General features: G+C 39.2%; 46 protein-coding genes (1 of these 46 running past the window's edge). 23 read left to right on the top strand and 23 right to left on the bottom strand.

Annotated elements, in window-relative coordinates; genetic code table 11:
• Positions 1–221: 221 nt before the first annotated feature.
• On the top strand, positions 222–1,004 hold the full coding sequence (locus ACHWSC_RS09300) for an MBL fold metallo-hydrolase (protein ID WP_394676588.1): 783 nt from the start codon (positions 222–224) through the stop codon (positions 1,002–1,004).
• 47 nt (positions 1,005–1,051) lie between these two features.
• Here the strand turns inward: ACHWSC_RS09300 and ACHWSC_RS09305 are convergent, their stop codons facing one another.
• Positions 1,052–2,674 carry a RagB/SusD family nutrient uptake outer membrane protein gene (locus ACHWSC_RS09305; RefSeq protein WP_394676544.1) on the bottom strand — a complete coding sequence of 541 codons (1,623 nt, stop codon included), beginning with the start codon at positions 2,672–2,674 and terminating at the stop codon, positions 1,052–1,054.
• Between the two features lie 13 nt (positions 2,675–2,687).
• On the bottom strand, positions 2,688–5,717 hold the full coding sequence (locus tag ACHWSC_RS09310) for a SusC/RagA family TonB-linked outer membrane protein (protein ID WP_394676545.1): 3,030 nt from the start codon (positions 5,715–5,717) through the stop codon (positions 2,688–2,690).
• A gap of 524 nt (positions 5,718–6,241) precedes the next feature.
• Here ACHWSC_RS09310 and ACHWSC_RS09315 point away from each other — a divergent pair.
• Together ACHWSC_RS09315 and ACHWSC_RS09320 are read left to right on the top strand one after the other, a co-directional pair.
• Positions 6,242–6,721 (top strand): cation:proton antiporter regulatory subunit, encoded by a 480-nt coding sequence (locus ACHWSC_RS09315; RefSeq protein ID WP_046672804.1) that lies wholly within the window; start codon positions 6,242–6,244, stop codon positions 6,719–6,721.
• Between the two features lie 3 nt (positions 6,722–6,724).
• Positions 6,725–7,966 (top strand): cation:proton antiporter, encoded by a 1,242-nt coding sequence (locus ACHWSC_RS09320; RefSeq protein ID WP_394676546.1) that lies wholly within the window; start codon positions 6,725–6,727, stop codon positions 7,964–7,966.
• A 101-nt stretch (positions 7,967–8,067) separates the two neighbouring features.
• Here the strand turns inward: ACHWSC_RS09320 and ACHWSC_RS09325 are convergent, their stop codons facing one another.
• Together ACHWSC_RS09325 and ACHWSC_RS09330 are read right to left on the bottom strand one after the other, a co-directional pair.
• Positions 8,068–8,397, bottom strand: coding sequence for a metal-sulfur cluster assembly factor (locus tag ACHWSC_RS09325; protein WP_046672802.1), 330 nt, complete (start codon positions 8,395–8,397; stop codon positions 8,068–8,070).
• A complete protein-coding gene (locus ACHWSC_RS09330; protein ID WP_394676547.1) occupies positions 8,394–9,563 on the bottom strand; it encodes a glycosyltransferase family 4 protein in 1,170 nt (389 codons plus the stop codon). The genes ACHWSC_RS09325 and ACHWSC_RS09330 overlap by 4 nt, the downstream gene beginning before the upstream one ends.
• A gap of 111 nt (positions 9,564–9,674) precedes the next feature.
• On the opposite strand from ACHWSC_RS09330, the gene ACHWSC_RS09335 reads away from it, so the two are divergent.
• From ACHWSC_RS09335 to ACHWSC_RS09345, 3 genes are all read left to right on the top strand, one after another.
• On the top strand, positions 9,675–10,643 hold the full coding sequence (locus ACHWSC_RS09335) for a polyprenyl synthetase family protein (RefSeq protein ID WP_394676548.1): 969 nt from the start codon (positions 9,675–9,677) through the stop codon (positions 10,641–10,643).
• An 83-nt stretch (positions 10,644–10,726) separates the two neighbouring features.
• The gene (locus ACHWSC_RS09340; protein WP_046672799.1) at positions 10,727–11,503 is read left to right on the top strand and encodes an amidohydrolase; all 777 of its coding nucleotides are present in this window, start codon (positions 10,727–10,729) and stop codon (positions 11,501–11,503) included.
• A gap of 266 nt (positions 11,504–11,769) precedes the next feature.
• A complete protein-coding gene (locus ACHWSC_RS09345; RefSeq protein WP_046672798.1) occupies positions 11,770–12,213 on the top strand; it encodes a MarR family winged helix-turn-helix transcriptional regulator in 444 nt (147 codons plus the stop codon).
• A 102-nt stretch (positions 12,214–12,315) separates the two neighbouring features.
• Here ACHWSC_RS09345 and ACHWSC_RS09350 read toward each other — a convergent pair whose 3' ends face one another.
• The 4 genes from ACHWSC_RS09350 to ACHWSC_RS09365 form a co-directional block, all read right to left on the bottom strand.
• Positions 12,316–13,872: an FMN-binding glutamate synthase family protein gene (locus ACHWSC_RS09350; protein WP_153845694.1), complete on the bottom strand. Its 1,557-nt coding sequence runs from the start codon at positions 13,870–13,872 to the stop codon at positions 12,316–12,318.
• Between the two features lie 186 nt (positions 13,873–14,058).
• The gene (locus ACHWSC_RS09355; protein WP_394676549.1) at positions 14,059–14,820 is read right to left on the bottom strand and encodes a Rossmann-like and DUF2520 domain-containing protein; all 762 of its coding nucleotides are present in this window, start codon (positions 14,818–14,820) and stop codon (positions 14,059–14,061) included.
• Positions 14,820–17,279: a heme lyase CcmF/NrfE family subunit gene (locus tag ACHWSC_RS09360; RefSeq protein WP_394676550.1), complete on the bottom strand. Its 2,460-nt coding sequence runs from the start codon at positions 17,277–17,279 to the stop codon at positions 14,820–14,822. The genes ACHWSC_RS09355 and ACHWSC_RS09360 overlap by 1 nt, the downstream gene beginning before the upstream one ends.
• A gap of 19 nt (positions 17,280–17,298) precedes the next feature.
• A complete protein-coding gene (locus ACHWSC_RS09365) occupies positions 17,299–17,706 on the bottom strand; it encodes a cytochrome c maturation protein CcmE (RefSeq protein WP_046672794.1) in 408 nt (135 codons plus the stop codon).
• A gap of 386 nt (positions 17,707–18,092) precedes the next feature.
• Here ACHWSC_RS09365 and ACHWSC_RS09370 point away from each other — a divergent pair, with 386 nt between their 5' ends.
• A complete protein-coding gene (locus ACHWSC_RS09370) occupies positions 18,093–19,052 on the top strand; it encodes a lipid A-modifier LpxR family protein (protein ID WP_394676551.1) in 960 nt (319 codons plus the stop codon).
• An 88-nt stretch (positions 19,053–19,140) separates the two neighbouring features.
• Here ACHWSC_RS09370 and ACHWSC_RS09375 read toward each other — a convergent pair whose 3' ends face one another.
• Complete coding sequence (locus tag ACHWSC_RS09375) at positions 19,141–20,391, bottom strand: dicarboxylate/amino acid:cation symporter (RefSeq protein ID WP_394676552.1); 1,251 nt, start codon at positions 20,389–20,391, stop codon at positions 19,141–19,143.
• Between the two features lie 539 nt (positions 20,392–20,930).
• On the opposite strand from ACHWSC_RS09375, the gene mnmD reads away from it, so the two are divergent.
• The 6 genes from mnmD (at position 20,931) to ACHWSC_RS09405 (ending at position 29,756) form a co-directional block, all read left to right on the top strand.
• Positions 20,931–21,596: a tRNA (5-methylaminomethyl-2-thiouridine)(34)-methyltransferase MnmD gene (mnmD, locus tag ACHWSC_RS09380; RefSeq protein ID WP_394676553.1), complete on the top strand. Its 666-nt coding sequence runs from the start codon at positions 20,931–20,933 to the stop codon at positions 21,594–21,596.
• 123 nt (positions 21,597–21,719) lie between these two features.
• Positions 21,720–22,301 (top strand): RNA polymerase sigma factor, encoded by a 582-nt coding sequence (locus tag ACHWSC_RS09385; protein WP_394676554.1) that lies wholly within the window; start codon positions 21,720–21,722, stop codon positions 22,299–22,301.
• Positions 22,302–22,473: 172 nt separating this feature from the next.
• Positions 22,474–23,670, top strand: a complete 1,197-nt coding sequence (locus ACHWSC_RS09390) for a FecR family protein (RefSeq protein ID WP_394676555.1) — start codon at positions 22,474–22,476, stop codon at positions 23,668–23,670.
• Positions 23,671–23,798: 128 nt separating this feature from the next.
• Positions 23,799–27,143, top strand: coding sequence for a SusC/RagA family TonB-linked outer membrane protein (locus ACHWSC_RS09395; protein ID WP_394676556.1), 3,345 nt, complete (start codon positions 23,799–23,801; stop codon positions 27,141–27,143).
• A gap of 9 nt (positions 27,144–27,152) precedes the next feature.
• On the top strand, positions 27,153–28,604 hold the full coding sequence (locus ACHWSC_RS09400; protein ID WP_394676557.1) for a RagB/SusD family nutrient uptake outer membrane protein: 1,452 nt from the start codon (positions 27,153–27,155) through the stop codon (positions 28,602–28,604).
• 6 nt (positions 28,605–28,610) lie between these two features.
• On the top strand, positions 28,611–29,756 hold the full coding sequence (locus tag ACHWSC_RS09405) for a metallophosphoesterase (protein WP_394676558.1): 1,146 nt from the start codon (positions 28,611–28,613) through the stop codon (positions 29,754–29,756).
• On the opposite strand, the gene ACHWSC_RS09410 is transcribed toward ACHWSC_RS09405, so the two are convergent.
• The 4 genes from ACHWSC_RS09410 to ACHWSC_RS09425 all read right to left on the bottom strand — a co-directional run bounded on the left by ACHWSC_RS09410 (position 29,751) and on the right by ACHWSC_RS09425 (position 33,972).
• Positions 29,751–30,440, bottom strand: a complete 690-nt coding sequence (locus ACHWSC_RS09410; protein ID WP_394676559.1) for an SMUG2 DNA glycosylase family protein — start codon at positions 30,438–30,440, stop codon at positions 29,751–29,753. The genes ACHWSC_RS09405 and ACHWSC_RS09410 overlap by 6 nt on opposite strands.
• 103 nt (positions 30,441–30,543) lie before the next feature.
• Positions 30,544–31,041 carry a peptidylprolyl isomerase gene (locus tag ACHWSC_RS09415; RefSeq protein WP_046672788.1) on the bottom strand — a complete coding sequence of 166 codons (498 nt, stop codon included), beginning with the start codon at positions 31,039–31,041 and terminating at the stop codon, positions 30,544–30,546.
• A 37-nt stretch (positions 31,042–31,078) separates the two neighbouring features.
• A complete protein-coding gene (locus tag ACHWSC_RS09420) occupies positions 31,079–33,079 on the bottom strand; it encodes a thioredoxin domain-containing protein (protein WP_394676560.1) in 2,001 nt (666 codons plus the stop codon).
• Between the two features lie 50 nt (positions 33,080–33,129).
• Complete coding sequence (locus ACHWSC_RS09425; RefSeq protein WP_394676561.1) at positions 33,130–33,972, bottom strand: hypothetical protein; 843 nt, start codon at positions 33,970–33,972, stop codon at positions 33,130–33,132.
• Positions 33,973–34,164: 192 nt separating this feature from the next.
• Between ACHWSC_RS09425 and ACHWSC_RS09430 the strand changes: the two genes are divergently transcribed.
• The 7 genes from ACHWSC_RS09430 (at position 34,165) to ACHWSC_RS09460 (ending at position 45,262) form a co-directional block, all read left to right on the top strand.
• A complete protein-coding gene (locus ACHWSC_RS09430) occupies positions 34,165–34,779 on the top strand; it encodes an RNA polymerase sigma-70 factor (protein WP_394676562.1) in 615 nt (204 codons plus the stop codon).
• A 2-nt stretch (positions 34,780–34,781) separates the two neighbouring features.
• Positions 34,782–35,792: a FecR family protein gene (locus ACHWSC_RS09435; RefSeq protein ID WP_394676563.1), complete on the top strand. Its 1,011-nt coding sequence runs from the start codon at positions 34,782–34,784 to the stop codon at positions 35,790–35,792.
• 18 nt (positions 35,793–35,810) lie between these two features.
• On the top strand, positions 35,811–38,381 hold the full coding sequence (locus ACHWSC_RS09440) for a carboxypeptidase-like regulatory domain-containing protein (protein ID WP_394676564.1): 2,571 nt from the start codon (positions 35,811–35,813) through the stop codon (positions 38,379–38,381).
• 5 nt (positions 38,382–38,386) lie between these two features.
• On the top strand, positions 38,387–39,205 hold the full coding sequence (locus ACHWSC_RS09445) for a hypothetical protein (RefSeq protein WP_394676565.1): 819 nt from the start codon (positions 38,387–38,389) through the stop codon (positions 39,203–39,205).
• A gap of 103 nt (positions 39,206–39,308) precedes the next feature.
• The gene (locus tag ACHWSC_RS09450) at positions 39,309–40,007 is read left to right on the top strand and encodes an AcvB/VirJ family lysyl-phosphatidylglycerol hydrolase (protein ID WP_153845680.1); all 699 of its coding nucleotides are present in this window, start codon (positions 39,309–39,311) and stop codon (positions 40,005–40,007) included.
• A gap of 66 nt (positions 40,008–40,073) precedes the next feature.
• Entirely contained in the window at positions 40,074–42,578 is a 2,505-nt protein-coding gene (locus tag ACHWSC_RS09455; protein WP_394676566.1) for a DUF5686 family protein, read from the top strand.
• Positions 42,579–42,691: 113 nt separating this feature from the next.
• Positions 42,692–45,262 (top strand): flippase-like domain-containing protein, encoded by a 2,571-nt coding sequence (locus ACHWSC_RS09460; RefSeq protein WP_394676567.1) that lies wholly within the window; start codon positions 42,692–42,694, stop codon positions 45,260–45,262.
• 44 nt (positions 45,263–45,306) lie between these two features.
• Here ACHWSC_RS09460 and ACHWSC_RS09465 read toward each other — a convergent pair whose 3' ends face one another.
• The gene (locus ACHWSC_RS09465) at positions 45,307–45,798 is read right to left on the bottom strand and encodes a SixA phosphatase family protein (protein ID WP_394676568.1); all 492 of its coding nucleotides are present in this window, start codon (positions 45,796–45,798) and stop codon (positions 45,307–45,309) included.
• 132 nt (positions 45,799–45,930) lie between these two features.
• Between ACHWSC_RS09465 and ACHWSC_RS09470 the strand changes: the two genes are divergently transcribed.
• From ACHWSC_RS09470 to ACHWSC_RS09480, 3 genes are read left to right on the top strand one after another with little or no spacing between them, the layout of a single operon-like run.
• Entirely contained in the window at positions 45,931–46,920 is a 990-nt protein-coding gene (locus ACHWSC_RS09470; RefSeq protein ID WP_394676569.1) for a glycosyl transferase, read from the top strand.
• Positions 46,920–47,321, top strand: a complete 402-nt coding sequence (locus tag ACHWSC_RS09475) for a sugar 3,4-ketoisomerase (protein ID WP_394676570.1) — start codon at positions 46,920–46,922, stop codon at positions 47,319–47,321. The genes ACHWSC_RS09470 and ACHWSC_RS09475 overlap by 1 nt, the downstream gene beginning before the upstream one ends.
• 7 nt (positions 47,322–47,328) lie before the next feature.
• Positions 47,329–48,375: a DegT/DnrJ/EryC1/StrS family aminotransferase gene (locus ACHWSC_RS09480; RefSeq protein WP_394676571.1), complete on the top strand. Its 1,047-nt coding sequence runs from the start codon at positions 47,329–47,331 to the stop codon at positions 48,373–48,375.
• Here ACHWSC_RS09480 and ACHWSC_RS09485 read toward each other — a convergent pair.
• The 9 genes from ACHWSC_RS09485 to ACHWSC_RS09525 all read right to left on the bottom strand — a co-directional run.
• On the bottom strand, positions 48,341–49,312 hold the full coding sequence (locus ACHWSC_RS09485) for a DUF6492 family protein (protein WP_394676572.1): 972 nt from the start codon (positions 49,310–49,312) through the stop codon (positions 48,341–48,343). The two genes, ACHWSC_RS09480 and ACHWSC_RS09485, sit on opposite strands and share 35 nt — an antisense overlap.
• A 14-nt stretch (positions 49,313–49,326) precedes the next feature.
• Positions 49,327–50,184 (bottom strand): alpha-1,2-fucosyltransferase, encoded by an 858-nt coding sequence (locus ACHWSC_RS09490; RefSeq protein WP_394676573.1) that lies wholly within the window; start codon positions 50,182–50,184, stop codon positions 49,327–49,329.
• A 3-nt stretch (positions 50,185–50,187) separates the two neighbouring features.
• The gene (locus ACHWSC_RS09495; RefSeq protein WP_394676574.1) at positions 50,188–51,195 is read right to left on the bottom strand and encodes a glycosyltransferase family 2 protein; all 1,008 of its coding nucleotides are present in this window, start codon (positions 51,193–51,195) and stop codon (positions 50,188–50,190) included.
• Between the two features lie 83 nt (positions 51,196–51,278).
• On the bottom strand, positions 51,279–52,154 hold the full coding sequence (locus ACHWSC_RS09500) for a hypothetical protein (protein ID WP_394676575.1): 876 nt from the start codon (positions 52,152–52,154) through the stop codon (positions 51,279–51,281).
• Complete coding sequence (locus ACHWSC_RS09505) at positions 52,141–54,186, bottom strand: glycosyltransferase (protein ID WP_394676576.1); 2,046 nt, start codon at positions 54,184–54,186, stop codon at positions 52,141–52,143. The genes ACHWSC_RS09500 and ACHWSC_RS09505 overlap by 14 nt, the downstream gene beginning before the upstream one ends.
• A 77-nt stretch (positions 54,187–54,263) precedes the next feature.
• Positions 54,264–55,322 (bottom strand): glycosyltransferase, encoded by a 1,059-nt coding sequence (locus tag ACHWSC_RS09510; RefSeq protein WP_394676577.1) that lies wholly within the window; start codon positions 55,320–55,322, stop codon positions 54,264–54,266.
• Positions 55,322–56,278, bottom strand: coding sequence for a hypothetical protein (locus ACHWSC_RS09515; RefSeq protein WP_394676578.1), 957 nt, complete (start codon positions 56,276–56,278; stop codon positions 55,322–55,324). Before ACHWSC_RS09515 ends, ACHWSC_RS09510 begins: the two co-directional genes overlap by 1 nt.
• The gene (locus ACHWSC_RS09520; RefSeq protein ID WP_394676579.1) at positions 56,247–57,263 is read right to left on the bottom strand and encodes a hypothetical protein; all 1,017 of its coding nucleotides are present in this window, start codon (positions 57,261–57,263) and stop codon (positions 56,247–56,249) included. The genes ACHWSC_RS09515 and ACHWSC_RS09520 overlap by 32 nt, the downstream gene beginning before the upstream one ends.
• Positions 57,260–57,671, bottom strand: the 3' portion of a protein-coding gene (locus ACHWSC_RS09525) for a glycosyltransferase family 2 protein (RefSeq protein WP_394676580.1). The gene runs 344 nt beyond the window's last position; the window shows 412 of its 756 coding nt (coding positions 345–756); the start codon falls outside the window, past its right edge; its stop codon occupies positions 57,260–57,262. Before ACHWSC_RS09525 ends, ACHWSC_RS09520 begins: the two co-directional genes overlap by 4 nt.

Below are 57,671 nucleotides of genomic sequence, written 5' to 3' on the forward strand. Positions count from 1 at the left end.
CTGCTCACGAGCAACTCTGCCAATACAGTGTTGATGTTTAATTCCTCGCGCAGTTTGTTGGTTATTTTGACATCAGTTTTAGATTTTAGTACCCACCTTTTTTGCATATCTTTGCACAATATTTTAAGTGTAAATATACGTTTTAAGGCTGGACTTACCTAATTCCTAAACCCGGTATTGATCCGCTGTCGCTTAACGTGCATATTCCCAATGTTTTAAATATGGTGCAGGCTTATTCTTTATATGAAGGTTCTTTTTCCGTAGACAAGAGTAGAAAATTTATTCCCTTTGACCCACTTCTAGACGACCCTAAGGACCGACCGGGGGCGATGTTTATCCATGTCCATCCCTTCTTGATCCAAACTAATTCCGGACTTGTTCTCTGTGATACCGGCCTTGGCTATACCGATGACAGTGCTGTACTACAGCTGCATCATAATATCCGTAAGGCTGGCTTTAGACCCGAAGATGTAAAATATGTACTGATGTCCCACCTTCATAAGGATCATGCCGGTGGTATGGTCACATTTGAAAACGGAACTGGACGTATCGCATTTCCTGAAGCCGAATATATTGTTCAACGTGGCGAATGGGAAGACGCCTATTCAGGCATCTCCAGTTCATACAGGACCGAGATTTTTGATGTGATTCAACGCAGTGGAAATTTGGTACTGGTGGAAGGTGAAGGAAAAATAAATGATGAAATCAGCTATGCGCTCAATGGTGGACATACCGCGCATCATCAGGCATTTCATATTCAAACGGATGATCAGCACTATTTCTTTGGCGGAGATGTATTACCTGAGCCTGAAGAAATTTTCCATAATTATATCGCCAAATATGATTTCGATGGTCGGCGCTCCAAAGCCTTGCGTCAGGAGTATTGGGCAGAAGGCGCGCCAGCAGGCTGGATTTTTTTGTTTTATCATTCTAAAAATATAACCATTGGCCGTAGTCAGATCCGGGAAGATGGGACCTATAAGCTAGTTGACGCAAAGTTATAAAGTAAAAACCTCCATGACCTTTTGGGAACATGGAGGTTTTGGAAGGTTTAGTATCCCGGATTCTGTGGGAAGGCTGCACCCGTGTTACTGTCGATAACTTCTTGTGGAATAGGCCAAAGAATAAATTCTTTTTTCACCACATTTTTTGATTGTGTGTTTAATGTTTGCACGCGGCGTAAAAAGATATCCTCACCAAAGCGGGCAAGGGTCATACGGCGCATTTCCTCACCAATAAGCTCCCGGGCGCGTTCGTCGAGAATCAAATCAGCATTGATTGCTGCTGCATCGATTAATGACGCCTTTGCACGGGCACGGACAGCATTGATGGCGTCTTTAGCTTGTGCCGGTTTATTGGTGCGCCAGTATGCTTCAGCCAATAGCAGGTAAGTCTCTGCCAAACGTACTTTCACACGGTCCTTCATATTTCCTTCAAATGCAGGGTCAACAGCTGTCTTTCCGTAGAAAAATTTGGTTGTTGTCGGGAATACATTGCCTGATTCTTTGATGGCGTCGGTAAGTACGATCTTCTTGCCATAAAGTTCAGGGACGGAAGGATCGTTATAATACCAATCGCGTTTGATATTGAAAGATGAATTTCTGACATCTTGTTTTTCATAACTATCCAGCCACCATTGATAAGGGCGTACGTGGCCAAGACCTCTTCCACCAAGTGAGTCGGCCAAAGCAAATCCTTTTTGTTGTGAATAGAAAGGTACCCAGGCACGTTTACTCCAATCTGTGTAGCGGTCGCCGCCCCCTTGTGTATTGTATTCCAATTGGATGGCCCAGATCGTTTCTTGATTGCCGGAACCGCGATTTTGGTTGTTTTCGATAAACATATCGTGGAAATAATCCCCGGGTTTATCTTTTTCGGCGCCAAAACGTTGATCGTTCAATTTAAAGTAACCACTTTGAATAACTTTGTTGGCAGCTTCTGCCGCTAAATCAGGCTGTCCAGCTTCGATATATGCTTCTGCCAGGTAGTGTAAAGCAGCCCATTTCGTCAATTTACCTTCCTGAATTGTTCCTGGATTGTCGGGCAGGTTTTCACTTGCATACTTAAGGTCTTCAATCATGTGCGTCAAGATTTCAGCTTTCGGTGTACGTGTGAAATCACGACGGGGTGTTTCGGATACCTTGTCCACCCAAGGCACATCGCCGTACAGGTTGACTAAGTAGCGATAACTGTAGGCACGGAAGAAACGAGCCGTTGCTTCCACACGTTTTGGATCGTTGTCCTTGTCTGTCCAGCTAATACCATCCTTTTTTAAAGCCTCAAGGATGGTATTGGTATTACCAATAAATCCGTAGGCATATTTCCAATAATTGCGGACATAAGACGAAGCAGGATTTAGCGTATAATTGCTGAATGGAGCCAATGTAGCGTCTGTACCTGTGGTTTTGATAGCTACGATATCTGTTCCGACCTGTAACGCCTCCTGTGGAGTTGCTCCTTGGGAAAAGATACTACCGTTCCAGGTCAGGAATTCCATGCGGGCATAAGAGTATAAACCATTTAGTCCAGTTTCGAAGCCTTTCGTATTGATATAGGTATTATCAGGTGACTGAAAGCTGCTGGTGTCTTCATTTAAGAAGTTCTTGCTGCAGCCTGTAAAAAGTAAGCTTAGGCCAGCTAGAATTGTATATAAAGTTGTATTTCTTTTCTTCATGATCTTGATGTGTTTAGAATTGGACATTTACTCCCAATGAGAATGTTCTCGCAACAGGATAAGGACTGGCAATATTTGTCGTTGTTGGATTACCTGTGGTCGAACTTACGCTCAACGCCTCTACGTTGTAACCTTTGATTTTGGAGAATGTATAGAGGTTACGGGCGTTAATAAATGCTTTAATGGAAGAGAGATTCAATCTTTTTAGAAAATCGCCATCAAAGGTATAGCCCAAGCTAAAGTCCCTAATTCGCCAATAGGATGAATTGATATAATACGTATGGTTGTTTACTGGCGTGTATCCAGGGGATGGGATGTCTGTGTTTGTACGCTCCGGTGTCCAGTAAGGCATGTCAGCAAGATAATTGGCGCCGTTGTTAGGTAAGAAACGTTCGATGTTTTTGAAATCATCTATTTTCGTTCCACCAAATGCCCCATTCATAAAGAACGACAGGGAGAAATTTTTGTACGTGAAATCATTGCCAATACCAAGTGTATAAGGTGATATTTTGTTCCCCATCATGGTACGGTCATTGGCATCGATTTTACCGTCGTTGTTGAGGTCTGCTAACTTGGCATCGCCAGGTTTCGCTTTAGGTTGATACGAGTTTGCGATGTCGTCGCCCTCTTGCCATACACCAATGACTTTATAATCGTAGAAAATACGGATAGGCTTTCCGATTAACCAGGCATTGGTCAAATCATCTTTTCCGTCAGCGCGCAGTTTGGTGATTTTATTGTTGTTATAGGCAAAGGTTGTATTTACATTCCATTGGAAATTGTCATTTTTGACTGGTATGGCATTCAAGGTAACTTCTATCCCTTTGTTGGAAGTTTCACCGATATTTGTCAAAATGGTGTTGTAGCCGTTCATGACAGGGACCTGTTCACTTAATAAAAGATCCGATGTTTTTGAGGAGTAATAGTCGATCGTTCCTGAAAGTCTATTTTTGAGAATACCAAAATCCAAACCAAGGTTTAATGAAGCTGTCGTTTCCCAAGTTAGATTGCTTCCACGTCCATTGAAATTCATCACAAGTCCTTTGACTGGATCAAGACCATAAATATAATCGACGTTGGTCAGACGGTCGTAAGTTTGATAAGGTGATACAGCCTGATTTCCATTTTTACCATAAGAAACACGAAGTTTTAACAAGTCGAAATAGTCCTGCACATTCCCTTCTTTAGAAACTACCCAGGCTCCTGCAACGGATGGGAAAAATGCATATCGGTTGTTAACAGAAAATGCGCTATAACCGTCCGAACGACCTGTTAAGGTTAATAGGTAGCGATCCTTAAAGGCATAGTTGATTCTTCCCATGTAGGAAATCATCGCTGTATTTTGAAGGTTGGATTCGATCTTAAGATTTTTAGAGGCAGAGGCCATGTTGTTATATCCGGCATCTGATACAAAATCGTCTCCATTCATTCTTGAAGTTTTCAAATTTGTTTTCTGGGAAGAATAGAGGCCCACGACATTGATCTTGTGGTCACCAAAGGTACGGTCATAGGTCAAGAGATTTTCCCAGGTCCAGTCCCAGAAGTGCTCATTGTAAATTGATCCGGTACCATTCACGCCGCGTCCTGTGACCGTATTTGAGCCATAGTAGGAGTTTTCGTTAATATTTCGGTAGTTGGTTCCGAAGGTGGTTTTGAAACTTAATCCTTCAATTGGAAGTTTTACATCAAGCCAAGTATTCGCATAGACCGTTCTTCTGGTCTGATCCCATTGTCCTTTTTCGTCTGCGAAAGGGTGTGCCCACAATGTTTGTGCGTACATTGGGTACGTTACAGCAGTGCCATCGGCATCACGGTTTTTACTGTAAGGGGAAAGTTTTACAACACTTTCGAGATTAGGTTGTACGCCGTCACGGTTCCCTTGAGAAGCCTGCATGGTCATTCCTAGCTTTAACCAAGAGCTTAAACTTTGGTTGAGGTTTAGATTGACATTATATCTTTCGTAGGGCGTGTTTTTTACCACACCATCTTGATTTAGGTAGCTTACAGATGCATAGTAATCGGATTTATCCGTTCCACCCGAAAAACTGAGTTGATGTTCCTGAATGGGAGCGCCACTATTGAATACTTCGTCCTGCCAATTGACTTCTTCCCCTTTTTTGTATTGTTCTAATACGTTGGCAAAAAGATAATTTTCTGGGTTGAGCTGATCACCGGTTTTTCCTTTCGAAGCCTGGTAATCACGCATAAATTGGATGTACTGTGGACCGTTCATCAATTTAAGGCGACGTTCTACACTTTGAACCCCAAAATAGCCGTTATAATTGATGCGTGCTTTCCCTGCGGCACCCTTTTTTGAGGTGATGAGGATAACGCCATTTGCAGCTCTTGAACCATAGATTGCGGTGGATGAAGCATCTTTCAGTACCGAGATACTGGCAATTGTATTGGAAGAGATATCACCCAGGGAACCACTAAAAGGAATTCCATCCAGGATAATTAGGGGTGCGTTGGACGCGGAGATCGAGTTCTCACCGCGGATATTGATAGAAGCTGTTTCGCCAGGTTTGGCCGAACCGGAATTGATCGCTAAACCAGAAATCTTACCCTGAAGTTTATCGACAACATTCGGTGAATTTATTCGTTCCAGGGATTTTGCTTCCACTGTAGCGATACTTCCTGTCAAATCGCTCTTTTTCTGTTTACCATAACCTACGACCACAACTTCATCCAAAACATCCTCGGATTTTGTCAAGGTTATTTGTGATGCTTGTGATACGGGAACTTCTTTCGCCGTAAATCCTATCGAGTTAAATGTTAGGATGGCACTTTTTGAACTGACGTTCAGTGAGAAGATACCGTCTTGATTGGTTGTAGTTGCTGCTGCTTTACCTTTTTCAGAAACAGTAACACCGCTTATTGGTTTCCCCGTTTCATCAACGACCTTCCCGGAGACGACTTGCTGGAAGGGTGAACGACTGGTTATTGCAACCAAACTACGTGGATTTGCTACCCCGTAAATAGGTGCCGCTAATGACAAGATTGATAAGGGTGTCAGAAGGATGAGATGACTCTTTTTGACCATAGGTGTGTAATTTAGATTCAGTAAGTGTTTAATGCGGCAATTATAAAGAAATAAAGCGTTGGCAATTCTATTGCTTCTTGGAACAAACGATTGCACGAACTACGAAAACGTTATAGAAATGGGGTTTTGTAATGAAAATTGGAGCTAATTGAAGTTGATTTGTTCGGCTAGGAATTCCGATCGTTAATAACATGTATACGTCGAGCGCTTTTATTGTTGTTCAGTTGTGTCATCAAGATGCCATACGTCGAAAAAAGGGATGATATCGGTTAAAAGGGTCGTTTTTCTGCTCTTTTTTTAGTATTTTGGGGTAATTTGGTCTTTATAGCCCATCCCGTCAGATACCAGCGGATTCGTTTAAGATTGATTTTTTGGGTAAATTTGTGTTTTAGTAGCTAAGGGCTGATGCTGTTTTTTCTAAAAGTCTTTGTTTTTTGTTAGAAAGAACCTTTAGCTTGTTTTCGTAATTGTTGTAAACAACGTTATGAAGCTTATATTATTAGTATTTATTTAAATAGAAGATTATGTCTATTGTAAGAGAGTCCGATCTGATTGGAATTGGAAAAAAATTTCAAATTGAAACCGATGCGGGAGACAATATGGTTGTTGTTATCCATGACGATGGCAGACGGGAACTTTATCGCTATGATGACGAGGAACATGAGTCACGTTGCGTCATGACACTCAATGACGATGAATCTCGGCAGATTGCGGGTATTATCGGTGGTTTGTCCTACAAGCCTAAAGCTTTGGAGACAATTGAAGTTGCTTTGGACGATTTACGCATTGAATGGTACAAAGTGGAAGGCAAAAATGAGGGGGCCGGAAAGACGATTGGAGAGCTGGAAGTTCGTCAACGTACAGGTGCATCGATTATTGCTGGGATACGGGATGATGATACGGTTATCAATCCAGGACCGTCTTATTTGATTAGCCCAGGCACCACACTTGTCATTGCTGGAAAGAAGAATAATATTAAACTTTTGAAGGAAATTTTACTGTAATTTATGCTATCACATACCTTAATACTGGAAATTGGAATCGCTGTAGGACTTGTTGCCATTGTTGGCCTAATAGCCAATAAGCTTAAGTTTTCTGTTATTCCATTTTTCATTATTATAGGAATGGTTTTGGGACAGCACGCTCCGCAGGTTGGTCTGGTGGATTTAACATTTACAGAAAGTAAACCCTTTATAGATTTCATGGGACGGTTGGGTGTATTATTCCTGCTGTTCTACCTGGGACTTGAGTTTTCGGTCAATCGCCTTATTAAATCCGGTAAAGCAATTGTGACAGGCGGGACAATTTACGTCTTATTGAACTTTACCTCAGGCTTGTTGATCGGATGGCTAATGGATATGCCATTTAAGGAGATGATGGTCTTATGCGGTATCATGACAAGTTCTTCCACGGCCATTGTCGCAAAGGTTCTTACAGATCTCAAACGCACGGCCAATCCGGAGACGGAGGTCATTATGGGGATGATTATGTTCGATGATCTGTTTATAGCGATGCATATCTCTTTCCTTTCGGGCTTGATACTGACAGGAAGCAGTTCGTTTTGGACGGTAGCAGGAACGTCCTTACTGGCCTTGGGATTTATATTGGCCTTTTTGATTTTGGGCAGAAAACTGGTGCCTGCGATTGATCGCTTATTGAAGGAGAAAACTTCTGAATTATTTATATTGATCATCTTTGCCTTACTGTTTATTGTGGCAGGTTTCTCTGAAACCATCCATGTTGCGGAGGCTATTGGGGCATTGATGGCTGGCTTGGTGTTGGCAGATTCGCAATACATCAAAAAGATTGAATCGATGGTACTGCCCTATAAGGATTTTTTTGGGGCAATGTTTTTCTTTAGTTTCGGATTGTCTATTGATATTATGTCGCTGGGGGGGGCTGTATTTTGGGCTTCGATTGCAGCGCTGGTGACGGTGATGGGTAATCTTGCTTCGGGGTATTTTGCAGCTAAATTTTCGGGCATGAAACCTAAAACTTCTTTTGATATTGGCTTTACCTTGTCTGCGCGGGGAGAGTTTTCCATTATCATGGCAAATATTGGTAAAGCAGGGGCTTTATTGCCCGTTATTCAATCTTTTGTGGTTGTATATGTTCTGATTCTTTCCATTGTATCCCCACTATTGACCAAAGAGTCACGTAATCTGTGGAAATTACTTTTCGGTGCGGATACCAATAGCTCCAAGCCTTTGAAAAAGTTGAGTGATTTAGAAAATAATCAGGCCACTTAGCGCTTCTGGATGATAGAGATGCTCTTAAATGAGTGGTCACAAACAAAGAGGGATCCTACCGTATTGTAGGATCCCTCTTTGTTATTATGAACTATTGAATTTTACAAAAACCCTAACTCTAGTTTTGCTTCTTCCGACATCATGTCTTTTGTCCAGGGTGGATCAAATGTCAATTCGACCAATGCTTCTTTGACACCTGCTACAGCAGCAACTTTTTCTTGAACTTCATTCATGATTTCGCCTGCCACGGGGCAGCCAGGAGCAGTCAGCGTCATTACAATCTTTGCAATACCCTCTTCCTTCGTAATGATTTCATATACAAGCCCCAAATCCACAATATTTGCGGGTTTCAGTTCAGGATCATAAATTGTTTCCAGTACAGCTTGGATTTGTGGCGCTAGACCCAGTTTATCTAATACAATGATACTCATTTATTCAGTTTTTTATCGTGAATAGCGTTTTGATAGATCGCTAATAATTTCGCTTCATTTATTTCAGGAGTAAAATTACGAAAATAGTAAGCAATACAGGTCTTTCTTATCTCATCTTTTTCATTTGTCGTTTTTGTACTCCACTCTCTTAAACATTCGATGATATCGTTTTTGTTGTGGGGATCGAAAGTTTGTCCTGTTTTGCCGGGGATAATCAGTTCGGGGAGTGGGCCTAGATTTGAGCTGAGCACAGCTGTTCCGACTGAATAAGCCTCAAGAATCGTGATCGGCATACCTTCAAAACAAATCGATGGTACGAGTAGTGCCTGTGCTTTGGCTATCAGGGGAAGTATTTCTGACCTTTTTTTAAAACCGAGGTAGGAAATGTTCGGCTGGTCTTTAATTCTTCTCAGGACCTCCTCTTCGAGCGGACCGCCGCCAATTAGCTGTAGTTGAAAATCTGTTCCGATTAAAGCATCGATCAGATTCAATATCCCTTTTTCTTCCGAAAGACGACCGACGTATACGAAGTGGGCCTGTGTATCTTCGGGCGCTATTGCATTAGGGAAAACGAAGTTCGGTTTAATCTCGAACTTAGTAGACGGAAGGTGCAAGGTCGATTCAACGAATATGTTCTTTGCAAAAGAGCTTAAATTGATGTAGCGATTTACCTTTGCCCAAGTTCCAATTTTACGATGAAACCAGTAATTCAGTGCGAGAAGAAATGTTTTTACTATCGAGTTGTTAAATGCTTTTTGTCGAACGGCTGTCCACGGAAACTCCTCTTGGAGTGAGTCCAAAAAAAGATGGTTGTGGTGGTACAGCGTCGCCGAAGGGCATAGCAAACGGAAGTTATGCAAGGTCATGACCTGGGGGATGCCGAGTTTTGCAATCGTACGAACGATAATCGGACCCGCTGCGTAATGGGTGTTGTGAACGTGAACGATGTCTGGTTTAAACGTCCGAATTATTTTTTTGACACGTTGAGCAGCGCAAATATTCCAAAAAGATCCTATTGTCTGTAATGCACCCTGCCAACCCTTTTTATTTTGAAAGGTTAGCGTTTGGACCTCATGTCCTTGCGCGAGGAGGGAAGATTCCTGCTGAAATACAGTGTCTTCACCACCAGGATCTTGATAAAATGTATGGATAATCAGTATGCGCATAATAAAAGACTTATACAAATGTACAATTTTGAGGTGACTTCCTTTAAAGGGACAAAATTGCCATTTCTATATGATTATTGCTATATTCGCAAGATTCGATCGTAAAGATATATGCAACATTTACAACAACTCGTGATAGAGGCGATAGAGACAAGTCAATTTCCTGAAACACCATCAAATTTATATGATCCGATACGGTATATATTGACTTTGGGCGGAAAGAGGGTTCGACCAGTGCTGACATTGATGGCCGCCGAATTATTTGGCATGCAAGAGATGGATGAAATTATCCCTGCTGCCAAGGCAGTGGAGTTTTTTCATAACTTTTCACTAATCCACGATGATTTGATGGATAAGGCTCCTTTAAGAAGGGGTAAGACGACAGTTCACGAAAAGTGGGATGCTAATATTGCCATATTGTCTGGAGACGGCTTGTTGGTCAAAGCTTATGAGGAAATTTCAAAGTGTAATCCTATTTACCTGCCTGCAACCTTGAAAATTTTGAGTAAAGTGGCTATGGAAGTATGTGAGGGTCAGCAATTAGATATGGATTATGAAAGTCGGGATTCGCTGACAATGCCTGAATATCTTGAGATGATCCGTCTTAAAACGTCGGTGTTATTGGGCGGAGCGTTACAGTTGGGTGCTATTTTGTCTGGAGCAGATGAACAGCAACAGCAGCTGATCTACGATTTTGGAGAGAATGTAGGCTTAGCATTTCAATTACAGGACGATATCTTGGATGCCTATGGCGATCCAGATACCTTTGGAAAGATCGTTGGTGGTGATATCATGATCAATAAAAAAACCTTTTTATTGGTGAAGTTGATGGCGGTAATTTCGGACGACGATAAGATAGTCTTACAAAGCTTATTGGACACATCTATAGCGACTGCTCCGTCAAAAGTAGCGGATATGCTTGCCTTATACGAGAAGTATGCGATTAAAAGTGCTGCCGACGAATTGAAAGATAGCTATACACAACGGGCATTTGAAAAAATGGAAGCATTGAATGTACCAAATGATCGCAAAGAAGCGTTATTAGTGTTAGCAAATAACCTTTTGGTAAGACAGCAATAAGTATAAATTCTATTAAAATTCGTATCTTGCCTGTAAATGTTTTTTTGTAAGAAAATAATTAAATAAATTTTTAGATTACGTTCATGGAGCCTTTAAAAATCACCGTATTTCAAGCATATTTATTCTGGGAAAATATCGAAAAGAATCTAAATAATCTTGCATTGAGACTTTCCTCATTGCGTGAGAAAACGGATGTTATTATTCTCCCCGAAATGTTTAATACGGGCTTCACGAATAATGTCGAGAAATGTGCAGAACCTGCAAATGGGCCTACGACAAGATGGCTATTTGAGATGGCAAGCTCACTTAACTGCGTTGTTGCCGGTTCTTTGATTATCGAAGAAGGCGGGAAATACTATAATCGCTTTGTATGGATGTTTCCTGATGGCAAATATGTAAAATATGATAAACGTCATCTTTTCGGATTATCTAAAGAAAGCGAGTACTTCGAGCCAGGAAATGAACGTATCCTGGTGGATATCAAAGGATGGAAAATTTGCCCGATGATCTGCTATGACCTTAGATTCCCAGTCTGGTCTAAAAATCAAAACGGAGCTTATGATATTTTAGTGTATACAGCGAGTTGGCCGGACAAGCGCTCCGCACATTGGAGAGCCCTTATTCCAGCACGTGCGATAGAAAACCAAGCTTATGTTGTTGGGGTAAACCGGGTAGGTCATGATGGTAATGATATTTACTATTCTGGTGGCTCGATGTGTATATCGCCACTTGGTGACGTGGTGTATTATAAACCGGAAGATGAGGACCTGTATACCTTTACCTTAAACCCGAATGACCTGTTGGAAGCACGTGAGAAATTTCCTTTCTTAAAAGATTCCGACTCCTTTACTATCGGATAACATCCTCTAAATTAGGTATAATTGCAAGCATTTATTTTGCTTGTATCCTTTTTATTTATTAAATTCATTCTAGTATAAATCAAATTTTTATGATTTATCAACATCTACTTATGACATGTTGATAAAATTTTGTTTGAGACAGCTATAATAAAGCGTAATTTAGGCTAACTATTAGCCAAAATACGTTTAGTTTTTTCTCATATTGGATGAAAGACGGCGTTTTATTATTAAAATAAGTTGCGTAAACAACCATAACCATTTTTCATATGTTAGACCAAGATTTAGTATCACAAGAGTATTTTTATAATTTCTTAACAGGGAAATACTCAATTGCAGTTATGCGGAGATTACAGCGTAATCTCAAGGAGGCCGGGTTAAACATTACTTCTGAACAATGGAGTATCATGTATAACCTGTGGGTAGAAGAGGGGCTTACCCAGCAGGAGCTTGCTGTTCGCACATTTCGAGATAAACCAAGTGTCACTCGATTAATTAATAACCTGGAACGGGTAAATCTGGTTATCCGCGTTAATGATAAAAACGACAGACGGTCCAATCTGATCTATTTAACAAAAATAGGACGAAAGATGAAAGATGAAGGAATGAAGCAGGCAAAAAATACTATTGAACAGGCCTTAGGGGGCTTGGCCGACGATCAAATTACCTTATCAAATACCATTCTGCATCGCGTATTGTTTAATTTGAAATAAAGATACTTAGTGGGGGTTATTTTATAAGGGAACTATCAGGGTATAAAAAAGGTCCCCTATGTTGAATACATAGGGGACCTTTTTTATATGAATTTCTAGCAGTTAATCTTCGAAAAGTTTGCTCTCGAAATCTGTGTGGCTATTGACCAATTTGCCTTCAGTTCCGAAATAGATTTCCTGAAAACTTAGTGTCCGGATAGCATCTACCTTACGATAGAATTTATCTGCCGATACATCCGACAGTGTTTTGAAACCACAAGCCTCCATAATTTCGACTGTAGCACGTAATGTGTTGCGGTGGAACTGAGCAACACGTACATATTTATCGTTTACGTCGAGTCCTTTGTATAAATGCGGCTGTTGCGTGGCAACCCCAACCGGACAGACGTCTTCATTACATTTAAGTGCTTGAATACAACCTAAAGCGAACATCATACCACGAGCACTATAACATGCATCTGCGCCTAAGGCAATGACTTTCAAGATATCGAAACCTGTTACAATACGGCTTGATACAATAACTTTAACATGTTTTTTTAAACCAAAAGCAATCAAAGTTTTCGTTACAAATGCCAATGCATCGTATAATGGCATCCCGAGGTTATCTGTAAACTCCAGTGGAGCAGCTCCCGTACCACCTTCTGATCCATCTACGGAGATAAAATCCGGGAAGATCTGCGTGTTTTGCATGGCGTGACAGATGTCGATAAACTCATGTTTATCGCCGATACAAATTTTGAAGCCGATAGGCTTTCCACCCGATAGCTCGCGCAGCTGTTGTATGAAGTGCATCATTTCAGTCGGCGAGGAGAAAGCGCTATGTGCTGGAGGCGACATCACATCTGTTCCTGGAATGACGTGACGAATAGCTGCGACCTCAGGTGTGTTTTTTGCCGCAGGAAGGATACCCCCATGACCAGGTTTAGCGCCTTGCGAGAGTTTCAACTCGACCATCTTCACGTTTTCACGATTGGATTTTTCTCTGAAGAGCTCCGCGTCAAATTTTCCTTCCTGATTCCGACAGCCAAAATAACCTGTACCCACCTGCCAAATTAAATCACCACCGTTGTTGTGGTAGTCACTGATTCCTCCTTCGCCGGTATTGTGTGCAAAGTTTTGAAGTGCAGCACCTTTATTTAATGCCGTTATTGCTGTTTTGCTCAATGCACCATAACTCATTGCTGAGATATTGAACACACTTAAGCTATAGGGCTTTTTACAGGCTGCATTTCCAACAGTGGTACGCATATCGTGGTTTTCGATATGGCAAGGGAAAACAGAGTGCGCAGCCCATTCATTTCCGACAGCCTGTGGATCAGTCTGCATACCAAATGCGACAGTTTCACGTTGATTTTTTGCACGTTGGTATACGATCGAACGTTGTCTTCTGTTAAATGGACGTCCATCCATGTCTGATTCCCAAAAATATTGTCTCAACTCAGGACGAATAGATTCAAAAATATAACGGAAATATCCAACTAAGGGATAATTGCGTAGGATGGCATGTTTTGTCTGGAAACTATGATATAACGCAATCAATAGCAATGGAAATGGAATGATAAGCAGCCAAAACCAGCTTGATGTAAATATAAATCCAAATGATACAATGATTAAATTAATCACAATCATTATTGAAAGAATGAGTTTTCTAACTTCCATAGAAAATACGATTGTTTAGTTTTAATTCGCTATTTTAATGTTAAGCCCAACTGATTATTTTATTACTCAATTAGCATTCCAAAATGCGCTTTTGGACGAAGCAAATGTACTAAAGTTCCTGAAGTAAATGGATATATTTACCCCTTGGAGGTAAGTTTTGATAAGTTTATAACCGTTTCTAACAAACTATTTTCTTTTAGTAATCTCCTGCGACAAAAGTTGATAGATTTGCTGTAAATCTGGTTTATTGCTAATAAATTGCAAATGTTTTTGCATTGTTGTGCTGTCCTGTCGGATCGCTGGTCCTGTCTGAACTGTTATTGGAATATGATTTTGCACTTTTTCTGCCGTCTCCAGGATGATTGGTTTAATTAGATCAAAGGACAAGTCGTTTTCTGCTAAGAGCTCGTAGGCCATCTGATAAAGGATGTTAGTAAAATTGTTGACCATAACCGAGGCAAGGTGAATGGCTAAGCGCTGCTGGGAATTACAATAGATGCTCCGCGGTGCAAATGTCTGTGCTAACTGAAGTAGCTTGGCACTATTTTCATCCGTGTTACCTTCAATACAAAGTGGGACGGTCGAGAAATCGACTGCTTTATTTTTGGATAATGATTGTGGTGGATAGATGACTCCCGTATTTTTAAATCCAGCCAGGACAGAAAGATCGGTTGCTCCCGAACAATGAATAACAACGCCTTTTATATCTTTTGGTAGCGCTTCTACCAGCGATACAATGGCCTGATCGGTAACGGCAATGAGGTAAAGATCGGCATGCAAGTCTAGTTCAGATAGTTGGTCAATTGCTGCGCAATGAAGAACAAAGGCCAATGCATCTGCATTGGCCTTTGTTTTACTGTAGATCTGAACGATATGGTGCCCTGTTTTTTGAAACTGTTGTCCAAAATGCGTAGCGGCATTACCGCTTCCTAAGATCACAATGTTCATTATTTAAGTGCTTTTCGTTTCTCCTCTTTATTTCTTCTCACAATGGACATGATAAAACCGATGGTCATGACAATCGTTCCACACCAGAAAAAGTTGATGTATGGGAATTTAATGGCTTTAAATACGACCCATTTCTTTTCTGGAAGTGGCTTTTGATAAACCATGATTTCTAATTTATCCTTGTCAGGTTTAATTCCCGTAAATCTGAATTTAAGTCCTTGCTCGTTGACATCTTTGTTGAAGTCATAAACACCACCGTCTTTAATTAAGTAGATTGGTTGTACCTCATACTGTTTGTTGTCGGCCGAAAATACTTTTATTTTCAATCCAACCATGACATCACCAGGACCTTTTGGAATTTTCTCCAGGTGAGCCTCTTTGTTTAAGCCTTCAATGACATAATATCCATTGCGGTAGCGTAGGGTATCACCGATATTTACCTGATACGTTGCTGGCTCCTCATAGTCCTCGAAACCAGTTTTGTCTTCTGCCGGAACTTTAGCATGTGTTGCCTGACTTTCAGCCGCAGCTGCAGTAATCAGTGTATACACGTCATGCGTGACATAATGTTTGGTCGCTGGAGTACCGATCAAACCGCCCATTTTCGCGTTGTTTTGTGCAAAAGGTTGTAGCACAAAATGCTCCTTCACTTTACCTGTTTCTTCGTCGATCCGCTCGTATTTTATTTTATAAAACGTATTTGGAGCCACAATGCTATCGCCGATATAGGTAATTTTGTATTCCCCCATTTGTACAGGTTCACCTTCGGTCAAGAATAAGTTGTCGCCAGGTTTCTCTACTTTGTCAAATCCCGATACAGCAATGTAACCTGTGTTGTTGACCGAGATGACCTCGTTGGTTGCTGCAGCCACCATGGCACCGATAAGTAATAATCCAAAGCCGATATGGGCTACCGAAGAGCCGGCCAGCTTCCATTTGCCTTTAACGGCATCACCCAATACACGGATATTCGCCAAAATACAGAAAATACTTGCGAAGGTGATCAAAATATAGATCAGGTTGGTATAAGTCTTCGTAAAATAGACGACAGCAGCCGTTAGAATGAGAGACACAACCAACGATGCTACCGTAGAAGCCAAAAACTTGCGGCTATCGGTACGTTTGTATTTTAAGAATTGTGTAAATCCGGTTAAGATCATAACGATCACTGCAAAACCCGATTGCCACTTGTTATAATGTTGGATCGGATCCAAAGGTGGAGCTACCTTGGTGCCAAAGATCTTGTTGAACACTGGAATTGATGTCGAGGCAATGATCTGTGCACATGCGACAGTCAATACCAAAGCGCCAATAAACATCCAGAATTCTCTTGAATAGATATCCTCATCTTTTTCTGTGATGGGCATCTCTTTCTTTTTGACGGTAAGAAATACGACCATGATTACCAAAAAGACAACATTGAATAAGATCAATTGTCCGCTCATTCCTAGATCGGTAAAGGAGTGTACAGAAGTCTCTCCAAGGACACCACTACGTGTCAGGTAAGATGCATAGATAACAAGTACAAAGCTGATCATCGCCAAAAATGTAGCGGTGAAGTAGGAGTGGCCTGAATTCTTGTAAGCAATCATGACGTGGACAGCAGCAATCAGGGTAAACCAAGGAATAATTGATGCATTTTCTACCGGATCCCATGCCCAGAAGCCACCGAAGTTAAGTGCTTCATAAGCCCAGAATGAACCCATGATAATACCTGCGCCTAAAATCATCACGGCAAATAAAGCCCAAGGAAGTGCTGCATTGATCCATTCTTTGTATCGCTTGGTCCAAAGAGCACCGGTGGCATACGCAAAAGGAACAATCATCGACGCAAAGCCAAGGAATAGTGTTGGTGGGTGAATCACCATCCAGTAATTTTGAAGCAAAGGGTTCAAACCATTACCGTCGGTGATGAGTGAAAGATAATTAGCTTCTCTAAAGATTGGAATATCCATTGCTTCACGCAATAGGATAAACGGAGAGCTACCGATACGCAGACCGAAGATTTCCACACCAATAATCATGGAAGCTAAAAATGCTTGGCATAACATGACGAAAGTCATGACAGACGATTCCCAGCTTTTTGCTTTAAATAGCAAAACAGAACCTAATACTGTTTGCCAGAACATCCAAAGCCAAAAACTACCCTCCTGACCTTCCCAAAAACTGGAAATGATATAGTAGGTAGGGAGTGTCTTGGACGAGTGCGCCCAAGCATAATTATATTCAAAAAGATGATTGTATATAATATAAAATAAAGTTGCACCAATCGCCACTACGGAGACCGCATTAGCCCAAAAGGCAATACGTGCAATTTTTTTCCATGAATTCTCTTCAGGGTATTTTGTTGCAAAAAAGTAGCTGATACAAGATAGAAGTGCAGCACCAAAAGAAAGTACAATAAAGAATTGTCCGATCTGCCCTGGTAGCAGGTGCTCACCAACGTAATTAACGTCCATTGAAAATTGATTTTACGAATTAATTATTGAAAGCAGTAGCATTGATCTCGGTGACGACCGATTTATCGTTATATTTTGACGGACATTTCATCAATATCTTACTTGCCCTAAACACATTTCCGTCCATTTTTCCTGTCAATACAATTTGCTCTGAACGTTCAATATCTTGAGGTTTGGCGCCTCTAAAAATCACTTCACATTCTGTACCATCGTTGTCACGCATGAAAAACGAAAATTTGTTGGCGTCAGTTTTGGGATCATAATGAAGCGCTTTGTCTTTATTCAATTGACCTACCACATATAGTTCGGTTTTCTTTTCTTTAGCTTCGGTAAATGTCGAATAGGTACTTGAATCGGTATAGATAACAAGTATCATGGCAATTGCGACAGCAATGATAGCGATTAGAATAATTGAACTTTTTTTCATTTGTATTTACTTATTTTATAAGTGTTTGATCTCATCATATTAAATGAGCTCGTTTCACCCGGTTTGTTTTTTCTTAACGATGAATAGCTGTTCCAATCTGCCAGATATCCTCCTGTTTTTTCAGAAAGATTATTACCCAAATCTGACAACGTTGTGCTCGCTAAAATCCCAAATTGATTACATTTGAGACCTAATCGAATGCAAAATTACAAATAGATTCGCTAAGAAAGGAATAATGCAACTTTTCCATATTATTTATATCTATTCTAAATAGTTTGAATTAATTGGAAAAATAAGCTAGATTCGAATGCTTTTGAATAATTTGAAGTGAAATTTGCTATTTTGGTTCTAATGATATCGCATGAATTTTACAATTGCCTGTTAATATGAGTGTTGCTTTGCGATTTTTAGGCCTCTTTTGGGCTGTTATATTCCCTTGCTTTTTTGTTTTTGGACAGGTTAAATTCCGTAATCAGGAAATTGCTATCCAAAATGACAATGACGTTTATCTACTGACCGGTCAGGACCGCTATTATACCAATGGTATCAATATCAACTATAGGATTGCGTTGCCAGGGAAACCAGATAGTCAGACTTCAAATACGGTATTGGATTTTGAAATAGGCCAACGGATTTACAATGGTATCAGTATCATTGACTATAGACGGCAGGAAAAGAAATACGATAGACCATTTGCAGGTTACCTCTATTTTAGTGCTGGGGTAACGCGATTTTTACCGCACGATCAGGTTGTTGAGTTCAAGACTGAATTGGCGCAAATCGGCCCTAAATCTTACGGTGAAGAAGCACAGAAGTTTATCCATCATCTCTTTGGGATGTACGAGGCGACTGGTTGGGATACGCAGCTTAGAAATTCTTTTGGTATTGATTTAAGTGCAACTTATAAAAAAGGACTATATCGCAGTCAAAATCAGCAATTCGACGTCGGAATTATAGGTGAAGGGACCATTGGATTAAATAATACCAATATGGGAATTGCGGTCCCGCTTCGGTTGGGGAAGCTGAAATCCTATCAGGCATCCACCTTTACACATGGGCATTTGACACAGGGAAGAGCAGACAATGATAAAGAATGGTATTTTATCTATCAACCAAGCGTGTCTCGTATTTTTTACAGCGCAACGGTAGAAGGAGGGAGAGGTAAAAATGACCCCATAGGTAAGTTATACACTATTCAGCCTTGGATGCTTAGTCACCGCATTGGTTTCAATTGGTCTAACCACAAGATCAATTACGGTATCAATTACATCTTCAATTCGAAAGAGCTCAAATCGGTGTTTCACCGGCATCAATATGGCGAGCTGTTTTTTGCCTACCGTTTTTGATCAACCAGCCATAAGTAGGACCTACATGGATCCGCTTGATAGGATCTTCGTTGGTCCAGCGTTCAAATGTTTGTCGTTTGCAGCTTGTTTAACCTGGGTTTTCGGGAATAGGGTCGGCCAGTTTTTGCCCGATCAATCTTGTGGTGAGCATAGCGGCTACGGTATCTCCAGTGGCATTGAGCATCGTTGCCAATGGGTCGACCAGCGTGGCGATAATCATAATGGAAGGAATCACCTCCGTTGGCATCTGATAAACCGATATGATCAGCATTTCACCGATGTAGCCACCATTAGGAATACCTCCGGCTACGATGCTCACCAGTAAAGTAATGCCAACCGCCATAATCAGATTGGCTGGATCAAAAAAATCCTTGCCACTTAATAAAAGCGCAATATAGATTTTAAAGATACAGGCGATCGCGGATCCATGCTTGTGCAATGTTGTGCCTAGGGGAATGACGACACTAGCGACGCTGTCCGGGATTCCAATTTGCTTGGCTGCAAGTAAGTTGGCTGGCATGGTGGCGAGGCTGCTGCAGCTGCTCAATGCGGTTAAGGAAGGCAATATGTTATTTTGCCAATATCGTTTGACACCCTTTAGCCCGAATGCTAAAAAAGCGAATAAACTGAATACCGTAAAGAAATAGAAGATTCCAAAAAAGTAATATAGACCGATAGGTTTGGCATAAAAACCAAAGAGCTGAGGGCCTAATGTTCCAACCTGATAGGCAAAATATGCTCCCAAGCCAATGGGAGCCAGGTTCATGACCATCACGAGCAGATTTCCCATCACAACATTGCCCGAGTTTATAAATTTACGGAAGGTCTCTGCAGATGCTCCAGATTTGCGCGTAGCAATGCCAACGAGGAACGAAAAGATGACAAAGGCCAGCATATTTTGTCGTGATAATAAACTTGAAAATTCGCTAACGGTTAAAAATCGGACCATTTTTTCACCCCAAGAATCATGAACAACTGTTTCTATGATCTTGTTTGTTTGTTCAATAGGCAGTGGAGCATCTACTGGAAAGAGGTAAAGGAAGCTGATGCTTGACAGTCCGGCGACGACAATACCCAGTACAAATACGAAGGACATCATGCCGATGATCCTTCCCAGTACACTGTCGCCATCGATATTCGCAACAGATGAGGATATGGCAAAAAATACCAAAGGTATAACGCTGACAAATAGGAGGTTTAGAAAAATGTCGCCGATGGGTTTAAGATTGTTGACGATATGCGGAAAGAAGATGCCGATCAAACTTCCAATACTGATCCCAAGGAGTAGAAGTAAGATACTGCCGTAGTTCTGCACAAAAGTTTTTGTAGCGTATTTCATAGGTGTATGATTAGTTATTTCTAAAGAAGTTCATTCGCATGGAAGAACTGCTTATATTGTCTTTGTAATTTGGTGACATAGAGAATATCCAATGCTGTTGTATTGCCTGCGCTTGTTAGGTTTGGATATTTCATTAGGTTTTGTGAATATTTCGTATTAAGATTGCTAAAATAGTGTTTTTCTCGAATAGGTCTATTAAAACGAGCTGAATTTATGCGTGTTTGTTCATTTTTGTTTTAATTTGCTGAGAAAATCCGCTTTTTTCTACAAATGTCTAGGTGATTGCTTCGTATCTTTTCATTAAGGTATCAAAGAGGTTGCTACACTCGGTTTATGATCTACAAAAAAGTTTCTATCCGCTTTCACAGCTCTTGATACTGTTGAAATCAGGAAGGCTTTGATACTCGGATTGGCTTTTTTATCTTTGGACAGTAGCAGTGATAGGTGTCATGGGTAAGGAGTGCGCCATTTGTTTGGATTACTGTTTGGTTGTTTAGACTTCATGTGTGAAAATTGGAACTTAAAGTATTTGTATAAAAATGGAATTTGTAACGACAGGAGATGGTTCGAAAACGTTGTTTAATGCTGAAATAGGAGAATGTTATCATTCTAAACACGGTGCGGTACAGGAAAGCAGGCATGTTTTTATAAAAACAGGGCTTGACCACTATGTACAAACAACAGGGGCAACCGACGTCGGGATCCTAGAGGTTGGGTTCGGGACAGGTTTGAATTTTTTGCAAACAGCTGACTTTCTTAGGGATAAATACGTTCAGGTGGAATATGTCGGAATAGAAGGATTTCCCTTGCCTTTGTCCACTATTGCCGCAACGGGCTATGAGGCGACGGTGTATCCGTCCGTATGGGCAAGCTATTTGAATGCATACGAGCAGGCTTTGACGGGAAACGTACAGATTAACGAGTACTTAAAGCTTCATATTGATCATACCTTATTGATGAATTTCCAATCGGATCGCTTATTTGACGTTGTTTATTTTGATGCTTTTGCGGCAGTGCATCAGCCTGAGATGTGGAATGATGCTGCCTTGGGACATATCGCGCAGTTTGTTAAACCTAGAGGTGTTTTTGTGACTTATGCTATTACCGGAAACCTCAAACGCAGTATGAAAGCATTGGGCTTTTCAATAGAGAAGACGCCTGGTGCGCCAGGCAAGCGTGAAATGCTGCGCGCGACTAAGTTATAGGAAGGACGATTGCCGACTTTAAATTATTGTTAACTGCTTGGTATTCTAAAAAGTGTTTTCTAATTTAGCCCAAAATAGAGACGCTAACCTATTCACCACTTGTGGTTTATATTTTACTACCTAATGACAGATTCGCAGTTGATAGACAGTTTGAAGACAGATGGCCAGGAAGGATTTGTTGCGATTTATCGTAAATTCTATAAACAACTGTTATTCTTTATACTTGGTTATCTGAAGGAAAACCGTGTGGCAGAGGAAATCGTGGCCGATGTTTTCGTTAAGGTATGGGAGCGTAGGTCTGATTTTCATACAATGGAAAATCTAAAGGCCTTTATCTATATTTCGGCAAAGAATGCGAGTCTGAATGTTATTCGGTCGGAGCGTTCTAAAGGCATCCATGAGTCCTTGACAAATTATGAAGATCTGTTGGCAGATGATCGCGACGTTTTCTCAAAAATGATTCATGCTGAGTTGATCCACTCTATATTTATTGAGGTCGGAAAGCTTCCGGAAAAACAACGGGAAGTTTTTAATATGACCTATCTTGAAGACAAGACAGTCGAAGAGATTGCAGAAGAGCTTCAAATGAGCCCAGCTTCTGTATACACAAACCGTTCCCGTGCGATACATACCATACGAACCTTGTTGGGGACTAAAAATGCATTAACGCTCCTCGCGTTTTTATCTTTAGTCGGCGAGAATTAGCCGGGGCCTACCCGATTTTATACCGCGCTATTTATTCTTTTTTGACCCTTATCCTTTTATTTTCTGATTGGTTTTCTAAGCTTCTGCGCTTTTTTTTTACCTGTTTTAATATTTTTTTACTTTTTTATGTAAGATTCTGTAAGTCGCCGTGTTTTTATTGACGAAAGAAACGATGACGAAAAGTATGCACGGTACAGACCACATTATAATACTTCTGAACTCCTATTTAAAGGGTGAAATTCATCCTGATACGCATTTGGAACTCCGGTTGTTATTTGAACAATACCCAGAATTGCAGAGCATGTTAATGGAGTTAGAAAATCCAGAAAACCTACAGCAAGAGCTTAAAATTTATGAAAGTCTCTTTGAGGCTGATGCAATAAAGGCAGAAGAAAGGGTGTTGTCGACCATTTTAGATCGAATTGACGTAAAGTCGACTGAGCAGCAGGTGAGCTGGTTCAAAAAATATCGGTTGTATGCGGCTGCTGCGGCATGTATCATCGGTTTAATTGGGCTGGGGACTTGGAAAATGAAACAAGATGAACAAGCTCAAACTGTTGTTGATCCGATACTTCTGGCTAAAGATCTTGTACCCGGAGCCAACAAGGCAAGGCTTCAGCTTGCCGATGGAACACATGTAGAGCTGGATGGTCGTCATAGCGGGATCTTAATGGGAAGTGAGATCCGGTATAACGATGGTTCGGTCGCAGTGAATACGCAAGGAGATAAAGGGCAGATGATGGTCTTATCAACACCTAGAGGGGGGCAATATCAGATTGCTCTGTCCGACGGTACTAAGGTGTGGTTGAACGCCGATACGCGCTTGCGTTATCCCAACAAGTTTATAGGCCAAACACGTGTCGTAGAATTAGATGGAGAAGCCTACTTTGAGGTCGAGAAGATGCGGGATAAACCTTTTGTGGTCGTGACCAATAAAGAGAAGGTCGAAGTATTGGGAACTCATTTCAATGTCTATTCTTTCCCGGGAGAACAGGAATCAAAAGTGTCTTTGTTGGAAGGTAAAGTAAAGGTATCTGTGCCTATAGGAAAGGAAAGACTGCTTGTTCCCGGGGAACAGGCTTTGGTGAATGGCGAGGAGCTCTCTGTTCAGCAAGCCGCTGTTGAGGAAAGTATTGCCTGGAAAAATAATGAGTTTACATTTAACGATGAACCTTTGGGAACGGCATTGACACAAATAGCGAGGTGGTATGATATTGATATTGAAATAGCTCCAAGTGTGTCAAAAATTAGGTTGTGGGGATCAGTATCGCGTTTGGATAATTTTGATAAGGTACTTAAGATTATAAAAATGACAGACGATAAAATAAAAGTTCAGATCGAAGGAAGGAGGGTGAAATTGATGAAATAAGAATACATTAAATCATTATTTCGTCCTTTTAAGGAGCTGAGGAAGGTGGCACTTCCCCAGCAAATTGGTTCGAAATATAATAAAACTTACTCAACTGTTTATTAAACTAACAAAACCAACCAAATGTAATGAAAAAGTATAAATACCTCATTATTATGAAAATGATTATTATGCTTCTTTTGTTTAGTATCGTGCAGCTTCAAGCTGGAAGTTTCGCTCAGACGGTGCGTATAAAAAAGAAGAATAGTCCTATTGTTGATGTATTTCGGGAAATCAAAAAACAAACTGGATATACCGTATTATGTAAATCAGAAATTATCAGCAATAGTCCTAAGGTCAGTGTGGATTTTAATAATGTCTCCTTAGAACGAGCATTAAATGAACTGTTGTCTTCTAGAGGACTTAGCTATATCAAAGAAGGTAACTCTATTATTGTGAAGACTAGTGATAACAGCCGTATCGAGCAGTATGCGCCTCTCACAAATGTAGGCTGGCTAGCAGAGCAAAGCCCTGTTCAGGGCAAGGTTACCGATCAGGATGGCAAAGTGCTTGCTGGAGTAAGTGTCGCTGTAAAGGGCGGAAAAATAGCAACTGCATCAGACGCCAATGGAAATTATACAATCGCTGTAAACAGAGGATCAATTCTGGTATTTAGTTTTGTTGGCTATGAGCGTAAAGAAGTAGAAGTGAACGGAGATATCTTGAATGTTAACATGCATCCAAGTCTATCGAATCTGGAAGAAGTCGTTGTCACTGGATATGGTACATTTAAGAAATCGGACTATACTGGCTCTGCTTCAACAATACGTACAGAGCGTATGTCAGATGTCCCAGCAGTAGATTTTTCGACGATGCTCCAAGGTAATGCACCTGGAGTCCAGGTTAATTCCCTATCGGGTCAGCCAGGAGGTTCAACGGATATTCGAATACGGGGTATGGGGTCCATCAATGCAGTCAATAGGCCACTTTTTGTTATCGATGGAGTGCCAGTGATGTCGGGCGATATCTCTTCTAGCAGTTCAAACAATGCTGGCCTCGATGTAATGTCTACCTTGAGTAATGCGGACATTGAGCAGATTACGGTGATAAAAGACGCTGCGGCAGCTTCGCTTTATGGCTCCCGGGCAGCAGGCGGTGTTATCTTGATCACAACAAAATCGGGCAAGGCCGGGAAACCTGTATTTTCGTTCAAAGGTGACTATGGGCTTTCCAGTCAAGCGACAGATTTTCGTGAGGTAATGAATGGTCCGCAACGTCGCGAAATGCTGCTGGAAGGACTTCGCAACAAGGCGCGTTATATCGACAAGTTGACTGATGAAACGCTGATTGAAAATTTTGCACAAAATAATATTGATAAATATGCACCGCAACCCTGGAGCGGCTGGACAGATTGGAAAAAGGAACTATTTCGTCGCAATTCACCGTTTAGAAACGCAGACTTATCAGCTTCCGGTGGGGATTCCAAAGTCTCATACTATACATCATTGGGTTATACCAATCAAACAGGCTTGTCTTATCAGTCTGGTTTTGAAAGGTTAACAGGTCGTTTGAATGTGAAATACAAAATGAGCGAAAAGCTAGAACTTGGGGCTAATATTTTATATTCAAATGTGAACCAGGATGTTAATTCGGAAGGCGGGACTTACACATCACCGATCTATTCATCACGTCACAAACTGACGGCTTCCGAACCTGTATACAATGAAGACGGTACCTTCTTTTTGGATTTTTTCTCCAATGGTCCACGTAACCCGAAAGCATCATCATTGTATAATTACCGTCGGGAGAAAGCAGACCGATCGTTCAATACCGTCTTTGCAAACTATAAGTTTATGGATGGTCTCGTTTTTAATACAATGTTCAGTTTAGATCATACAACGACTCGGTACAATTCCTGGTCTGATCCGCGGACTTCAGATGGTGAGAAGACAAATGGTTCATTGTCTACAAGTTTTACGGACTATAATCAAATGGTGTGGCGTAATAGCTTGACCTATACCAAGACATTTGCGGCGAAACACCATTTGGATGTTTTGGGCGGCTATGAAGTCAACCGTTATCGCAGAGATGGGATGGATGGGGCCAAAGATAACTTTCCTTCGGTAGAAAAGATTGTACTTTCCAATGGTTCGGTGCTCACTGATCTTTCAGGGTCGAATACGGAATGGCGATTGCTGTCCTATCTTTCGCGCGCCAATTACAATTATGATGATAAGTATTTCTTAGGAGGAAGTGTGCGCATGGATGGTAGTTCAAGGATTCATCGGAGCAGCCGTTGGGGCACATTTTGGTCTCTGTCAGGCGCATGGAAGTTTACGAAAGAGAATTTTATGGACTCTTTGAATGATGTGCTGACAGATGGTAAGATTCGGGTGTCTTATGGTACAAACGGTACTTTGCCTTCAAGTTATTTCACTTATATGGATTTAACAGGATTTGGCTATCCGTATGGGAATAATCCTGGTATCAGGGAAACACAGATCGGAAATCCAAACCTAAGATGGGAAAAACAGAATAACCTTAATATTGGTTTGGATGTTCGTTTATTTGATCGATTGGGACTTACATTCGAATGGTATAGAAGACAGTCATCGGATTTATTGAATGATATGCCGACCTCCTTAACAACGGGATTCGGATCTTACCTGACAAACATTGGAGCAATTCGAAACTCGGGTATCGAAGTGGATCTGAATGCGGATATTCTACGTGATAAAGCGTTCAAGTGGAATGCAAGTTTGAATTTCGGTATGAACAAAAATAAGACAATAGCTTTGGCCGATGGTAGTGAGGAATTACGCGATGGTACGTCAATACATCGTATAGGCCAGCCTTGGTATAGTTATTATCTAATTGAGTTTGCTGGGATAAACCGGGAGACTGGGGTACCTCAATATTATGTCAATGACCCTTCAAATTTAGTATCAAGGGATATTACAGAAGATTATACCAAAGCCAATCGTATTCTTTACAAAAGTGTCGATCCAAAACTGATCGGTGGGTTTACCAATACGTTCCGGTATAAGATGTTTGATCTGAATTTTACCTGGACTTATTCTCTTGGGGGCAACTCTTATGACAGTGGAGCAAGCAAGACTGAACTAGGCGGAAAAACTGGCTATGATAATATACCACAGTATTATGAACGGAGATGGCAGAAACCTGGTGACGTAACCGATATTGAGATGTTTATGGTCGGGAATACTTACGATATGAGTAGTGTGGCCAATACACGTCGTGTCCATTCTACGGATCATATTCGATTGAAGAATATGACTTTTGGTATTTCTTTGCCACAGCAGATCTCGCGTCGCCTCAAAGTAAGTAATATTAGAGCATATTTTTCGGGTGTAAACCTATTGACGTTTGCAGCCTACAAAAACTATGATCCGGAAGTACCTGTAAATGGTACCGTGTATTTTGAGTCCCCTAAATTGAAGACAGTAACCTTTGGTTTGGATGTTAAATTCTAAAAAAAGACTATGAAAAATATATTATCAATGGTATTGTTATCTAGCACCTTTTTGGTGGGATGCGGTGACCAATGGTTGGAGAAAGCGCAGCCGAGTACATCAACAGAAAGCTCGCAGGCTATAAAGTCTGTTCGTGATGCGGGATATGCCTTAAACGGTATTTATGATATTATGCGCGGATATGAGTATTATGGCGCAAGAATGACCTATTATGGGGATGTGACAGGAGAAGATATGTTGGCTAATGGTGATACAAAAAGAGCTGCAAAGTATTATCTTTTTGACTTCAATAAAGATAATACACCTAGTTCATTGTGGTATCAACCCTATCGCGTATTAAGAAATGCCAACGGTATTTTGACCTACATAAATGGTGTTCCAGAAGGCCAAATGACGGAAGAGCTGGGAGATATCAAAGGTCAGGCCCTCACACTTAGAGCAATGGCCCATTTCGATTTGGTGAAAGTTTTTGGAGCTCCCTATACAAAAGACAATGGTGCTTCTTTAGGTGTACCGATCGAAACTGAGAAACATGCTTCTACCAATAAACCGGTGCGCAATTCGGTTAGGGATGTTTACAAACAGGTGATTGAAGATCTGGAAAACGCAGTGAACTTGTTAAGTGCAGCGAAAAAGAATGGTAAGCTGAATAAATTTGGTGCTCAGCTACTACTCGCTAGAGCTTATCTCTACACGGGAGATCATGCAAAGGCTTTTGCGCTGACAAATCAATTCATTAAAGACGCCGAAGCGGCACAGAGTTCGACAAAAGGGCAATATATCCTATGGGCGAATAGTGAGTATGCCACTGTTTGGTCAAAGGATTTTACCAGTGAAATTTTATTTGGAATATCCGTTCTAAAGACAGAAAGTGGACCAGGAAAAGAGGGGATTGGCAATTTATTGTGGCGTAATGGGTATAATGATATTATTCTGTCGGATGATTATATGAATCTGATCAAGAATGATGCAAACGATGTACGTCATAAAATCATTACCAAATATACTAGCAAGCAAGTTGACTATTACTACTTAAATAAGTATCCAGGAAATACAGCTGATGGGGAGAATCCAGAGTTTGCAGATATTCCGGTGCTTCGTCTTTCGGAAGCTTACCTGATTGCTGCTGAATCGGCGGTGAAGCTAGGTGACAATACGAATGCTTTAAAGTATTTGAATGCGATTGTTACACGTGCAAATCCGGCAAAATCTATTAGTGGTGTAGTTACTTTAGAACGCGTTATGGAAGAACGCCGCCGTGAACTTGTAGGGGAGGGACATCGTTTGTTTGACGCTATGCGCAATAATATGCGTATCGAACGGAAAGGCGCTGCCCATGTCTCACCTTCATTGAGACCGGAAACAAAATCCTTTGATCGGACATTTTTTAAAACTTTAATGGCCATTCCAAGGGTTGAAATTGATGCAAATAATAATATTGTTCAGAATGAAGGATATTAATTTCATATGAAAATTCATTTAGAAGCAAAGCACGGCGGTTCCTATGGAATCGCCGTGATCTGGTATTTGTTTGTTCTATTGGGCGCTGTGCAGGGAGTTGTTGCTCAAAGTACTTTGGAATTGGGAAAGTTTGACGGTCCTTATTTTTTTTATGAAAATGGTGACAGTAGTTGTATCCGTGTGGAACATGGTCAGGTGTTGTCCGAAAAATCGAAGCATATTAAAGCTTTTAAGGTTTCAACGGAAGACGGTAAGCACCATTTTGAAGTTTGGCGTCATCCCATAGTGGCTCCTGCCTGGTCCTATCGTCCAAGTAAAAAGATTGTGGTCTTGTCGGATCCGCACGGTGATTTTGAATCTTTTTATTCGATTCTCAACGCGCAAAAGGTCATTGGGTTAAACTACGAATGGACGTTTGGGAGCAATCAGCTTGTCATCATAGGCGATGTGTTTGACCGTGGGAAAGATGTTTTGCCTATCTTTTGGTTGATCTATAAACTTGAATACGAGGCTGCAAAAGTTGGAGGGCAGGTCCACTTTTTATTTGGTAATCATGAAGAGATGGTTTTACGCGGAAATTATAAATATACGCAAGAAAAATACAAAGCTTTAGCAGAGAAGGTAGGCAGGGATTATCGTGAGTTTTGGTCGGTAAATACCGAACTGGGGAAATGGTTACAGACAAAGAATACCATAGAAAAGATCGGGGATAATGTATTTGTTCATGCCGGACTAAGTGCGGCGATGTTGGATCCTCAATGGTCGATCTCGGCGGTCAATGACTCGGTACGTCATCATCTGTTTCAACAGAAGGAAGAACGGCAAAAATCGAAAGCTGCCACCTTTCTATTTGGGAGTGAGGGGCCTTTATGGTACCGCGGAATGGTTCGTGAAGAAGAAAAATATCTTCCATTGCCACAAACAGAGTTAGAAAAATTAATGGATGTACATGGTGCTCGAAGAATCTTTGTAGGGCATACCATTTTTCCGGAGGTAAGCAAATTTTATGCGGGGAAGGTCTACGCCGTGAACGTAGCCAATGAAGCCAATCGCCTGAAGGGGCGCAGCCGTGGAGTGCTCCTCCAGGGGGCTAAGGTTATCATTCTTTATGACGATGCCAGCAAAAATAAATACTTCGCCTCTAATTTATAAGCCGCTTAGCAAGTTGATATAATTATCGATAAAGTGCAGTTTGTCTTTGGATTTATATTGCTGGATATAGCGCGGATGGTCGAGGACGGTCATTTTTCCAAACAACTTTTCTTCCTTGTTGATCTTAGCGAGAAAGGTTGCATTTTTCTTTCCGAGGACAAAGACCTCGTCCGTCTTTAAGCCCATGGAAATGTGCTGTTTTAAAGAATCCAGCATAAAGGGGCGGACCATGTCAAAAAGTTGCTTGTCGTCGTAATAGTTTGCATTGATCCAGTTGTTGGGTTTTGTTTCTCGGACAATCGCGAGGGGAAATGGCGAATTGATGTAAAACTGTTTGTAGAAGATATCAGGGCCGCCATAAGCTTCAATCATATCGTACATGAACACCGAAGATATTTCATGGGTATGCGCAGAATGCATTTGTATGCCACATACACTAGCTAGTCTTTTGGTATCCGTAAAAGGAACTCCCGTTACACCCGCCCCGTGTCTGCTCGGATTAATGCCGATAATGAATTTTCTGGTTAGATTATCATTGTAATATTTGTGGTAGAACTGTTCCATCACAACCAATGTCTCAGGATTGTCAAGATAGGGATTAATTACATTGAATTCTGGGGGAAGGCTTCCTTGATAATGAAGATGTTTATTGAATAAAACTACTTTTTCCGCAAATGTTAGCATCGTTTGTGTGTTTAAAAACAAAATACGATTTTTTAAAGAGGTAAAAAACAAAGCCGGGTGTCATTTGACACCCGGCTTTGTTTTTTTGTATCTTGAGTCAAGATTAGTGACCTTGTGTACCGTCTACACCATGTGAATGTCCGTGAGACAACTCTTCTTCAGTAGCAGGACGTACAGTTAAGATTTCGATATCGAAATTTAATGTTTTGCCAGCCATTGGGTGGTTTAAGTCAGCAACAACTACTTCTGGAGTAACCTCAGCTACTACAGCGCGGAATTGGTTTCCTTGGTTGTCTTGTAAAGGCAATACCTCTCCTACTGGAGGTAAACCTGTTTCTTTGAACATATCTACTGGCAATTGCGCGAATGCTCTGTCGTCTTTTTGACCGTAAGCATCATCCGGTGCCAATTCAAATGAAATTTTATCACCAACGTTTAAGTCTGCGATGTTTTCTTCAAATTTAGGTAACATCATACCTACACCATATAAGAAATCTAAAGGTTGTTCTGCAGTTGTTTCTTCAACGAAAACTTTTTCACCGTTTTCTACTGTGTGAAGTCTGTACGTCAATGCTACGACGTCGTTTGCTTTTATAGCCATCTGATTTTGATTTTTGGAAGCCCAAGGCTACCGTTTATTAAATATAATTTATTAACGCTTGTATTGAATCCTGTGGTAGACTGCAGGTCCTGTTTTTACAAAGATATGCTTTTGTCTCCTTTCCGACTCTATGTTCTAGCAGTGGAAGATTTTCTTCTGTACCGCCAAGAACAATTTTATTCGGAATATAATACTTGCCGAGTTCATTTTTTAAAGCCATCGCTTTATCCCCCGTCAATGCAATTTCATTGATCCCATATATTTCTTCTAGCAATAATATTGCCCAATTTGAATAGACAGAGCCATAAGTCTTGATTTGCGGGAATACATTCGCCAGCAATTGGTCTGTAATGGCGATGTAATTTTCATCGTCAAAAAGCAAACCTAATCGTTTCAATTGACGAACCATCGTCGACGAAGAGGATGGAATTACATTATCCATAATTTCGCTTTTCCGTGCGATGAGTTCTTCTGCCTGCGACGATGTGTAATAGAATGTTTTTTGTGATCCATCGTAAAACAATGCAATGGCCTTATCAGCGAGCTGTCGTGCTTTGATTAACCAATTGAGCTCAAATGTCGCCTCATATAATGCAATAAAGGCTTCAATAGTGAATGCATAGTCATCTAGGAAGCCTGCGATCGCTCTATTGTCATCTTTTGGTTGGTGCAATAACTGGAGATCGTCTTGAATAAGATGCGTACAGATAAACTGGGCATTGTTTAAAGCGAGTTCAAGGAAATGGCTGTTTCCAAGACTGTGGTAGGCATCTATTAGTCCCTTTAAAAATAAGGCGTTCCAAGTGGTCAGCTGCTTATGGTCGAGCCCTGGACGTTCTCGTTTTTCCCGATAGTCGTATAATTTTTTCTTTGAAATTTTTAAAAAATCTGCCCATTCGTCAGCTGACATATTGACCTTTGTTGCTAACTGGTCTGCATTTATGGCGCAAATAGGAATATTGGTTTTTTCTTCTCCCCAGTTGCCTGCTTCGGTGATGTTAAAATATTGCCCGAGTAGGGTGGCATCGTCACCCAGTACCTCGTTAAATTCAACTTTGGAGAATGAATAGTATTTCCCTTCAATACCTTCACTATCTGCGTCTAATGCGCTATAGAAACCATGGTTTGGTGCTAGCATCTCCCGTTCGGCCCAGTCAATCGTTTCTTCGATAATCCGCTTATAGAACGGATCTTGACTTTGTTGATAGGCTTCGGCATATAGCGATAGTAATTGTCCGTTGTCGTAGAGCATTTTTTCGAAATGGGGAATATGCCAATAATGATCGACCGAATAGCGCGCAAAGCCACCGCCGATCTGGTCATATATACCACCCGATCCGATCTTTTTCAACGTAAAGTGAATATGATCCAATAGTTCCTGATCGTTGGCCAGCACACCATATTTTAGCAAAAATAACCAGTTGTTTGGTAGCGGAAATTTCGGTTCTTTTTGATAACCACCTTCTTTTTTATCGAACATCTCGGTCCAAGGGGCAACAATTTCATTTAAGTTTTCAATCGTGTATTGATCGGGGATGGGATTGATGGGGAGTTTCTCTGCCCGTTGAATACCATTGTTTAGCTTTTCGGCATAGTCAAATGCGACTTCGGGTTTCTCCGCCCACATTTGTGCAATTTGCAATAAGATATTCTGCCAGTCGTGCGGTTTGAAATAAGTACCACCGTAAATAGGTCTCCCATCGGGCAGGCAGATACAATTCAATGGCCAGCCCCCGGCATTGGTCATCAGTTGCACAGCAAGCATATACACTTGGTCAATATCCGGGCGTTCTTCACGGTCGATTTTGATCGATACGAAAAACCTATTCATGGTTTGGGCGATGGCTGAGTTTTCAAAACTTTCACGCTCCATCACATGGCACCAATGGCAAGCAGAGTAACCAATACTTACAATGATCAGTTTATTTTCGTCTTTTGCCTTTTTTAAAGCTTCCGGTCCCCAGGGCATCCAATCTACTGGATTGTGTGCGTGCTGTTTAAGGTAGGGTGAGTTTTCAAATTGCAATTGATTCGCCATAAGACGAAGGTAGTAAAAAAGCCTCCATGATGGAGGCTTAAATGTGTTTTTTAATATTTGGGTTCTGCAATGATCTGGTAAGTCTCAATAGCATCTTTCGGAGTTCCAATTAAAGCGATTGATGATGTACCTCTTTCCCAAATTGCTATCGGCAGGTGATTAAGCTTATTTTTGAAGAGCTTATTGTACTTATCGTTAAGTTCGGCCTGTTGATTGTTTGTTGTGGTAAGCGTGGGGCTACCAAAAGATTCGCGTGCCACTTCCATCAAATATTCTTTCTCTTTTTCAGGTGTTTGCTTTCGAAATTGATCGCCATAATAGAGATTGACATAGCTATAGGGGTATTGCCCTTTTATATAAGTTTGATCGATGCGATAACCTTTTTTGTAAGAAAAGGATTGTCCTACAATGCTTCTTGTGGGTGGAGTTTCCCAATTGACATTGAAAAAATCATTCCCCGGAACAGCTCTCATGGTGAGGCTAGCTTGTTTGACCACTTTATTGTCCTTGTAAAATAACACATCTAGTCGGTATTCGCCCGGTTTGTGAAATGTAACACCCGTGCCCAAAAGAAAAGGATTAACCCCTGAACTGTAATGCATAATATCATCGATATGCCAAACAATTGAATCAACAACCTCTTTTTCCCACATAAATAAAGTGATATGATCTTTATGATTATCTTTTTCGTATAAATGGATTTCCCCTTGTTCAAATACGTTGATAACCCGATTGTCTGACCATAAATCAATGTTTTTGGTTAATCTTGTTGTAAGGGATTCCACTTCTTTTTCTTCAGGTTGAATTACTTCCGGTATTTCAGGATAATTTTCTTTTGTACAAGAAAAGAAAATAAAAGAAATGCAGCTTATTAAAAGATATTTTTTTAACATTATTTTTATGTTTTTGCAAAAATAGAAAAAAATACGAGAAATTTTTTTGTGGTGTGGCGTTTCACATTTTTTTGCGTTAAATAATAGGTTGTCGGCAAGTGTTTATAGCTTGAAAATTAATTAGATGTTATAAAATGTCCGATGAATTTGATTATTTTTACATGCATTTATTATTAGCTTTACCGAAGTCCTATGTCAAATGACGTTGACCTGCTTAAAAAGATAGTCCAAAAAGATAGAAATGCTTTTGAAGCTATTTATAAGAGTCATTTCCGTAAATTGTATATCTTGTCTTTTCGGTATGTGCGAGAGGAGGCAATCGCTGAAGAGCTCACCAACGACGTATTTATGATGTTATGGGAAAATGCGGGAAAATTGGCCATTAGTCAATCACTGGGAGCTTACCTATCACGCAGTGTTATCAACCTTTCGCTCACCTACCTTAAAAAGAATCAACGTTTATTGGAACGGAATAACGATTTTAGTAAAGAACTGGATCTGACGGATGATGAAGATGAAATTGATCGCGCCGCACTTTACGAATCCAAGTTGTTGATGATCGAAAGTATACTGGAAGGGTTGCCGCCGCAGTGTCGAAAAATCGTTCTTATGAGTAAGTACGATAAGATGAAACAGCAAGAAATCGCAGATCAATTGGGAATTTCAATAAAAACGGTTAAAAATCATTTGACCATTGCTTACGATAAAATTCGGGTCGCATTGGCCAAGCAAAAAACTTTTCTGTTACTTCTAATCGGCTTTTTATTTTTTTCATTGGGACTTTTTGTCCAGTTTATTATCTTATAGTTATGGAAGAAAACAATACTTCAAGATTTATTCCTTATGACTTGATTCAGAAAGAGCTGGATGGGACTATTTCCGAAAGGGAAGGAGTGTTGCTTGGGCGTTGGATTTCGGAGGATGTGGCGAACAACGAGCTATACCATGAAGTTAGAAGTATAGCTGATGACCTTATAGTACTGGAATGCTATAAAAAGGTAGATTCCAGTAGCCATTGGGAAAAATTTAAAAATCAGTTGGATAAAACAGGGGATCAACAAGAAGCGGAGATCGAGACACCTGTACGAGCAATCTGGAAACCCTGGATGAAATTTGTGGCTGCAGCCGTATTGTTCGTGGTCGGTTTTGCCGGCTACCTGAACTTTGACCGTTGGATGGGGTATGAAGTCCGATTATATGGATCGGTAACACAGCAGCCTATCGTACTTCCCGATGGTTCGATCATGACACTTCAGGCCGGAGCCGAGGCGATGTTCAACAAAAGGACATTTCCACAGCAAAGAACTGTTGAGCTAAAAAAGGGAAAAGCACTATTCGATGTCGAACATCAGACAGGAAACTCCTTTGTGGTCGATCTTGAACATAATTATGTGCGTGATATCGGCACTACCTTTGAAGTCAATTTACTGGAAGATGATGTCGAAGTCCTTGTTAAGGAGGGAAGTGTTGCCTTGAGCAGTGGAAAGGGCGATCATGCAAAAGAACTTGTTTTACAGAAAAATCAAAAGGGACTGTATAAAAGACAAACGGCGTCTTTATCTAAAATTGATCTGTTGGCAGATAATGATACTGATGTAGCACAAAAGTTGAGCTACTCAAATGTTCGGTTGGATAGTATCTGTACAGATCTGGAAAAGCATTTTCGGGCGAATATAACTGTCGTTGGAGATAGTTTAAAAGCACGCAAGCTAAGCATGTACTTTGATGGGCAAACGCTCAACGAGATTGTTCAGATTCTTTCCAAAACCTTAAATGTGAAGTGGAAAGCCGGTAAAAAGGGATATAGTATCTACGAATAGGCTCTTCGCTTTGCTGATATGAAAGATAGGATTCTGTATCGTTTGCTCTTTTTCTGCTGGTTGGTTATAGCGATGTGTCCGAAAGCCATGGGACAGAACTCCCCTGCCGAATTACGGATCTCAATTGACACTCATAACAAACAGATTCTTCAGATACTTGCTGAAATTCATAATACATACGATATATCCATGTCTTATGACGAGCAGGTCTTTAATAAAAAGATTATTTATAGCCGATCGTTTGACAAATCCAGTCTGGAAGAGGTTTTAAATTATTTGCTGAAAGATTCCAATGTTGGATTTACAATGATCAATAGGGCGCTGATCTTCTATGAAGAAGATAAAACTTTTACCGTGAAGGGGCGTGTTGTGGACAGTTTAAGTGGCGAAAACCTGATTGGTGCCACCTTGTTGATCGCGGAGAAAGGTAAAAGTAGTTTAAGTAATAAATATGGGTTTTACTCACTGACATTACCACGGGGCGAATACAGTTGTTATGTAAGTTATCTGGGCTATAAGACAAGGTTGGTCTCATTAAATGCTGAGTTAGAAAATAATTACCTGGTCATTAAGCTCGCTCCAGTGGATTTTAACTTGAGTGAAGTGGTGGTTAATGTTGATTCTTCCTTCACAGCGCAGCACATGGGAAGTTTCACAGATAAGGTCAACTGGACCCAAGCACGAAGAAATGCCTTTTATAAAGGTGAGGCTGATATCATGAAGGTATTACAAATGCAAAATGGGATTAACGGATTAACAGAAGGCGGCAGTAATCTTTTCGTAAGGGGGAGCGGTAAAGACCAGAATCTTATTTTGCTTGATGAAGCTGTTGTTTATAATCCATCGCATCTATTCGGTTTAACCTCTGTGTTTAATTCAGACATCTTGAAGAATACGCAGCTTTATAAGGATGCTATTCCTGCAAATCTAGGGGGGCGTCTTTCTTCCATCATGGATATGAGTACTCGAGACGGCGATGCCAATGCTTTTCATGTTTTTGGTGGGTCAAGTCTATTGATTGCTCGGGTTGGTGCTGAGGGGCCATTTATAAAAAAGGGAAAAGGTGCTTTCATTGCCACTGCACGGGGAAGTATATTAAATGCTTTTAATACGGATTATCGCTTGTTTAATGTCAAAGGTAAGTACAGTGATTATAACGTGAAGTTCAACTATACATTTGACGAGAAAAATCGGGTTTACCTTTCGGGGTACTATGGGGAAGATAAGGTTATTTCACCGAATAGGAATACCAATCGTTGGGGTAACTGGACTTCTACTTTGCGATGGAACCATGTGCATAGTGATCGGTTGTTTATGAACCTTTCGGCCATATTCAGTGATTATCATAATAAATTGGATGTTAGTAAACCCGAATCGAGTGATAATCAAATCTGGTTGACACGGATACGTGACTTTAGTTTGAAATCCGATTTTACGTATTTTATGGGATTAGACCGCACCTTGGATTTTGGTCTTCAGGGAACCCTACATCGTTTTAATCCCGGGGAGATATCACCGATAAATTCAAACACGGAAGATAATATTTTTAGGGCGCAAGCTTATGATTATACGGGGTATGTTTCTTTTAATTGGAAGATCGATTCAGCCTTCCGGATTGTTGCGGGAATACGGGCGAATGCCTTTTTTAATGCCTCCTTCGGACGCTATTATTTATTGGATGGCAGCTCGTATAAGCCATTGTCGAACGATGCCGACAAGAAAAAGTCGTATTATGGTTTAGAGCCACGCCTGTCTTTGCAATATAAAATGGGCAATGACTATGCTTTCAGACTGGCTTATAATCGGAGTTATCAATATTTGCAGTTATTACAGAATGATGAACTTGCCTTTTCCTCATTGGAAGCTTGGGTGCCGGCGGGATTAAATATTAAACCGCAATATGTTGATGCTATTTCTTTTCGTATCAACAGGTTATGGTATCATGGAAATATTGGACTCGAAGGGTACTGGAAGAAGATGGGCAATCAGGTCGAATTGATCGATCATGCGCAACTGATACTTAACCCATTTATCGAAACACAGCTGCGACAAGGGAAGGGGCATGCTTATGGACTGGAATTATCTGTCAATCAGCGCGTCGGTGAGTTTACGGGCAGTATCTTCTATAGCTGGTCGAGATCTTTTCGTAAGATCAATGGCATCAATAAAGGAAAAGAGTATGCGGCTAATTTCGATATTCCACATGTGCTTAAGAGCAACTTGTCCTACGATTTGGGGAGGTCGGTGCATCTCAATGCTTTTTATACAATTCATACGGGAAGGCCATTAACCTATCCAATAGGATTTATGGAATATGAGGGTATATATGTTCCGGTGTATTCAAGCCGTAATTCCCATCGTATGCCTACGTTTAGTCGGTTTGATTTAAATTGCTCGGTAGATTTGGAAACTATAAAGCAACGAGAGCGAGGAAGAAGACATACCTTGAATTTTGGATTATATAATGTATTTGATCAGCGCAATCCACTTTATTATAGTTTCTCCGAAGATAGCAACGGGAATTTAGCTATTCAGAAAACGTCATTTTCTGGTCGAGTTCCCTCAATTAGTTACACAATGAGATTTTGATTGATATGAGATTCTTATTGATTATAGTTACTTGCTTCCTAGCGGTTTCTTGTCAGAAATCGGCTGTAGACGAAGGACAATCGTACGATATGATTGTTGAAGGCGGGATTAATACGATGTACAAAGAGCAGTATATCCAATTAAAGAAATTGGACGGGCTAAAGTCTAATTCAGGGACTATCGGGATTAGTGGGGCCACCGTACGTGTAACCAATGGTCCCAATATGATTGAATTCAATGATTTGGGTGAGGGGCTTTATTATGGTGAGCTGTTCAATCTGAGGGACACAGTAGGAAATGTATTTCAGCTTACGATTACTTTGAATGGGAAATTGTATGAAGCACAAGATCAATTGATACCTGTGGTACCAATTGAAAATGCCTTTCTACCGGTTGAAAAAAGTAATTTGAACAATAAATGGACTGTAAAGGTTAATAAGCATCTCTTCGGGATGCGAACCTCCAATAAATGGCTTATTATGCCGCAAAAGGATTTTTCTGAAGATGATATTTCTTCTTTTCGCTCTCCTTTTAGCTACAGTTATCGTTTGGGGGCACCCAATGTACTGAATAACTTACTTGGGAAGACATACAACTATGAAGTTTCGTTGAAGGACAGTTTAATCGTCTCTAAGTTTTCTGAATCGCCACGTTACTCCCGTTTTATTTATAATCTATTTCAGGAGACTGAATGGAAAGGATTATTGTCTGCAGTACCTGCCAATGTTGAAGGTAATATTTCGAATAATGCCCTTGGCTTTTTTTATGTGATGGACGGTGTGCGTAAATCAATTCCAATAAAGGACATTAGAATCAGTAAATAGTGTCGTAGGGAAGGATTTCAGAGCTTATTTATTGATGAATAGCTCCAGGTGGTCAAAGACATTGTTATTATTCAAAGCAAATATTTACACATAATATATACACATGAACACTGCACATTATAAAGCAGATAGATTATTGCTATTTCTATTTTTCTGGTTATGTTTGGCCCTAAGACCAATACAGGCGGAAGTACTGCCAAATTACGTTATTCCACTTAAAGATACCAATAACAAACAAAAGACAATGCTTGTATTTATTACGGGCGATGGTGGTTATAATGATTTTAGTAAAAGCCTGTTATCTTACTTCTCACTCGATGGATATCCTCGTTTGGTCATCGATGCAAAAAAATATTTCTGGAAAAAGAAAACTCCGCAAGAAGCGGGAAGGGAATTCGAACGATATATTGACCATTTCAGGAAAGAATGGGACTGCGACCAAATTTATTTGATAGGACATTCATTTTCTGCCGGAGTGTTACCTTTTGTTCTGAATAATTTCTCGGATCCGTTGAAAAAGTCAATCCGGCATGTTACTTATTTGTCGCCCGATCAGTATGCGAGTTTCGAGGTGACCGTATCGACTATGCTTAACTGGAAACAGAAGCCCAATGGCTACGAAGTACTAGCTGAAGTCTTGAAGCTAAAGCAATTCCCTTCGACTTATGTCTTTTGTAAAGAGGGTGAAGAAGATCTCGTGAAAATGTTTCGTAATGCGGGATTAAAGGTCGATGTACTGGCAGGGCCGCACAATTATAATCGTGATTTTAAGACTATTTATAACACAATTCGATTAAGATAGCATTCGTATTAGGACTTTTTTATAAAAACCTTGTCATCCTACTGAATTTAGATGCAAGGTTTTTTTATGCAATATCGTTTTTTATTGGTTTTACTGTTCTTTACTTCTCGACTATTTGGACAAGGAACTTCATTAACAGGGATTGTCCTCGATGCCTCAACGGCAAAACCTATACAAGGTGTTACTGTAAAGCTTTCCAATACGGCAAAATCTGTAGCAACAAATAAGGAGGGGCAGTTCCAGTTACCATCCGTGCCTGACAATTGGGAGTTACTATTAAGTGCCGTTGGCTATAAAAAACAGGTATTCCCGATGAGTGTCGCACAGGGCAAGAAAGTTCTTATTATCCGTTTGGAAGATGAACAACAAAGTCTCGATGAAGTTGTCGTGAATGCGCCTAAAAAAAGAAAATACACGAATAAACATAATCCAACAGTAGATTTAATCCGTAAAGTAATTGAAAAAAGAGATGAAAATAATGCGTTAAATGGAACAGCCGGTAGCTATCAAGAATATGAGAAGCTATCGATGTCCTTGTCTATCCAAAATCAAAAGGTGGATAAATCCCGCTTGCTCAAACGTTTCGGATTTTTAAAACAGGGGATGGATACGCTAAAATATCCCGGTAGGTCGCTGATCCCGATATTTATGGATGAGAAAATTGGTCAGCGAAAATTGGATGCTCTTAAAGGTAACAGCTTTGTTTTACTGGGTGAGAATCAGTCGCGCGTAGATCAGTATCTGGATGAAGACGGTATTGATGAGTATTTGGATAAAATCTATGGTGAAACAAATATCTATGATACGGATGTCTCTATTGGGAATAGACGTTTTTTGAGCCCTATAGCAACGTTGGGACCTTCGTTTTATAAGTATTACTTGGTTGATACCTTGAAGGATAGTAAACCTTGGCATGCCAAAATACGCGTAGAGCCGAGGAATAGGGAGGATGCACTTTTTTCAGGCTTCATCTATATCCGATTAGACGGGAGTTATGCATTGGATCAAGCGGAGCTGACCATCAACGAAGCGACCAATATAAACTGGGTAAAGGGTTTAAATATTGTTTTGAATTATTCGGAAAATCAAGCGCATCGTTTTTTTCTGAGCAGGGGAGTACTGACGATAGATATGGGGATTTTTAAGGACGGTATGGGCTTGTTTGGGGAGAAAGTGACCAGCAGATCAGCTTCCAATGAAACACAGCTCGCTGTCAATGGTAAAGCATTGACAAGGACAGGGCCACAGAATCCGAATGGGATTGACTGGAATCTTGTGAGACCGGAGAAACTGAGTAGGCTGGAGGAGCAGGCCTTTACGAACATCGATAGTTTAAAACAGTCAAAATCCTTTAAAAATTTGATGGCTTTGGGCTCCTTCATTATGTCGGGTTATTATGGGCGCGGTGTTATCGAAATAGGGCCAGTACCTTCATTTTATAGTTTTAACCCTGTAGAAGGAAGCCGATTTAAATTTGGTGGCAACACGACGGATATTTTTAGCAAGACATTGGTCCTGGATGGTTATGGTGCCTATGGTACGAAAGACAGGCAATGGAAATATAACATGGGTGCCACCTACTCCTTTAACGGAGAATCGGTCTACAAATTTCCTGTAAAGTTAGTCTCTGCTAAGGTTAGTAAAGAGGTGCAGGTGCCGGGACAGGATCTAAATTTTATTGATAATGACAATTTTTTGCTTTCATTCAGAAGAGGGGAAAATGACAAAATGTTTTATCTACAGCGGAGGCAGATCGAATACTGGCAGGAATTTGAAAGCCATCTATCCTTTAAAGTAGGGTTCTTTAATCAAATCCTTAGCCCAGGTGGCATATTGGAGTTTGACCGTCGAGCTTTTAGAAGAAGTAACGGCAATGAGCTGTGGACCTCTGCTTTCACCGGAGAAATTCGCTGGGCTCCACATGAGAAATTATACCAAGGGAAACGCTATAGACGTATTATCAATACAGGTCAGCCCATTTTTACCTTAGCCGCACAGGTTGGTGTGAAAGGTTTATTGGGTGGAGATTATAACTACCAACGTTTTATATTAAATGCCAATAAGCGATTTTTTGCGTCCCAATTTGGTTTTGCCGATATCGTATTTGAATCGGGCATCCAATTTGGAAAGGTTCCCTATCCGCTGATGATTATTCACCGGGCAAATCAAACCTATTCGTATCAGCTCAACTCATACAATTTGATGAATTCAATGGAATTTATGAGTGATAAGTACACGTCACTATTGCTTCAACATTCATTTAATGGTTTTTTTCTGAATAAAGTTCCGCTTCTGAAAAAACTGGATCTCCGGGAGATTGCCTCTGTAAAAATGTTGTATGGAGCTGTCGATGCCTCCAATAGATACACGAAAAGTTTTGATGAATTACCTAAGGATCCTCGCGAACCGCAGCTGTTCTCCCTCAATAATGGGGCTTATATAGAAGGGAGTGTTGGCTTGAGTAATATCTTTAAAATTCTACGCGTCGATCTGGTTCGCCGTTTTACGTACCTGAATAATTCCGGTGTATCTCCATGGGGTGTCAGGGCAAAGATCGGTATTGATTTTTGATGCCTAAAAAAACAAATCGGATTGGGACTATTTTAAAGTAATGATGTCATTAGTAAAAGTGATTTAGAAAAACGAAATAATTGGGTTTGTCAATTTGAGAGGTAATTATGCTGATGAAAAACAAAATGTTGATCTGGAAATCCTTATTGGGCCTATTGGTCATTTTGGGTGCCGTATATTTTTTTGCAAATCAGAGACAGGAGCTGGCATCGTCGGTAGGGCTTATCCAGTCAAGTTCGTTGTTTTGGGTGGCAATCGGGATCGTGGTTTCTTTGGCATACATCGCAATGCAAGGTTTGGTCTATGTCTATAGTTTTAAGTCTTTGCAACAAAAGTTATCATTGGGTGGAGCTACCCGTTTATTTCTAAAGAGAAACTTTATCAGTGTCTTTCTTCCGGTAGGTGGATTTACCTCACTGGCTTTCTTTAAGAAAGAAGTTAATCAAGAGGGAATTGATGATGCAAACGCCAATCTTTCTTCTGTTATCTACGCAGTTATTAGCCTAGTGTCCTTATTTATACTCTGTCTTTTTGTTTTTCTGTTTGTAGGAATCGCAGGTCTTGATGTGCAGATCATTGGAATTATGCTTGTTTTTAGTGTTCTATTGCTGGGGTTTGGCTGGTACTGTAGATCATTTTACCGTGGAGGAGGAGCATATAATTTTACAGTACGTCATTTTCCCTCAGTTGCAGGTACCTGGGATGAACTCCATAAAAAGGGTGTGGATTTTTGGGCTGTATTGCAAAGTCTCATTTGGGCGACAGTCATTGAGCTAGTAGGGATTTTGCATATCTATATTGCTATGCTTGCTTTAGGCTTTGAAACATCGTTATTGGCCTGTACAGTAACCTATGCTGTCGGAACGCTGGTCTATTGTTTTTCACCATTGATGAAAGGGGTGGGACTGATCGAAGTGTCTATGGTTGTCATTCTGTGTAAGTTTGGCTACAGTGAAGAACAGGCTATTTCTATATCCCTTTTATATCGTTTATTTGAGTTTTGGGGCCCATTGGCATTGGGTGGAATTAGTTTCTTCGTGAATAAAAACAACATCTTTGTTCGGATACTTCCATCTGTTTTTATTTTCGTGATGGGGCTTATTAATATCATCTCCGTCTTGACGCCGGCGATTCATAGCCGTGTCACGGCATTAAAGCAATTTATATCTTATGATGCTTTAAACTTTTCAAATGCAGCGGTACTTTTCTTCGGTATATTATTGGTGATGTGTTCGGGTTTTCTGTTGAAGGGGTTACGTATGGCTTGGTATGTTGCGGTTGCGCTATGTTCGCTTTCCATTGTTGCTAATCTTTCCAAAGGGCTGGATTTTGAAGAAGCCTGGTTCGCCTTTTTGGTGCTATTGATGCTCCTTTATTCATCAAAACACTATTTTGTACAAAGTAATAGGAGATTCAGCTCCTTAAACCTCAGCTTGGTTTTGTGGCTTATTGGGGTTGTGCTGTTGTATGGAATTACTGGGTTTTATTTTCTGAATGCGAAGCATTTTAACATGGATTTTACCATTTTAAATGCGGTAAGCAGCACGCTGCACGGTTTTGTGCTACTTAATGGTGATGTTGCAGAACCTCAGACAACGATAGGACAGTATTTTTTGTATTCCATTAATTTTTTTAGTGTGATCAGTCTTTCAGCATTATTCTACTGGATGGTCAATCCGTGTCAGTTATTGGAAGAAGAGGTTGATGGGCAGATTGAAATTGCACAGCGCCTTTTGGAGCGTTATGGTAAATCCCCTGTTGATTATTTTAAGACGTATGGGGATAAAGATCTTTTCTTTAACACGGAGCGGACGGGCTTTATTGCGTATAAAAAATGTTATGGTTTTGCTATGGTGCTCGAAGGACCCGTTTGTGAGGATACTGAAGATGCGATGAAAGAACTGATTAATGCATTTGAACGCTATTGTCGCAAATCGAGTTTAAAAACAGCCTATTACCGCGTTGATGGTAGACATTTAGGGGTTTTCAAGCAGTTGGGTAAAAAATCTTTTCTGATCGGAGAGGAGGCCATTGTCAATGTCGATAATTTTTCGCTGGAAGGAAAGAAACGTAAATCACTTCGAAATGCGGTGAATAGCATTGAAAAAAAAGGTTTTGTTTCGAATTTATATCGCGCACCGTTATCCAATGGTTTGCTTCAGAAATTGCAGGTTGTATCTGATCATTGGTTGAGAGACATGAAGCGTTCAGAACGTGTTTTTTCTCAAGGCATGTTCGACGTTGGTAAGATTAAAAATAGCCATGTAATTACTTTGGAGGATAACGAAGGGCGCATTTTGGCCTTTTTGAATATCATTCCCAATTATGCTCCGGACGAGGCGACGTATGATCTTATTCGGAAATTGCAAGATGCGCCAGGCGGAAATATGGATGTATTAATTATCCGTTTTTTAGCGTATTGCAAAGAGGAAGGTTATTCTTTTTTAAATATGGGACTGGCTCCTTTTTCGGGATTTGACAAGAAGAAAGGGCTTGTTGAACGTTTGATCAATTTTCTATATGAAAATAATCCTTACTTCCGTCAACCAAAGGGCCTGAAAGAATTTAAGGAAAAATTTGATCCCTGCTGGGTCGAGAAATTTGTGGTGTATTCGCATGATCTGGATTTGATTTCAGTGCCTTTGGTGATTGATAAGGCAATGAAATCAAATGCGGGTAAGTGATAAGCTGATCTTATCTGAAGATAAGTTTGTTCTTTGATAGAATTTTAATCAATTATTTGCACAAGATCGGCGCAATTGCCGCTGAGCATATGAAAGGTAAAACCTGCGTCGAGCTTGATCTCTGCACAGGATGAGGTGCGTAAGTAGGCTGATTTACGGGTTAAGTATTCAACAAAATCAGTTAGTGTAGGATTATGACCAAAGAGTAGAACGTGATTGATATGATCAGGAATTGCATTGATAATAGATAGCAAGTGCTTATAAGTACATTCATAAATTGTTTCTTCAATTTGAATATCAAAAGAAGAAGAGCCCATGACATCTAGAAAAATACGTGTTGTTTGCATTGCGCGATTGGCTGGTGAACTGATCACGATACTGTTTTCATCTAAGGTCAATTTTGCCGATAGCTTAGCCGCTACTTGTTTTGCGTGTTGTATGCCGTCGGATGTGAGTGCGCGATCAAAATCGTTTATGCCCGGAATAGTTTCGGCTTTGGCATGTCGGATGATATAAAGTTTTTTACTGTTGTCCATGATTAAAATTTTTGATTCTATACTAATATAAATAATAACGCTTGTTGTTCCGGTTCATTGTGTTTGGGGAATGAGCAGGCTTGCGTATGAATACAAATAATAATACAGGAAGTTTTGAAAAGTATATATTATATGAATAGTTATTGCACTTTATTTAATTCTTTGTATCTCTCAAGAGGACTGGCAATGTATCGGTCACTCGAAAAGTGTGCAAGGGACTTTCACCTCTATATTTTTGCATTTGATGATGCGTGTTATCGCATTCTGTCTGAATTACAGCTGGCTAAAGCTACGATCATTCGATTGTCTGATTTTGAAGATGAGCAATTACTGGCTATAAAATCCACTCGTACTACAGGAGAGTATTGTTGGACTTGTACGCCTTCAATTATTCTATATAGTATTCGAAAATTCGGTTTATCCAATTGCACCTATTTGGATGCGGATTTATTTTTCTATGCCGATCCTATGGAGTTAATTGAGGAGGCGAATGGGGCATCGGTGATTATAACTCCGCATCGATACAGTCCCATGTATGAAGATAGTGAATCGGGAGGAATCTACTGTGTACAGTTTGTTTACTTTAAGAATTCAGAAGAAGGCATAACGGTTTTGGAATGGTGGCGTGAAGCGTGTATAGAATGGTGTTATAATCGCAGGGAACCCGGAAGGTTTGGCGATCAAAAATACCTGGATGTATGGACTACTAAGTTTACGGGGGTGCATGTTCTAGAACATTTGGGCGGTGGTGTAGCGCCCTGGAATGTTCAGCAATATGATTTTGAACATAAATTGGGGCAAGTCTGGGGCAAAGAGCTTGCTAGCCAGCGTTTATTTCCGGTGGTGTTTTATCACTTTCATGCGCTAAAATATGCAGAGAAGAATTCTTTTACTCTCGCAGGAGGCAATTTAATAAGTGAAAATGACATCCATTTCTTGTATAAACCCTATGTAAAAGCATTAAAAAATTCAGGTCGTGAAATACGGTCTTTATCGTGCATACTTCAATTTCATGAAATGAATGAAATTCCGCGTATTCGTAAATCACTACGCCGAATGTTCAATTTATATGTACTTGGCAAATTTAGAGAATATTATCATCAATCCTATTTCTTAAGATAATGGCTTATAAAATTGACTTAAAAACATTCACCGATGACCGTGGAAATTTAACGGTGATTGAAAAGGTAATCCCATTCGATATGAAACGGTTATTTTATATCTATGGGGTGGACGGATCCATACGGGGCGGACATCGGCATCATAAAACTGTACAGGCAGCAATTTGTCTGAAAGGAAATTGCGCGATTTACAATCAGGATGGAGATAGTGAACAAGTTTTTGAATTGGATTCACCAGACCAATGCTTAGTTTTAGAGCCAAAGGATTGGCATCAGATGTTTGATTTTTCGGAAGATGCTATTCTTATGGTACTCGCTTCTGAATATTTTGATTCAACAGATTATATTTACGAACCCTATTTTATACATGATAGTTTACGAGAACTTACAGCAGGTCAATAAGGAGTTTATGGAAGAGTATACGCAGGCTTTTCATGAGGTATTGCATGGTGGCTGGTATATTTTGGGGAAAGAAGTGAAACAATTTGAGCAGACATTTGCGGATTATTGTGGTGTGCAACATTGCATCGGAGTAGCCTCCGGATTAGATGCGTTAGTTTTGTCATTGCGCTATTTCGGCTTTAATTCCGGCGATGAAGTGATTGTTCCTGCTAATACCTATATCGCTTCAATCCTGGCCATTATGCAGGTGGGGCTACAACCCGTACTTGTTGAACCCGATGTGACTACCTACAATATTGATCCTAAAAAAATTGAATCAGCTATTACAGAAAGGACTAAAGCTATTTTAATTGTTCATCTTTATGGCAAGATGTGTGATATGGACCCAATTATTTCTTTAGCGAAAAGATATGATCTGCGGGTAATTGAAGATTGTGCCCAAGCGCATGGTGCTAGCTACAATGGCCAAAAGGCAGGCTCATTTGGCGATTTTGGGGCGTTCAGCTTCTATCCAACTAAAAATTTAGGCGCATTAGGGGATGCTGGAGCCATAACATGTAGGGATGAAAAACCGAATGATTCGATTCGGATCTTAAGGAATTATGGATCGTCTGCTAAATATGTGTTTGATGAAGTGGGCTATAATTCGAGGCTTGATGAGCTGCAAGCAGCCTTTTTGTCTATGAAATTAAAATTTCTAGACAAGATCACAGCCCACAAAAGGAGCTTGGCAGCAACCTACCTAAGTGAGTTAAAGTCTGATTTTATTCTTCCAGTCATACAACCTTTACAGGAAGATGTTTATCATATTTTTGCAATTCGTCACCCTGAACGTGATCGGTTGAAGCAGTATTTATTGGATAATGAAATAGGCACGGAAATTCACTATCCAATAGCTCCACATCAACAAAAAGCGATGAAGGGAATTTTATCAGGTGATAGATATCCTATTTCTGAGAAAATTCATCAAACTATATTGAGCCTTCCAATTTCTTACGGACATACGGAGGATGATATTTTTAGAGTGGTTGAGGTAATGAATAAGTTTTCCTAAAGTTTTTTATGATTAATTTATTCAGAGATTTTAGCATTGGAATTTTTTCCAGCAAAAAAAAGAAGGCAACGCGTCTTTTGTTGGTTTTAATGTCTTTAGGATTAACATCTTGCCAGATTTCGAATGTAACATAATGTAAACCCAAGACCTCTAAAAATTTAAGATCTTTTGTGTTTGGTAAGGTGCCGAAAATCATGCTACCGTTTCTAGTCGTATTTAATAGTTCTGAAGGAGAGGTTCGTAGCCGAAAACTGTCGGGGTTGGTTGAGTTAAGGAAATTACCATAGGTTTCATATTCTGAAAATCCCGAAAGAGATATATCTTTTGCGGCTATATTTTCAAGGATATGATATGGCCAGACCAGATCACCTGCGTTTTTGCTGATCTCAAGTAGCATTTTTTGCATCAGCTTTGTTTGGACCATAAAATGTTCTGATATATACGAGTAGTTGACTGTTTTTTTTAAACCAAGTATATGTTCCATTGTTTTAAAATATATGGTGTGGTTTTCCTCACTCTTATGGATCAATACCTTTTCTTCTTCGTCAAAGAAATTGATTGGTTTTAATGGGATGGTATCTGCATCCCATATTAGATAATAGTCACTTTGAATGATTTTGGAGATTTCCATTTTTAAGAATTGCTGAAAGTACCAGCCGGCTCGATCTTCGTCATTTATTTTTTGTCTTAAGAAGTCGGCGACAGATTGAAAATTAAATCGGTCGAATAATTCATTTTCGTTAACAAAAATTAAGTTCGTTAAATTGAATGACTGAAATTTTTCGAAATGAGAAACGTTTGTTATGAGATAGACTTGTTTTGCTTGAAAAAATCGCTTAACTTGTTTGATCACAACCTTTGCAGTTTCAATGTGCTGCGGACCTAAGCAGATGACAATATCGTATTTTGGGTTATTTGTAAATAATTGCATCATCATAGAATCTAGATGAGTTAAAATGTGACAAAAGTTGGTAGAATTAATCCCGTAGTCTCTATCGTAGCATCATTAATCCATTTTTTTGGCGATACGACAACTTTACCAGGATTATCGTTTAACCAAGCGCCCCACCAGCTAAAACTGCTATTCGCAATAATATGATGTTTACATAATGACATGAGCTGTAGATCACGAAAACTATTAGAGCCGGAGTTATGTTCAACAAAAATCGCATTTATACCTATAAACTTTGATCTACACCATTGTATATCATTAGAAAATACTACAAAAAGCGGTGAATCTTGGGTCTCAAGAATATACTGTATGCTTTTTTGATAGTAGTCCTCTGTACATATATCTTTAAATAAGGGTTCTTGTAGATAATCACCACGTCTAACATGTAACGATACTGCGTTTTCTTCGTCGATAATATGTTTTAAAAGAATATTCTCGCGATCATCCATCTTAGGAAATTGGAGCTTTTGTCGGAGTAGAGGGGCAACTTGACTAAGATAATCTATATGTTGCCAATAACCCCAGTAGTAGCGACTTCTATTGTCTTCAAAAATATCTTTTGTGTAAGAAAAAGGCGAAGTTTCCTCAAAATAGATATGCTTTGTATTATACAGTCTTCTCAATTTTCTCCATAGCCATTTATTGTTGTTCCTGGTATAGATATTTGTTTCAAAAGTGCTGAGTTGTGGAAGTTTAATGTTGAACACTGCTTCTAATTCGAAACCATTATGTACATGGTAGCCATTAAAATCTTCTAAATCGACTTTTACGTGCTTAAATTTTTGTTGTAATGACAAAAAAAATGCATACTGAAAGAGCTGATTTCCTAGGCCGCCTAAGAATTTTACAATCTTCATAAGTTATCTTTTGAGAAAGGACGATAACGTTTGTTTAAGTCCTTTTCTTAGATGCCTGAATTCGCATATGTGCCATTCAAACAAGGGTTTTTTTAATAATAATTTAATTGTTTGGAACTTTCCTGCTCTTATAACAATTTCGAACCACTTATTATAAAGCTCTTTTGAAAAAGCTTCCTGTTTATAGATATTATACTGCTTATTCTTTTCTTTAAGTAATGCAAGGATATAAAAATTTTCTTCTAGTGTGTAATTATCGCTTCTAAAATTAGCTAAAAGAATGGCGATATATTTGCATTCAACATTTAAAGCAAATTGATTAACCTGTCTAATTTTTAAGTTGTAGAGCGCTTGATCAAGCTGGTCTCTTTTCCGTATGGAAATATTTGTTCCATGTATCCTATATTTCACTAGGTAATCTTCTAAATTTTCAATTGCATATTTTTGGGAAATTCTATAGAAGAGATCGTAGTCCTCTATCAGAATATCTCCTTGATATCCATTTACTTCTTTGAATATTTTAGTTTTGATCATTGTCGAAGAATGAACAATTGTGTTTTCAAAAAACAGGGTAATTTTTATTTTGTCTATATCCGTGAAAACATCGAGTCTTTCTCCAGTCTCGTTGCCGTTCTGATCAATAATAAGCGCTCGGCTGCCAACAACAGCAAGATCGGGATTATTTTGGAAGGCATTTAGCTGCTTTTCTAAACGATCTGGTATAGCTATGTCATCGCTGTCCAAAATAGCGATAAAGTTCCCCTGGGCTTCAAGTAAAGCGATATTTCTACTTTCGATTAATCCACGATTTGTTTCATTTTTTATAACTCTTATTCTGGGATCATGAAAGCTTTGAATGATTGTTTCTGTATTATCAGTAGAACCGTCATTGATGATAAGCAATTCAAAGTTTTGAAATGTTTGATTTAAAGCACTCTTTATAGAATCGGCAATAAATTTTGAAGCATTAAAGGCGGCCATTAATATGGTAACTTCTATTTCATTCGACATAATTAATAGATTGATCTTATTTATTTGATATAGATATCCTCTTCACAGCTTTAGCTTCGCTAATTCTAGAAGGAAATTGAGCCTCATCTAAAAATACTTTTTAAATAAAAAATAGATTTTTTGAAAGCGGATATTGGCCAATTTATATTCTTTTGGGGTAGCTTAACATTTATAGATTTTATAAAGTTATCAAGATTACTGGCTGGAAAAAAATCTAATTTTTCCCAACTACAGGCGGGTAAAGGATGAAAATCCAAATAATTTTCATAATTCTCAGCTGATAGTTTATCCCAACTTCTATAGAATTCTATAGTATCGAAGTCATTTACATGGCCCCAATTATTGATTTTCTGCTGTATTTCGGAATTTTCTCTAGCCCAGGATTGATGAATAACATAATAATTTAATATATATTCTTTTGTATTCTGCGTAGCCCTTGCCTTGCTATAAAAGGGGAGGTTGGTCACCAAACTGCACAATTCATTATAAGGGGATATAATAAAAAAACCATCGGTTGTTTTCTTGAATAATACTATTAGTTTGACTCGAAAGGTAACAGGCGTTTTATCCGGTTGTTTCAAAAGAAATCTATTTCTTCTGAGAAATGTTGTTAGTTTCTTAAAATCGTACGGGTACTCGTCGCTATCCAATTGTATATGCCATCCGCCCTTGCCCATAGCTTGAGCGAGCATATTCCGTTGTCTAGTTTCGGATATCAAGGGAGCTTGTCCTGCAACATAGAAATCATCAGCATAAAAATGAATTTTATGATCGGTGTCAAGCTTTCTTATCTCTTCGAAGGTACTTTCTGGTATTTCGAAATAGTTACCTGTCCAGGTTCTTTTATTGATGTCGTAGCTTATAGTTATGCAGTCAGCCTCTGTATATACCTGTTTAATTGAGGGTATAATATATTGATAGTCATAAGATAATAAATAACCTATTTTAATTAACGTCATGATTTTTTGATTGTAATTCTACTGCTTTGATTTTATTAAATAAGGTTTCTCTAGAAAATGGCCGAAGTCCTTTTTCGGAATGCGATTGAATTTTTTTCCATAAAACTTCATCAGTATATAGAAGCAATATTTTTTCTGCGAACTCTTCTGCTGTTTCTGCTAATAATACTGTTTCGCCATCGACTAGTTTCATTCCTTCGGCGCCTATTTGGCTCGTGACAACCGGAAGATAGTATTCAAAAGCTTGTCCGATTTTGCCTTTAACACCAGCGCCATATCTTAATGGCGCAACCATTAATTTACTGTTAAGAAAGTAATGTGTTATATCTGGTACATGTCCAAGTAATTTAATCTTAGGATCGGAAATATTTAATAATGTGTTGACATCTCCCACAACGTGAAGCTCAACTTCCGGGTTTGTAGCCCAGATACGTGGCATAATATCTTCATAAAGAAATTGTACTGAATCGAGATTTGGGAGGTGCTTTGACCCGATGAAAAGCAAGTTATTACGTTGGCGAAAACTAGGTGTCTGCTCAATTTTTACTTTTGGATAATGTACATTGGAAATTACGATCATTTTATTAGCAGAACAGAACTTCTCCATATAAACTCCTTCTTCATCTGATATTGGTATAACAATGTCTGCTCTCGACGCTGCTATTTTTTCATTTCTCAGTGCTTTGATATACCATTTCTTTAAATTTTTATTTAAGGGGTCGTGCTCTAGCATACGTAACAATCTAAGATGATGAATATCAACCATATCAAATACTAATTTCGGTATTTGCAGCAATTGTTGAGCAATTTTATAATAACAGACGAAAACATCGGCGGTGTAGAACCAACAAATAGGACTGATATGCTGAATGTTGCTAAAGAATTTTCTGAGCCCTTTTCTCTTTCTATATTCATAATAAGTGGATACACCCATTTTTTGAAAAAAGGATAAATAGGGATTATCGATCCTATTGGATTCAACAATCAATGTGATATGATAACCTAAGATTTTAAATGCTTTGATTATCTCAGTAAATCTTAAATCACCTGAATTGTTATCGTATTCTGGTAGGCGGTAATAAAAGAAGACAATACTTTTGTTATTATATAATTCCAATATCCGCTGCTCGGTATTTATGGCAGAAATACCTGCGATTTCTTTTGACCATTTACGTTTGAATTTCTCCAAGTTATTTTCGAAGAGCTCCTTTTTAGATTGGTTCTGATATCCGTTTTTAGCGTTATAAGATACTCCATTAAAATGAACCACCTGGGAAAAAGGAGTATAATAAATATCTTTACCCTGAAGATATTTAAACGAGAAACATAGATCCGTTTCCTCGAAATACGCTGGAGCAAATTGTTCGTCAAAAAGATTTAATTCATTATTATCACTATATTTTTTGAATAAGAGACTGCACCCAGAACAGTAATCCACTTTATAAATATAATTTACTTCAGGATAATAATGTTCTTTTCTAACTACTTGACTTATATTGCAGTCTTTCATGAAGACACAACCGGCTTCTTGAAGACTGCCATCCGAATTTAATAGTTTTGAACCAACAGCCCCAACATTTTGAAAGGTTGTGAAAACTTCGTAGAGTGCATCTAAAAATCCTTCTTTAACTATCGTGTCATTATTTAGCAAATAAATATATTCACCACGTGCTATTGAAATCCCTCGGTTTACACTCTTTAAAAATCCTAAATTTTCTGAATTATTTATAATTTGGATATTTTCAATAAGAGAAAAATCAGTTGAATCACTACTTCTATCATTGATAAGAAGGATTTCAAAGCTAACAGTCGGTAGATGCTGGTTTATCGAATTTAGACATGACCAAGTATATGTTTCCTGATTATAGAAAGGAATAATAATAGAAACCTTCGGATTTGAGAAATGCGGGAATACTAGTTTACTCCGCGTAAAGGTTAAAGGTATATCAGTAACTTCAATTTGTTCAGCATGCAGGTTATTGATATATTTTGTTTTGTTAATCCAGTTTTTAATTATCGTGCGAAGTCCCATGTATTATTTCAATGAGTTATGAAAAAGTATTGTTTGAGGTTTTAAAGATAGTAAGAGCAACCGAATATTAAGATGTGCTAAAAAACTTCCTCGTATTTTTTAATGATATCTTTCCACGATGTATTTGCGTCGTGAATTTCGTTATCTAAGCTATAATTTTTTAAAATATAATCGGAAGCAAGTTGTCCTTGGGCTATGATAAGACCAGCATTGTTAGCGAATAGATTTATTATATAAATAATTTTGTCTACATATCCAACGATGTCTCCCTCTTCAACAGCATATGAAAAGTCTGGTTTAAAATATTCTGCGCCTCCTCTGCCTTTATATCCTACAACAATACAGCCACAGGCCATTGCTTCGGCTGGTGGTAGCCCAAATCCTTCCCGATGATTGAAACTTAAAAAAATTGCACTTTCACGCATGATCTGCGCGACTTCTTTTTCTGTTTTATCTTCAATAGCGACTAGATTCCAAGAGTTGTCTAGTCCCTTGAGTCGAAGTACATTGATAACTTGCGCTACGTCGTGAGAAAGTTTTCTTGGCATAAAGCATATTTGTTTTTTCTTCTCTTTGGAGTAAAAAAAAAGCTTATCATTTATACCCAATCTTAGCTTATGGATTGAAATTTCTGGAAAGACATATTTCAGGTAACTTTGAGAGTCTTCAGAGACAGTGAGTACTGCTAGAGTGTTATCGTCAGTATATGTGTTTTTCTGCAATTCAAAGTTAGTTGAATGGTCGAATGTGTAATAGCAGTTTTGATTAAATATTACCCGCGGGAAATTCGGGGTTATTTTATGCGCATTTAAGCCATAAAATTCTGGAAAGACTAATATGGAATTACTTTCTAATTTTTTGCTGACCAACTTTAGAAGAAATAACGTTATTCTTCTGAGGATATTGATGGTTTTTGACTTAGCAATGTATTTTATTTGCTTAAAGATATATGGATTATAGGAAATTGGAGGATCATTTTCTAACCATTTCTCTTTATTCCCATGCCATTTATGTAGGATTCTAGCATTAATTCCAGCATTATTTAATATTTCTACTTGCCTATACATCTGTTTAACCCCACCAGTAGCATATTTATTTGTCGGACAGATAAAATAAATGATAAAATCTTTTTCCATTATGATGTAACGTTTTCCACCCAATTTTCTAAAGAGTACCTTTTTGTTATTTGTAAATCTGGATTAAGATACTCATCTTTTAGAAAATTTTCAGGGATCTCAATGTTATTAATATCTTGAAGATATAGGATATTTGTCGTATTGTAAAATTCCAGGGATTTTACATTCTCGGCTGTTGTAATTAGCTTCTTTTTTAGTCCTAGAGCTTCAAAGGGACGAAAAGAAAGTCCCTTTTGATGTGGATGTGATAGGTCTAATATGATCTTGCTGTCGAAATAATATTCGCAGGAGTTTTTAAAAGGAATAATTTGCTCGATTATTTCCATATTGTTCGGGAGTTTTTCTTTGATTTGATCTTTTTTATAAGCAAAAATTCGTGCTTTTGCTTTTATCCCATGGTTGTTGAAATATCGAAATAATTTAATAGCATCATTAATTCTATTGTCGTATGTTATCAATAAGGCTACGTCAAATTTTATCTCCCCATTTTGAGCTTCCTTAAAGTAAAAATTAGTGATGGGGCTAAATCCATAATTATAACAGTCAGCAGGGTCGAAGCTCAGAACGGTATCAAATTTCGAAAGAGATTCATTTGATTGTGGAATTTTCTCGATGCTGTCCCAAAGAATCGCCTTGCTTTTTTTTGATCTACTTACGGCAGTCTCCAATGCATGTTGTGTCAATAGGTCAGGCCTATTTACGAGGAGCAAATCATACTGTTCGCATTTTTCAATGGATTTTTGAACGTAGAACTCGGATTTTACCTTTTTAAGATTAAGTCCTTTAAATTTCTTGAGAAAAAAATTATATATCCTTTCACCAATATTTTTATACTTATAGGGCTTTGTTGAATCGATTTCAATTACTTCGTAATCACTAAAGGATCGTAATCCTTTATAGACAACTTCATTAAACCCGTAATAATTAGGAGCTATAAAGAGTAATTTTTTTTTCATTTAAGGTTTGTTCAAGACCAAATACTTTGTTGAGCCAATTATCTAGCGTGTATTTTCTAAATAATTCGGTGGGAATTCTTTTATAGGGCGTATCAAAAAAAGATTCGTTTAGGAGCTCTAGGTCGTTAGCTATATATAGGATATTTTGAGGATCGTAAAAATCATAGTTCAGAATACTGGGGTTGTCAGTAATGAGTTTTTTCTCAAAAGCCATCGCTTCAAAAACACGAAAACTTAACCCCTCTTGGCCATCTCGCATAAGATCCAAAATTACTTTGTTTTTCTTATACTCGTCTAATACTTCATCTATATATATCGGGGTCTTTCTTAGTTGAATATACTTGCTAAATAGTTTGCTGGAAGATAATTGTTTTAGTTTCTCTTTCCATACTTGTTTTCCAACCACAATAATCTTACTCCTTACTTCCAATGCCGAGAGACGAACCGTGAGTTTACGAAGGAGTTTAATACGTCGTTTATCATAGGAAGTAATGTAAAATAAGTCATTGTCAATTTCTTCGGCCTGAATGGGTTGTTCTGAAAGATAGTTGTAGTTTGTTATCTTTTCAAAGCCATATTTTTTTACATCTTTGTCTTCAAAAGAATAGATCTTATTAAACAATTCCAATTTTTCTTCAATTGGAAAACGTTCTAAATTATCATAGAGATAAGAAATTAAGTAAGGTGTATATGATTTGATCTCTTTGATGGTCTGATAATCTAATGTATGGGGATTTAGAACGAGTATCTGATCTTGGGGACCTAGTTTTTTCAGTGTATCTACTACGTACTCCTGACGTTTTACATGTTTGATGTTTTTATTCAGAAAAATTTTGCTGATTGCATTTGAAGCCCGCTCACCGAAGTTTTTGTATTTATAGGCACCCATATTGATATGTGATGCATCAATACCCTTCTCTTGCAATTTCTTTACAATGTGGTGGTCGTAATTCCAGTAATCAAAGCTTATAATGCAAATCTTCATTTTTTTTCTTCTCTTTTCAATGACTTAAAAGTTTCATGTACACTGAGACTCTGTAAGTAGCAAAGTTGGTATCCTCGTCGCCCATCTAATATTCCTAGTTTCAAAAAGTATGCCTTAAAAAATTTAAAGGACACTTTAGCTAGGTGACTTAAGAGTGAGTACCGCTTATTTTTAGCGTATAGTTCTTTCCCTTTGAGCTGACCATAATGGACCATTTTTTCCTTGTAACTCGCGTAGTCTGCGAAGGAATAATGCCATATCTTGTTTTTTAAGCTACCAATCGTGCCATTAACCAGTAATGTCTCGTGCACCTTTTTTTTGGTGTCGTATGTTGCTTTACTTTTTTTGAACAGACGGAAATTCTTATCATTTTGTGTTCCCGAAAAATTAATGCGTTCGCCACAAAAG

Origin of the sequence: uncultured Sphingobacterium sp. (genome assembly GCF_964277905.1) — a bacterium.
In the GTDB taxonomy this organism is placed as follows: Bacteria; Bacteroidota; Bacteroidia; order Sphingobacteriales; family Sphingobacteriaceae; genus Sphingobacterium; species Sphingobacterium siyangense.

Coding starts and splice junctions, on each gene's coding strand:
- ACHWSC_RS09310 (WP_394676545.1), bottom strand. CDS start 5,717: ATGGTCAAAAAGAGTCATCTCATCCTTCTGACACCCTTATCAATCTTG.
- ACHWSC_RS09430 (WP_394676562.1), top strand. CDS start 34,165: ATGTCAAATGACGTTGACCTGCTTAAAAAGATAGTCCAAAAAGATAGA.
- ACHWSC_RS09345 (WP_046672798.1), top strand. CDS start 11,770: ATGTTAGACCAAGATTTAGTATCACAAGAGTATTTTTATAATTTCTTA.
- ACHWSC_RS09520 (WP_394676579.1), bottom strand. CDS start 57,263: ATGAAGATTTGCATTATAAGCTTTGATTACTGGAATTACGACCACCAC.
- ACHWSC_RS09325 (WP_046672802.1), bottom strand. CDS start 8,397: ATGAGTATCATTGTATTAGATAAACTGGGTCTAGCGCCACAAATCCAA.
- mnmD (WP_394676553.1), top strand. CDS start 20,931: ATGGAATTTGTAACGACAGGAGATGGTTCGAAAACGTTGTTTAATGCT.
- ACHWSC_RS09360 (WP_394676550.1), bottom strand. CDS start 17,279: ATGGACGTTAATTACGTTGGTGAGCACCTGCTACCAGGGCAGATCGGA.
- ACHWSC_RS09455 (WP_394676566.1), top strand. CDS start 40,074: ATGCAATATCGTTTTTTATTGGTTTTACTGTTCTTTACTTCTCGACTA.
- ACHWSC_RS09505 (WP_394676576.1), bottom strand. CDS start 54,186: ATGGGACTTCGCACGATAATTAAAAACTGGATTAACAAAACAAAATAT.
- ACHWSC_RS09425 (WP_394676561.1), bottom strand. CDS start 33,972: ATGTTAAAAAAATATCTTTTAATAAGCTGCATTTCTTTTATTTTCTTT.
- ACHWSC_RS09390 (WP_394676555.1), top strand. CDS start 22,474: ATGACGAAAAGTATGCACGGTACAGACCACATTATAATACTTCTGAAC.
- ACHWSC_RS09330 (WP_394676547.1), bottom strand. CDS start 9,563: ATGCGCATACTGATTATCCATACATTTTATCAAGATCCTGGTGGTGAA.
- ACHWSC_RS09375 (WP_394676552.1), bottom strand. CDS start 20,391: ATGAAATACGCTACAAAAACTTTTGTGCAGAACTACGGCAGTATCTTA.
- ACHWSC_RS09395 (WP_394676556.1), top strand. CDS start 23,799: ATGAAAAAGTATAAATACCTCATTATTATGAAAATGATTATTATGCTT.
- ACHWSC_RS09515 (WP_394676578.1), bottom strand. CDS start 56,278: ATGAAAAAAAAATTACTCTTTATAGCTCCTAATTATTACGGGTTTAAT.
- ACHWSC_RS09315 (WP_046672804.1), top strand. CDS start 6,242: ATGTCTATTGTAAGAGAGTCCGATCTGATTGGAATTGGAAAAAAATTT.
- ACHWSC_RS09440 (WP_394676564.1), top strand. CDS start 35,811: ATGAAAGATAGGATTCTGTATCGTTTGCTCTTTTTCTGCTGGTTGGTT.
- ACHWSC_RS09420 (WP_394676560.1), bottom strand. CDS start 33,079: ATGGCGAATCAATTGCAATTTGAAAACTCACCCTACCTTAAACAGCAC.
- ACHWSC_RS09300 (WP_394676588.1), top strand. CDS start 222: ATGGTGCAGGCTTATTCTTTATATGAAGGTTCTTTTTCCGTAGACAAG.
- ACHWSC_RS09510 (WP_394676577.1), bottom strand. CDS start 55,322: ATGGAAAAAGATTTTATCATTTATTTTATCTGTCCGACAAATAAATAT.
- ACHWSC_RS09350 (WP_153845694.1), bottom strand. CDS start 13,872: ATGGAAGTTAGAAAACTCATTCTTTCAATAATGATTGTGATTAATTTA.
- ACHWSC_RS09355 (WP_394676549.1), bottom strand. CDS start 14,820: ATGAACATTGTGATCTTAGGAAGCGGTAATGCCGCTACGCATTTTGGA.
- ACHWSC_RS09400 (WP_394676557.1), top strand. CDS start 27,153: ATGAAAAATATATTATCAATGGTATTGTTATCTAGCACCTTTTTGGTG.
- ACHWSC_RS09365 (WP_046672794.1), bottom strand. CDS start 17,706: ATGAAAAAAAGTTCAATTATTCTAATCGCTATCATTGCTGTCGCAATT.
- ACHWSC_RS09485 (WP_394676572.1), bottom strand. CDS start 49,312: ATGATGATGCAATTATTTACAAATAACCCAAAATACGATATTGTCATC.
- ACHWSC_RS09460 (WP_394676567.1), top strand. CDS start 42,692: ATGAAAAACAAAATGTTGATCTGGAAATCCTTATTGGGCCTATTGGTC.
- ACHWSC_RS09445 (WP_394676565.1), top strand. CDS start 38,387: ATGAGATTCTTATTGATTATAGTTACTTGCTTCCTAGCGGTTTCTTGT.
- ACHWSC_RS09370 (WP_394676551.1), top strand. CDS start 18,093: ATGAGTGTTGCTTTGCGATTTTTAGGCCTCTTTTGGGCTGTTATATTC.
- ACHWSC_RS09320 (WP_394676546.1), top strand. CDS start 6,725: ATGCTATCACATACCTTAATACTGGAAATTGGAATCGCTGTAGGACTT.
- ACHWSC_RS09385 (WP_394676554.1), top strand. CDS start 21,720: ATGACAGATTCGCAGTTGATAGACAGTTTGAAGACAGATGGCCAGGAA.
- ACHWSC_RS09405 (WP_394676558.1), top strand. CDS start 28,611: ATGAAAATTCATTTAGAAGCAAAGCACGGCGGTTCCTATGGAATCGCC.
- ACHWSC_RS09480 (WP_394676571.1), top strand. CDS start 47,329: ATGGAAGAGTATACGCAGGCTTTTCATGAGGTATTGCATGGTGGCTGG.
- ACHWSC_RS09470 (WP_394676569.1), top strand. CDS start 45,931: ATGAATAGTTATTGCACTTTATTTAATTCTTTGTATCTCTCAAGAGGA.
- ACHWSC_RS09415 (WP_046672788.1), bottom strand. CDS start 31,041: ATGGCTATAAAAGCAAACGACGTCGTAGCATTGACGTACAGACTTCAC.
- ACHWSC_RS09490 (WP_394676573.1), bottom strand. CDS start 50,184: ATGAAGATTGTAAAATTCTTAGGCGGCCTAGGAAATCAGCTCTTTCAG.
- ACHWSC_RS09435 (WP_394676563.1), top strand. CDS start 34,782: ATGGAAGAAAACAATACTTCAAGATTTATTCCTTATGACTTGATTCAG.
- ACHWSC_RS09335 (WP_394676548.1), top strand. CDS start 9,675: ATGCAACATTTACAACAACTCGTGATAGAGGCGATAGAGACAAGTCAA.
- ACHWSC_RS09475 (WP_394676570.1), top strand. CDS start 46,920: ATGGCTTATAAAATTGACTTAAAAACATTCACCGATGACCGTGGAAAT.
- ACHWSC_RS09450 (WP_153845680.1), top strand. CDS start 39,309: ATGAACACTGCACATTATAAAGCAGATAGATTATTGCTATTTCTATTT.
- ACHWSC_RS09410 (WP_394676559.1), bottom strand. CDS start 30,440: ATGCTAACATTTGCGGAAAAAGTAGTTTTATTCAATAAACATCTTCAT.
- ACHWSC_RS09305 (WP_394676544.1), bottom strand. CDS start 2,674: ATGAAGAAAAGAAATACAACTTTATATACAATTCTAGCTGGCCTAAGC.
- ACHWSC_RS09465 (WP_394676568.1), bottom strand. CDS start 45,798: ATGGACAACAGTAAAAAACTTTATATCATCCGACATGCCAAAGCCGAA.
- ACHWSC_RS09500 (WP_394676575.1), bottom strand. CDS start 52,154: ATGACGTTAATTAAAATAGGTTATTTATTATCTTATGACTATCAATAT.
- ACHWSC_RS09495 (WP_394676574.1), bottom strand. CDS start 51,195: ATGTCGAATGAAATAGAAGTTACCATATTAATGGCCGCCTTTAATGCT.
- ACHWSC_RS09340 (WP_046672799.1), top strand. CDS start 10,727: ATGGAGCCTTTAAAAATCACCGTATTTCAAGCATATTTATTCTGGGAA.